A 40,843-nucleotide genomic window follows, 5' to 3' on the forward strand; every position below is an offset into this window, starting at 1 on the left:
AAAGCGCCAGGAAACCGAGGCTGAGCAGCGCCAACGCTGCCTGACAAAGCAACGGAGTGGGCTCCCTCCAGAAGACGATGACGTGGGCGACAAGGACGAGAATGCCGCACGCCACGGTCAGCACGAAGCGTGCACGCGGCGCCGTGAACCAGATCACAAACATGGTGACGCTCAGGCATGTGCCCGACAGCGCAGCCGCCAGCAATAGCGAACTGAAATCCAGCATGGATGAGCGGCAATCTTTGGGATCTTCGATTTGTGGCGCATCATAGGCATGCAACCGGCCGGAGATACCGTTTTCGGCCGGTTTTCAAAGCAACCTACCGACAGGGTTTACAAAGCGTCGACTGCCGTCCCCGCGAAGAGTCTCAGCCCTTGTTGAGCAGCGCCAGATTGGCGTTGATCACGCTCGGGTCGGCCATTCCGGCCCTTGCTTCCATGAGCAGCGCCCTCGCCTTCTTCTTGTTGCCGCGCAGCAGCTGCGAATAGCCCATATTGTTGACAATCTGCGGCTTGCGCCCGGCAACCTTCAAAAGCTGGTCGTAGGCGCGGTCGGCGAAGTCGAAGCGGCCGAGTTCGTCATAGGAGGCGGCAAGCCCCATCCATCCCTCGGCACTGTCGGCCTTCAGTTCCACGGCCTTGCGGAAATGCTGTTCGGCAAGGCCGTAATTGGCCTCGCGGAACTGCGCCTTGCCTTGCGCAAGGTCGGAGGTGCTGACGTCTTTTGCCACCGGTTGGATCGACGTGGTCTTGGTCTTATCGACGTTCTCAGTCGTACAGCCGCTGACCATCAAGACGGCCGCTAGCGCGGCCATTGCCGTGAAAATTCTGTGACGCATGCCCCTGGCCCCAATCGCCCGATTTACCGGGTCGTTCTTCAGGAGGCAGACTACAACAGGGCAATTAAACTTCAGTGCTGAAACGCCCCTAAAATTTGGTTTCGGGCACACCGGCCATTAACCAGCCGAGGGCTAGTTCGGCTCCATCGACTTGAGCCCCGCCGGAAACTGATAGCGGCTGCCGTCATAGCGCAGCCGGTAGGTTCGTTTCATGGACCTTCCGGGATGGGACTGGCACTCGCCATTCTTGTCGACAGACGGATTGTCGGTGTCCAACCGCTCGAACACTGTGATGTCGTGATAGCCGTGATGTCTCGCCGGGCTCATTGCCAGGCTGACCCGGCTGGATTGAAAGGATCCTGCGCAATTGGTGTCGCCTTCGCCGCCAAAGCCGGCCACGATGATGCCGTCGAGCACCAGGCGCAGATCACCGCCGTCAAGGGCATAGAGCCGCAGGTCGGTTTCGCTGAAGGGATTGGGCCGCGAATGACTCGCCATTTGGATGCGCAGGCCAAAGCCGGTGACACCGGGCGCCAGGCCATAGCGGCCGGTATCGAAGTCGACCTTGTTGATGGCGATGGCATCATCGGTCATCAGCCCGGGCTGGAGCAGGCGCTGGCGCACCTGCCGGGTCTTCCTGTCGACGACCAGAAGGTCGACATCGCCGACATGCCCGTCGTCGCTGGATTGGCTGCTGTGGATGAGCGGCACCGCGACCAGCAACAGATCGTCATGGGCAGGCCATATCTTGCAGACGAGGCCAAACGGCGTATCCGGGAGCGTCACGGCGATGCTGGTATGGGGTTCGAGCGTGAACGAGGCGCCGTCTGCGCTCTTTTGGGCCCTGGGATAGGCCTGTTGCACCAGGGCGGCAGCATCGCCGCAATCGTCGGCCGCGGCCGAGGCCGGCGACAGACTGGTGGCGGCCAGGCCGAGGAAAGCGGTGCACCAGACTATTCGCATGGACGGCTCACTCATTTTGCTTTGCGGATTTTGCCGAAGGAGAGCGACCGAACCGGCCGGGTTTCGACATCCAGGTGAAGCGTAGTTGGAGTGAGTAACCGCAAGAAGCCGCCGGGCAATCCCCTAGGTATCTACTGAACCGCCGTCATTTTGACGATGATCGGGATGACGGCGATCATCAGCACCACCGGCAGGATGCACACCACCACCGGCACCGACATCTTGGCCGGCAAGGCATGTGCCTTCTCCTCGGCCAGCGACATGCGCTTGTGGCGCATTTCGTCGGAGAACACGCGCAGCGCCCCGGCAAGGCTGGTGCCGAGTTCCTTCGACTGCTGCAAAAGCGTGGCGAAGGAGCGCACCTCGTCCAAGCTGAGGCGGTCGGCGAGCGCCTTCAAGGCATCGTCGAGGCTGCGGCCGGCCCTGAGTTCCAGCGACACCAGCTGCAGGTTTTGGCTCAGCGACGGATAGGTCTTGGCCAGTTCCTTCGAGACCCGCTCGATGCCTGCCTCCATGCTCATGCCCGCATCGGAGCAGACGATCATCAAATCCATGAAGTCGGGAAAGCCGTTGCGGTATTCGCGCATCTTTTCCCGCACCTTCTGGCTGAGCACCAGGCCGGGCACGAAATAGCCGGCGGCTCCCGACAGGATGATGAAGGTCCAGCGGCTGGTCGCGGTGGAATCGGCGCTGCCCATCCAATGGTTGACCAGGAACGCGCCGATCGTTGCGCCCACCAGGCAGGCGAAGCGGATCAGGAAGAATGTGCCGATCGCGCGCGGCTCCATATAGCCCGCCTGGATCAGCTTCATACGCAACCGGGCGACATTTTCCGGATCGCTCTTGGCGTAGAATTCCTGCGCCCGCTTCACCGCCTTCTCGCGCACGACGCTCTGGTTCTTCTTCGGCGCCGCCTCGGCCTGTTGGGGAGTCTTGCTGTCGTCGATCTTGAGCCGGCGCTTGAGATCGTTGCGGTCGCCTTTGGCTACCACGAGCGGCCATGCCACCGCGCTGCCACCCAACACCAGCAGCAGCGCGGCTACCGGCATCAGCGACGTCGGCGCCAGCGATGCAAGAAACTGGATCATCTGCTCCATCTCAGAACCGGAAGTTCGACATCTTGAACATGATGATGTTGCCCAGCATCAGCCATGTCACGGAACCGCCCAGCAGATACCACGTCTTCGGTACATCCCAGACGCTCTGATAGAATTGCGGCATCATCACCATGATGGTGGCGAACAGCAGTGCCGGCACCGCCGTCAGGATATAGGCCGACATACGACCCTCAGTCGAAATGGCGCGCACCTTGCGGCGCAGCTTGCCGCGTTCGCGGATCGTCGTCGACAGCCCGTCGAGGATCTCGCGCAGATTGCCGCCCGAACTCGTCTGGATGGAAACCGCGGTGACGAACAGCGGCAGATCCTCCTGGCCGACGCGGTCGAACAGTGAATTCAGCGCAGAAACCAGGTCGGAACCATAAGTCACCTCGTCGGAGATAACGCCGAATTCGGTGCCGATCGGATCGGACATCTCGCGCGACACCATCGAGATCGCCACCGGAACCGGATGCCCGGCCTTCAAGCCGCGCGTGATCAATTCCAGCGCCTCCGGCAACTGCACGCCGAAACGCTTCACCCGCCGGGCACGCTTGGAACGCAGCACAATTACCGGCAGCAGCGCTGTCAGCACCACAAACAGCAAAATGGCGAGCAACAGCGGCAGCCCGTACCAGAGCGCGACGAGCATCATCGCCAGCGCCACGCCCGTCGTCATCGTCAGGAATTTCGGCAACGGCATCACCATGCCAGACTGCGTGCGCAGCGCGCGAAAACGGTCGGGCGAGAAGAATGACGTGCCGGAATCGAGGCCGCGTTCCTTGCGCAGCTGAATCAGCACCTGTTCCTGGCTGATCTTGTTTTCCTGCAGCCTCATGCGCCGGTTGATGGCCAGGCGCTTGTCGCTGCGGCCGGCATAGAGCAGATAGCAGCCTTCGGCGATCATGATGCCGGTCAGCGCTGCCGCGGCATAAACGACATAGATCGGGCTGAAATTCTCGAACACCCGGCTACTCCTGCGGCCGGCCGGGTTCGAAATATTTGCCGGGGAATTCAATGCCCATATTGCGCAGGTCCTCGAGGAAACGCGGGCGAATGCCGGTCGCCTCGTAGTGACCGAGGATCTTGCCGTCGGCCTCCATGCCAGTGCGCACGAAGCGGAATATCTCCTGCATCTGGATGACGTCCCCTTCCATGCCGGTCACCTCGGCGACGCTGGTCACCTTGCGCTTGCCGTCCGACAGTCGCGTCAGCTGGACGATAAGGTCGAGCGCGCTGGCGATCTGACTGCGGATCGACTGCACCGTCATCGGCATGCCGGTCATGCCCAGCATCTGCTCGAGGCGTGAAATGGCGTCGCGCGGCGTGTTGGCGTGGATGGTCGCCATCGAGCCTTCATGTCCGGTGTTCATCGCCTGCAGCATGTCGAAGGCCTCCTCGCCGCGGCACTCGCCGAGGATGACGCGGTCGGGGCGCATGCGCAGCGCGTTCTTGACCAGGTCGCGCTGCTTCAGCTCGCCATGACCTTCGATGTTGGCGGGGCGCGTTTCCATGCGCGCGACATGCGGCTGCTGCAGCTGCAGTTCGGCCGCGTCCTCGATGGTGATCAGCCGTTCGTCTTCCGGAATGAAGGCCGACAATGCGTTGAGCATCGTCGTTTTGCCGGTGCCGGTGCCGCCCGAGATGATGGTCGTCTTGCGGGCGTGGACTGCAGCCGCCAGCACCTCGGCCATGTTCTGGGTGACGGCGCCGAACTCGACCAGCTTGTGCAGACCGAGCTTGTTCTTTGAAAACTTGCGGATCGACACCAGCGGCCCGTCGACGGCGACCGGGCGAATGGCGGCGTTGAAGCGCGAGCCGTCGAGCATGCGGGCATCGACCATCGGCTGCGATTCGTCGACCCGGCGACCGACGGCGGCGACGATCTTGTTGACGATGCGCAACAGGTGCGCCTCGTCCTTGAACGGGATATGGACCTGCTGCAGCTTGCCCCGTTTTTCAACGAAGCAGTTCTGGTGGCCGTTGATCAGGATGTCGTTGATGTCGGGGTCCTTGAGCAGCGGTTCCAGCGGGCCGAGGCCGACCATCTCATCGACGATGTCATCGACCAGCGCTTCAAGTTCGACGGTGTTGATCGCCATACGCTCCTGGCGGGTCTTTTCCGACACGAACTCCTGCACCTGCCGGCGCATCTCATCCTTGGGCAGGCGCTCCAGCGCGACCAGGTTGATTTCCTCGAGCAGCAGCCGGTGGATGCGCACGCGGGCATCGAGCACCTTGTTGGCGCTTTTTCCCGGTGTTGTCTCCGGCTTCGGCGGCAAGGCCTTGCGGTTCGTCGGGATGACCACGGCGTGATGCGCGACCGGCGCCGCCTCGGCCGGCTTCAGCGCGCGGACGTCACGGTTCTGCAGGGTCGAGAAGCGGCTGGTCATCCGGCTTTCCTCTTCAGGAGGCCCCTGCCGATGCCGAACAGCGAGCGCGATTTCTCCGGCGTCACCACGGCTTCTTCCGGCAGGATGATCCTCTTCAGATCGTTGACGACATTGGCGTTCGGGTCGATCTCATGCAGCGGCACGCCGCGGTCGACCGCTTCACGCACAAGCCGGTAATTGTTGGAGATGCCGCCGACGAAATGCTCGCCCAGGATTTCCTGGACATCGGCCTGCTTGATGCCGTTGTCGAACATCTTCTGCTCGAAACGGTTGACGATCACGTTCGGCTTCACTTCCTTGCCTGCCGTCTCGTAGACCGCCTGGATCAGCCGCTGCGTATGGCGCAGGCATGGCACCGTCATTTCGGCGACGATGTAGAGCTTGTTGGAGCCGAGCAGCACCGTCTCCGTCCACGGAAACCAGGTGCGCGGCATGTCGATGACGACGTTATCGAAATAGGCCGAGACGAGATCGAGCATGCGCACCACGACATCGGTCTTGAACGAGCGCATTTCCGACGGATGCGTTGGCGCCGCCAGCACGCAGAGCCCGCTCGCATGCTTGGACAGCATCACGTCCAGCAGCTGACGGTCGAGGCGCTCGGGCTGGTTCTCGATTTCGGTGATGTCGAAGCGCGGCTCGAGGTCGAGATATTCGGCGCAGGCGCCTTGCTGGAAGTTGAGGTCGACCACGCAGGTCGACGCGCCGCGCGTCACCGAATGATGCAGCTGGAAAGCGGTCTGCAGCGCCAGCGTCGTGGTGCCGACGCCGCCGGCGGCCGGCATGAAGGTATAGATCTGCGACTCGGTGTTTTCCTCGCGCCCCGGCCCTTGCAGCGCGCGCACGACCGACCGCACCAGATCGGCGGTGGTGATCGGCTTGACCAGGAAATCGGCGACCTGGAGCTGCACCAGGATGCGCACCGCGGCGGCGTTGAATTCCTGGGTGACGACGACCACCGGAACGCGGCCTTCAAGCCGGCGCATGATGCGCTGCAGCGACTCGATCTCTTCCAGCTTTGCCGCATCCATGTCGACGATGAGCGCGCCGAAATCGGCTTCCTGGACCTCGCCGCGCAGTTCGGCAATGTTCTTCTCGACGGTCGAAAGCTGGATCACCTCCGAGGCCGCGAACGCGGTGCGCGTATCCTGCACAAAGGTCCGGTCGCTGGACACCAGCAGGATCTTCTTGGTCTTGATGCCGCTTGCCATTTTGTCAGCCTGTCAGGTCATTCCCGGTCAAATCACCGGGCAATCAATCGGTTGTCGCTGTCGGTTGCACGGCCTTGGCAGCAGCAGCCTGGTCGGCGGCGTTGACTGCCGCCTCACTGCGCTGCGCCGGCACCAGCAGCCTGGTGTTCTGGACGCCGTATTTCCAGGGATCGACCATCTGCATGGCCGTATTGGCGGCCTGTGCGTTGCCGGCGGCAATCGTCGGCCCCTCGGAGCGGATATAGTCGTCGCTGGTGCAGCCGCTGGCGAGGCCGGCGAGCAGCAGGGCGATGCATGGTCGCAAGCGCATGGCTTCAATCCTTCGGCAGGTCGAGGAAATGCCCGACGGTGGTGACCGCAGCCGGCTGTGCCGTGCTGCCGCTGGCCATTGCCACCGCACGATTGGCGTCAGACGATTTCACTTCCTCGGTGTTGTTTAGGAAATAATCGACATTGCTGGCCGGCTGCGTGCCGTCGGTCGGCTCGAGCAGCTTCTTCGACGGATCGACCGGCTTGACCAGATAGGGGGTGACGATGATCACCAGATCGGTCTCGCGCCGCTGATATGATTTGGAGGAGAACAGCGAGCCGAGCACCGGCAGCTTGCCGAGGCCGGGAAGACGCGACGTGGTGATGTCGTTTTGCGACTGCAGCAGGCCGGCGATCATGAAGCTCTGGCCGTTCTTCAGGTCGACCGATGTCCTGGCGCGGCGCACGATAAAGCCCGGCACTGAGATATTGCCGATATTGTAGGAGGCCGAAGCATCGATCGAGGACACTTCCGGCGCGATGTCGAGGCTGACCAGCCCGTCCTTGAGAACCGTCGGCGTGAAGTCGAGGCTGACGCCGTATTTCTTGTAGCTGACGGAAATCTTGCCATTGTCCTCGGAGACCGGGATCGGGAACTCGCCGCCGGCGAGGAAGCTTGCCGTCTGGCCCGAGCGGGCGATCAGGTTCGGCTCTGCCAGCCGCCGGGCAAGGCCACGTTCCTCCAGCGCCTTGATGGCGACGTCGATCGACAGGCCGTTGGACAGCAGCCGGCCGATGATCTCGCCATTGCCGGCTCCCGGCACCGAGCCCGGCTCGATGGTGACGTCGCGCCCGCCAATGCCGTAAGCAAAATTGGCGCTGTATTTGGCGCCGAGATCCTGTCCGGCCTGGCGATTGATCTCGACGAAGCGGACGTTGAGCTGAACCTGCTGCGAGGACGAGATGTTGACCGAATTGATCACTTCCTCATTGCCGGAGAAACGGCTGGCGATCTTGCTTGCCTTCTCGGCGGCGACCGCGTCATCGGCCTCGCCCGACAGCACGACGCGGCCATTGGCCGAGCCGACCTTGATCTTGGCGTCCGGCACGCTGGCGCGAATGGTGCTGGCCAGCTGGTCGGTGTCCAGCGTCACCTCGATGTCGACGGTGCCGACCAACTGCTTGTTCTGGTCGAACAGTGCGATGCCGGTGGTGCCGAGATTGTTGCCCAGCACATAGAAGGATTTGTCGGTCAGCGGATTGACGTTGGCGATCTCCGGATCGCCGATGACGATCTGGTAGAAGGCGGCATTGGTCATGACCGTCTTCGGCTTGCCCTTGGCTACCTTGATCGACGCATTCGTTGTCGACGAGACATGGACGATATCGTTGTCGGCCTTGGCTGGCGCACTGAGGCCGAGCATTGCGGCCGCGGCGAGGCAAGCCCCCACCGCAAGCGCCCGCATTGTGCGCAGCCCTTTCGTCGTCTGGAATGCATGAAGTCCCGACATCTGTCCCGTCCCTCGCCCGGTCCCCACCGGCAGTTATTGCTGGTCCCGCGCAGGAACCTGGTATTCTTCGACCTGCGTGCCGCGCGTCACGATGATCGTCTTGAATTTCGGCTTCTCAGGCTCCTTGGTCGCGGCAGTGAACAGCGCGCCGGCAGCGGCCTGGACGCCGGAGGCGACCGATCCGCCGAAGGACGAGATGGTGGTGACGCCGTCCTTGGCGGCCCCTCCGTCTGCGGCCGAGCGGAGCGACAGCGACAAGGTGCCGACGGTGCGGGCAAGCGCCACTTTCTGCGCGCCTTCGGTCGTCACCTCGATGGTGACGGAATTGGCGATCTGCGGTGTGGTCTGGCGCTCGTCGGCGCCCTGCCCCACGGTCAGCACCTTGGCGTCGGAGACGACAATCTCGGAGGTAACGGTCGATCCGGCAGCGCCCTGCGCGTTCTTGGCCACTTCCTGGATTTCGCCCGCATCGCGTGTCAGCACCACGTCGACCCGGTCGCCCGGCATGACGAAGCCGCCGACGCCGGCGATCTCGTCGGTGCGGATTGTCACCGCCCGCATGCCGGGCGTCATCATGTTGGACAGCGTCGCGCGGCCGTTCGGCCCCGACAACTTGCTGATCAGCACCGGCTCGTTGATCTCGATCGGCGACAATACCACGCGGCTGCCTTCGGCGAGCAATGCATTGACTGTGGTGAACGCGCCCTGCGGCACCGAATCCTCGGACCATGGGATTTCGCTGAGCTGCGCCCGGTCAAGCTCCATGCCGTAACGCAGCGGCGCGTTGGCCACCACGATGGTCTTGAAGACGACCTTGGGGACGGCGGGCGCCGGGATCGACGCCGTTTTCTCTTCGGCATCGGCCTTGGCCTGGCTTTTCACCCAGAAATCCGCGGCAAAGATTGAAATCGCGCCGAAGACGGCAGCGATGCCAATCATCGTTATGGCCTTGCCCCTCACAACCAACCCCTGACTCTCGTGGTCTTTTGTTTTGTTGGGGCGACGCTAGGCCGCTTTGTTAAAGATTCAGGAATCCCAGCGGCTCCGCACGGACCTATTTCCGCCGGCTTGGTTATCGAAAGGTTTTAGGATAAGAAGGGGTTAATCCCCGAACGTAACAGGAACTTCCGTCGCTTGGCGCCGAAAAGCGTGGCAGTATCGACGGGTGATTCGCGGCACCGGATTCTATGGCAGGCATGGACGACAACAACGATCTTTTCGGCAATCTGGAAAAGCAGCCGCAACCGGCTCGGACACCTTCGCGCCCGGCCGACCCGCTGGTGCAGGCCACGAAGCGTCCTGCCGCGACCAAGGACGGCAGCGAGGGCTATAGCGCCGCCGACATCGAGGTGCTGGAGGGGCTGGAGCCGGTGCGGCGCCGTCCCGGCATGTATATTGGCGGCACCGACGACAAGGCGATGCACCATCTGTTTGCCGAGGTCATCGATAATTCGATGGACGAGGCGGTCGCCGGCCATGCCACCTTCATCGATGTCGAGCTGTCGGCCGACGGGTTTCTGACCGTTACCGACAATGGCCGCGGCATCCCGGTCGATCCGCATCCGAAATTCAAGAAGCCGGCGCTCGAAGTCATCATGACGACGCTGCATTCGGGCGGCAAGTTCGATAGCAAGGTCTATGAGACCTCAGGCGGTCTGCACGGTGTCGGCGTCTCGGTCGTCAATGCGCTGTCGGACCATCTTGAAGTCGAAGTCGCGCGCGGTCGCCAGCTTTACCGCCAAAGGTTCTCGCGCGGCGTTCCGGTGAGCGGGCTGGAGCAGCTCGGCGAAGTGCACAACCGGCGCGGCACCAAAATCCGCTTCCATCCCGACGAGCAGATTTTCGGCAAGGGCGCCGCCTTCGAGCCGGCGCGGCTCTATCGCATGACCCGCTCGAAAGCCTATCTGTTCGGCGGCGTCGAGATCCGCTGGAGCTGCGACCCATCGCTGATCAAGGAAAAGGACCAGACGCCGGCCAAGGCGGAGTTCCATTTCCCCGGCGGCTTGAAGGACTATCTCAAGGCATCGCTCGGCGATGATTTCCAGGTGACCCGCGAAATCTTCGCCGGCAAGAGCGAGAAGCAGGGCGGCCACGGTTCGCTGGAATGGGCGGTGACCTGGTTCGGCGGTGACGGCTTCGTCAACTCCTACTGCAACACCATCCCGACCGGCGAAGGCGGCACGCATGAGGCCGGCTTTCGCAATGTGCTGACGCGCGGGCTTCGGGCCTATGCCGACCTGGTCGGCAACAAGCGCGCCTCGATCGTCACCTCCGAAGACGTGATGATCTCGGCGGCAGGCATGCTGTCGGTGTTTATTCGCGAGCCGGAATTCGTCGGCCAGACCAAGGACAGGCTGGCAACGATCGAAGCCATTCGCATTGTCGAGACCGCCATCCGCGATCCCTTCGACCACTGGCTGGCCGACAATCCGCAGGAAGCCTCCAAGCTGCTGGAATGGGTGATTGCGCGCGCCGACGAGCGGGTGCGCCGGCGCCAGGAAAAGGAGGTGTCGCGCAAGAGCGCGGTGCGCAAGCTGCGCCTTCCCGGCAAGCTCGCCGACTGCACGCAGAACGCCGCCGCGGGCGCCGAACTGTTCATCGTCGAAGGCGACTCGGCCGGCGGCTCGGCCAAGCAGGCGCGCGACCGTGCGAGTCAGGCGGTGCTGCCGCTGCGCGGAAAAATCCTCAACGTCGCCAGCGCCGGCAACGACAAGCTCGCCGCCAACCAGCAGATATCGGACCTGATTCAGGCGCTCGGTTGCGGCACGCGCTCGAAATACCGCGACGAGGATTTGCGCTACGACCGCGTGATCATCATGACCGACGCCGACGTCGACGGCGCTCACATAGCGTCGCTGCTGATCACCTTCTTCTACCAGGAAATGCCGAACCTGGTGAATGGCGGCCATCTGTATCTGGCGGTGCCGCCGCTCTATTCGATCCGGCAAGGCGGCAAGGTTGCCTATGCCAGGGACGATGCGCACAAGGACGAGCTGTTGCGCACCGAATTCACCGGCCGCGCCAAGGTCGAGATCGGCCGCTTCAAGGGCCTGGGCGAGATGATGGCCGCGCAGCTCAAGGAAACCACCATGGACCCGAGGAAGCGCACGCTGCTCAGGGTCGATGTTATCGACGCCGTGGCGGCGACCAAGGATGCTATCGACGCGCTGATGGGCACCAAGCCGGAAGCCCGCTTCCGCTTCATCCAGGAACGCGCCGAATTCGCCGCGACGGAAGTGCTGGATATCTGAGCGCCGGCCAACTCTTCGTTTTGACGCAGTTCCGGGCGGAAAACCGTTTCACACTTTTCCTGGAACTGCTCTAGCCTGCGCTTCCGATACGGAGACCAGCTTGTGATCTGGGCGCGGCTGAAGAGCGACTTCGAAACCAGTTTGGCGGGCCTGACGCAGCCGACGCGCTCGGATTGGATTTTCGCCCTGCGCACGGTTTCGGCCGGTCTGATCGCGCTTCTCGCTGCTTACGCGCTAAAACTCGACCACCCGCAATGGGCGATGATGACGGTCTTCATCGTCGCCCAGCCGGTCGCCGGCATGGTGCTGGCGAAAGGTTTTTACCGGCTGCTCGGCACGCTGGCCGGTGGACTTGCGGCGATCGGCATCACCTCGGTTTTCGGCACCAATCCCTGGCTGCTGGTCACGGCGCTATCCGTCTGGATTGGGCTGTGCACGCTGGTTTCGTCGCTGCTGCGCAATCCGGAAGCCTATGGCGCCGCACTTGCCGGCTATACCGCGATGATCATTGGGCTGCCGGCTTTCGGCCAGCCGCACGTGGTCGTCGATCTCGCTGTCGCGCGCTGCGCCGAGATCGTGCTCGGCATCGTCTGCGCCGGCCTGACCAGCCGGCTGATCCTGCCCAAGCTGGCCGCTGACGCCATCATCTCCAGGCTGAAGCGCAGCATCCTCGACCTTGCAACCTATGCAAGCGGCGCTTTTTCCGGCGGCGACCCGGCGAGACTGGCCGGCCTGCACGGCAAACTGATCACGGACGCCCAGATGCTGGCCGAGATGCGCACCTATGCCCGGCTCGAAGCCCCGAGCTTCGCCACCCGCGCCCATCCGGTCCGCCTCACCATCGGTCAGCTTCTGTCGGCGCTGTCGGCGGCACGCGCGCTGCATTCTCACGCCGCACCGAAAAACGCAGCCCTCATTCCGGTGCGCTCGGAACTGCAGTCGCTGGTCAGCGAACTGGCAGCCACGCCCGAGGCGCTGGAGGACACGTCGCCCTGGGTGACGCGGCTCGACGCGATTGCCGGCAAGGCCCGGCAAATGCCCAACGCCTCGACCGACCAGGGCGACGACAGGGTCGGCACCATAACCCGCCTCACCATCGCCGCCGATTTCGCCGAAGCCTTCAAGCAGGTGCTGCGCGGCCTCGACGCCCTGCGCGCACCGGTGACGCGCCCTATCCGGAGCAACAGGCAGCCGCCTGCGCTGGTGGTGCACCGCGATTATCCCGGGGCTTCGCGCAATGCCATACGCGCCGCCCTTGCCACGTTGGCGGTCGCCGCCTTCTGGCTGACGACGAAATGGTCCGATGCGGCCGGCACCGTCATCCTCGTTGCCGTCGTCTCCAGTCTTTTCGCCGCGCGGCCTGACCCGGTGCGGGTGTCCTGGGGCTTCTTCAAGGGAACGCTGCTGGCTTTGCCCTTTGCCTTCCTTGTCGGCCAGGTCGCGCTGCCTGCCCTGCCCGGCTTCGGCTGGTTCACGCTGTTTGTCGTGCCGATCCTGGTACCGACGGCGCTGGGCATGGCCAATCCACGCACCGTCGGCGTGGCGACGGCGTTTGCAATCAATTTCCTCGCCTTCCTCAGCCCGCATCAGGCGATGACCTATGCCCCAGGCCCGTTCTTCGCCGGCTCGGCGTCGGTGCTGGTCGGCATCCTGCTGGCCATCGGCGTCTTCATCGTGGTGCTGCCGGTGGATCCATGGCGCGCGGCCAACCGCATCGTGCGCGCCATGCGCGAGGATCTGGCGCGGCTGTGTCTGCACGAGCGGGTACCGCGGCGTTCGGCCTTCGAGAGTCTGGCCTATGACCGCATCAACCAGCTGATGCCGCTCTTGCAAAATGCCGGCAGGAAGGGCGATGCGATCTTGGGCGGCGGGGTCGCCGCCGTTGCCGTCGGCCTCGAAATCCTGCGCCTGCGCGCCGCGCAGCAGAGCCCGTCCACTCCTTCCGACACCGCGCTCTCGATTGCCAATTTCCTGCGCGGCCTGGCGCGTGAACTGCTCTTTCGCGCACCCGGCGATCCGCAGACAGCAACTGTCACTGTGGCCCGGCAATATGCAGCCAGCCTTTCAGAGCGCAGCGGCGGTGCGGATATGCTGCAGATCGCAGCCTCGCTGCGCATCATCGCCGCCGGGATCGAGGATTTCCCGGATTTCTTCGCCAAGCACCGAGTTTAGGGCGTCAGGCCGCGGCTATCGCCAGCGCATGCCCGCGCGCGTTTTCCCGCAGCGCGTCGAGATGGATCGACTTGACCAGGCCGGCGAGATCGCCCTCGGTGGCCGGACCGCCGAGCTCCTTCAGCATCAGCCAGCTGACCTCCTGCACGCCGGCGAGGCGCTTGCCGTTGGCGACTTCGCGCCAGATTTTGAGCGCGCGCAGGATGATGCCGTGGGTGGAAGCGGCGAGGCCGGCGCTGCGGAACAGCGCCTGCAGCGCAACGTCCTGGCCGCCTGCGAGCAAGGCCCGCACCCGCTGCTCCGACTGCTGGCTGAGCGCAACCAGGGCCGAGCCGAAAAAGTCGACCTTGCCGTGGGCAATGGCACGGATGATGAAACTTGCGGTCAGGTCGCCGCGCAGGCGCAGATGTTCGATGAGTGCCGCATGTTCCTCAGTGCGCGTGCCTTCGACCAGCCGCACCGAAGCCTTGACGCAAGCATCGCGCGTGACGCGCTCGGCTCTGGCCGCCCCCATCAGCGCCATCACCAGCGGCGAAGCCTTCAGCGTTTCGCCGAGCTTGACCAGCAGCATGTGCCGGCAGTCGGCCGGCAGCCGCACATCCGTGACCATTGCCTCGCGCAAATGAGCGATATGGCCATGCCGCTCGGCGATGCGGCGGAAAGAGAGTGAGGCTATATCGGCGCCGTCATTGGCGAGCAGCGTCGCACACGCTTCCGGTTCGCCGATCTCGGCGATTGCCGCGGCAACCGCCATCGAAACGACCGGCCGGTCGGCGATCAGTTTTTGCGTCGCCTTGTGCCCGGCCGCGACGCGGTCGATCAGGTCGGCATCGGTGAGCAGCGGCGACCGCGCCAGCACCAGGGCTGCCACTTCCGGCTGATCGGAGGCAAGCGCGCTGATGATCTGCAGCGGCGCGTGATGGCTCATCGACAGCGCTTCGGCCATCGCCAGCCGCACCTTCGACGAGGCGTCGTCGAGCAGCAGCGTCAGCGCCGCTTCGGCAGCGCAACGGTCTTCGAAAGGCAGGTCGGAATTGACGTAGGCGCGGGCCAGCGCGCTCGCCGCTGCGGCGCGCTCCGAAACCCTCGCGGTGTAGATCCATTTGAGAAAATGCGAGACAACCATACTGCCTGCTACGCCCCTTGCCGGAAAGCTTCCGGCCCCAGGAATGACCATAGGCAGAAATGGTTTACGAACGGTTCACCATGTTTATTAACTGGCTTGCGGCTGGCATGGGCAGCGCCTATCAACCGTCAGGCAGCGGAGGAGAAAAACGATGCCCGGGCTTTATCTCGAAGAGTTCGTCGTCGGGCATGTCTTTCGGCACACGCTGCGCAAGACCGTCACCGAAAGCGATAACATGCTGTTCTCGGTGATGACGCTGAACCCGCAGCCGCTGCACATCGACTTCGACTTCGCCGCCAAGAGCGAATGGGGCAGACCGCTGGTCAATTCGCTGTTCACGCTCGGCCTGATGATCGGCATTTCCGTCAATGACATCACCGTCGCCACCACAATTGCCAATCTCGGCATGAGGGAGACGGTGTTTCCGCACCCGGTCTTCCATGGCGATACCATCCGTGTCGAAACGACGGTGATCTCGGTCAGGGACTCGAAATCGAAGCCGGACCGCGGCATCGTCGAGTTCGAGCATCGCGCCTACAATCAGAACGATGTGCTCGTTGCCAAATGCACGCGCCAGGCGATGATGATGAAAAAGGCGGCCTGATGCGCTCGCTGCTGTTTGTTCCCGGTGATTCCGAAAAGAAGCTGGACAAAGGCTTTGGCGCCGGCGCCGACGTGGTCATCGTCGATCTCGAGGATTCCGTGGCGCCACAAAACAAGGCGGCGGCACGCGACATCGCGGCACGCTTTATCGCCGGCAACAGGCAGCAGACAAGCTCCGCCATCTATATCAGAGTCAACGATCTCTCGACCGGATTGACCGACGATGATCTGGCCGCGCTGGTTCCTGCAAAGCCCGACGGCATCATGCTGCCGAAGTCGAACAGCGGCCAGGATGTGCAGCAACTCTCGGCAAAGCTCAGGGTACACGAGGCCGAAAACGGATTGCCGGACGGCGGCATAAAAATCCTGCCGATCATCACCGAGACCGCTGCCGGCGTGCTGGCGGCCGCGACCTATGCCGGGGCAAGCGCCCGGCTTGCCGGCCTCACCTGGGGTGCTGAGGATCTGTCGGCGGCGATCGGCGCGCGCGCGGCGCGCGACGACAACGGCCGCTACACCGATGTCTTCCGCCATGCCCGCACCATGACCATCCTCGCCGCCGGCGCGGCCGAAGTCGCGGCGATCGACACGGTCTTCACCGCCTTTCGCGACATGGCCGTCTTCGAAGCCGAATGCACGGAGGCCGAGCGTGACGGCTTTACCGGCAAGATGGCGATCCATCCGGCGCAAGTGCCGGTCATCAACGCCGCCTTCACACCGTCGGCGCAGGCAGTGCAACGCTCGCAGGCCATCGTCGCGGCCTTCGAGGCGGCCGGAAATCCTGGCGTGGTCGGCATTGACGGCAAGATGTATGACCGGCCGCATCTCAGGCTCGCCGAGCGGCTTCTGGCTCGCGCCAAGGCAGCCGGGGTTTAGTCCCGCGCCAGCACGATGACCCGGTCCTCCGGCAGGTAGGCCAGCGCTTGCGACTTCAACGGGTTGACGGTGACGCCGCCCAGAGCCCGCTCATCATTCTGCGCGGCGCGAACGCGCCTATGCCCGATGGCGATCTCGCCGCGCAACCGCGCCGATTCCGCGATCGTCCAGAACGTCACCGGATGGTCGATGGCGACATAGTCGCCGACCGGATGCATGTAGATTTCGGAGCCCTCCTCGTCGAGCAGGTCATCGAAGATCGCGGCGAGATGCTGGTTCTCCGATGCCTGCGCCAGCATCAGGCTGACCAGCCGGTTGCTGACGACGAAGTCATCGGCCTTGGTCACCGCCGCCAGCTCGCGGTTGCGCACGTCGATCATCTCGCTGACGATCGAGATGTGCGTGCCGGCATCCTCTGCGATTTTGCGCAGATGCAGCAGCGTCACCAGCGTGCGCGTATCGGCGGGCTGCGCTGCCATGGTCTCGCTGTAGCCGAGGACGAGCACGTGGTCGTAGGAAGGCACGTCCAGGCTTGCCAGTGCTGTGCTGCTCGACGTGTCGGTGATGCGGCAGGAAACCGACAGATTGTCGCCGACGACCGGCAGGCCGGCAACTTCCTGCTCGAGGCCTGGCGTATCGGCGGCGATGGTCAGGATCGAACCCGGCGCGACGTAGCGCGACAGTTCATAGGTGATGATCGGACCGCGCCGGTTCCAGCCAAGGATCAGCGTGCTCTCCGGCTTCGCCTCAATGGGCTGATGGCGAAGAATCGCCGCGGTATCGATCTTGGCCGCCGCGCTTCCCAGCTTGATGGCCGCATCGTCCTCGGCAATGATGATGGCGCGCATGCCCTTGCCGATCACCAGCTCCGGTGGCGGGTTGAGGTTGACGCGCCCCTTTTCGTCGCAGAGCCCGATCAGCGCGCAATGCTCATACGCCATCGCCGCCTCGCCGAAGGTCTTGCCGGTGAGATCAGGCTGCTCGGTGGTGTAGATCTCGCAGCCGTCGAAATCGAGCAGCTCCGAATAAACGCCGCTGAGACCCGACTGCCGGCTCGAATGCACGACGATCCGCGAGATCAGCTGGTCGGCCAGGACAAGCTGCACCTCCGCCCCGCCGACGACGCGGGCGACCTCGGCGTTCTTTCCGTCGCGGATCTCGGCGGCGATGTTATAGGGCGCCGTGCGCCGGTTCGGGTCGTTGGCCAGCGCCAGCACCGTCTTGATGACCTGCGAATCCGGATCGTCGCCGTCCGGCGACAGCACGATGATCGAGCGCGAGGTCTGCGGGTTGACGATGGCCAGATCGTAGAGGTCGGTCGGGTCGCCGCTGCGGCAGATGATGCGTGTATTGCCCAGTCTGCCGACCTTGGCCGCGATCTCGTCCTCCATTGCGACCTTGTCCATATTGGCCATGACGACAATGCGCGGATGGCGGCGGCTGGCATTGGCAATGACGAGTTCGGAGATGACGTCGAAGATCGATGGCGACCAGTTGAGGATGATGGTGTGGTCGCTCTCCAGCACCCGCGAACGACCCTTGCGCAATTCATCGAGCTTGCTGTCGACGCCGGCGCTGAGCACGCCGATGAGGGCCGACACGACGAAGATGCCGGCAAGCGTGACGAACAGCATGACGAGACGGAAGGCCCAGCCGGTGTCGCCGCCCATCGTGCCGGAATCGAGCGTGCGCATCAGCGATTCCCAGAACGCTTCGAAGAAGTTCAACGGCTCGCCGCCCTCCGGCGCAATGCGGGTCACCGCAAGGAAAGCCGCGGCGGCAATGATGATCAGCAGCGAAGCAACTGCGAGCCAGCCGATCAGCGCGACCGGGCCGGCGGCCATGCTCTTGTCAAGCCCGTAGCGCAGCCGGGTTCCCAGCGAGTCTCGTTTCTTCATGTCGCCGGCAACCCCCAATATTCCCCATGGTCGATGCGCCGACCCCAACGCATCGCCGAAGCCGCTGTCTTAGCCTGTGTTTAAATAAAGGGGAATCGCTTTCGGGTGTCAGTCGTTCCACGGCCCCGCATAATCGGCATAGAGCTTTGCCGGATCTGGCCGCGGCCGTTCCGGCGCCGGTCCCTGATAGGAGCCAATATGGATAAACCCAACACCACGTTCCTGTGGCGCCAGTCCCAGCAGCGCCCGGCCCTCCGCCACGTCGGAATACCAGTTGCTGATGATGTTGGTGCCGTAGCCCAGCGCATTGGCTGCGATCATCAGGTTCATCGCCGCCATGCCGCCGGACAGGAACATTTCCCATTGCGGGATTTTTGGATTGTCCTTCGGAACCGACACCACGCCGATCACCAGCGGCGCACGCGAAAACCGCGCCAGTTCCTGATTGCGGCGGTTTTCCGGCAGCGGCCCTTCGCGCTGTTCGGCGAGCGCCGCCAGCTTCCTGCCGATCTCGAATCGCGCCTCGCCGCGATAGAGGATGAAGCGCCACGGCTCCAGTCGGCCGTGATCGGGCACACGGCTTGCAGCCGCGATCATGATCGCGATATCGGCATCGCTGGGCGCCGGTTCCTTCAATTCAGGAATCGGTGCGGAGTTTCGGGTCAGCAGGAAGTCGATGATCGGCGACGCCATGGGGGCCAGGTCTCCTAAAGCACTCGATTTTGAGCTGAAGCGCGCGATTGCGGGTGGGGCGGCTCGTGCATTGGTGCGGACGCGCCGAGCGAAAGAGCCGTTGCCAAGGCGGATCGGACCCTTAAGCCTTGAAATTGCCACCGCCTTGGGCTTCAACGCAAGGCATGTTTGAGGGGACATCGCGCCTTTTCCTGATTTGGCTCGCCGTAGCGCTGTTTGCGCCGGCCTCGATGGCCATGGCGCAGAATGCCGACGGCATCGGCAATCTGAAACTTCCCGATATTTCGAGCTATGCGACGCGCAAGGGCGAGACGCCGCTGGCGCTCAGTGGCGGCGGCGCCATAACGCTGTCGGCGCAGTTGACCGACAAGGGCGCCGACATCACGCGCGGCATCGTCTGGCGCGTCTTCAAGCCCGAGGCCGCCGGCGACGGCAAGCTGCCGATGGTGGCTTCCGCGCATGGCGGCAGCGCCGTGTTCCAGCTCGAACCCGGCAGCTATCTGGTCCACGCCTCATACGGACGCGCCGGCGCCACCAAGCGCATCACCGTCGGCAAGGACGCCAGGCGCGAAAGCCTGGTGCTCGATGCCGGCGGCCTCAAGCTCGACGCGGTGCTGTCGGGCGGCGTGCGTATTCCGCCGAAAAAACTGCGCTTCTCCATTTATGAGGGCACCGCCGAGGCCAATGGCGACCGCGCTTTGATCATTCCCGATGTCGAGCCGAACAGCGTCGTGCGGCTCAACGCCGGCGTTTATCATGTCGTCTCCACCTATGGCGCGGTCAATGCCGTTATTCGCTCCGACATCCGTGTCGAAGCCGGCAAGCTGACCGAAGCCACCGTCGAGCATCGCGCGGCGGAGGAGACCATGAAGCTGGTGCGCGAGACCGGCGGCGAGGCCATCGCCGATACATCCTGGTCGCTGCTCAACGAATCCGGCGATCCGATCAAGGAGGCCGTCGGCGCCTTCGCCTCGATGGTGCTGGCCGAAGGCCAATACACCATCATCGCCAAGAACCGCGACCGCATCTACCAGAAGGATTTCACCGTGGTCGCTGGGCAGAACCAGGAGATCGAGGTGCTGGCCACCGAGGCGTCGGCCATCGATCCCGAGGAAGGCGCCGACTAGGTTGTGGACTCATAAGCCCGAAGCCACAGCCGGACGGATCGACCTTGCGATTCGTTTCTAGGCACCGGTTGGAGTGGCCACGATCCGGCATTCGTGGTATGTTTTTGCGGCCTTGAAAGCATGACCCGTACCGCAGTTTGCCTTGGGAGATGCCAAATGCGCATGTCCTTGCTTTTCATTCCACTACTGCTTGCACCGATTGTATCGCATGCCGCCGGCATTCACGACGCCGCCATGAAGGGCGATGTCGCGGCGATCACGGCAGCGCTCGACGCTGGTGCCGGCGTCGATGAGAGCGACGGGCGCACGACACCACTCTATCTTGCGGTCAAAGGCGGTCATTTTGCAGCGGCAAAACTGCTCATTGAACGCGGTGCCGACGTCAACGCCGTCCCGGACCCGCGTTTGGGTCCTGCCCTTATTCTGGCTTTGGCAAAACGCAGGACCGATTTGATCAATCTGTTGCTGGACGGGGGCGCAAATCCAAATTCGAAGCGCAGCCGCGAAAACGCTATCCACATCGCGGTCAATCTCGGTTGCCTCGATTGCGTGAAAGCACTGGTTGAGGCCGGCGCGGACGTGAATGCGAAGACAAAGGACGGCAAGACACCGCTCCATCTGGCAAAATTCAAGGGGCAACGCGAAGTTGCTGACTATCTCATGTCGCACGGCGTCGTGTTGCCAACGCCAGCTCCGATCTCGATGAAGTTGGCTGCTGCCGATGTCGAGAAAGGCCGAACCTACTTCACACACGTGTGCCACGGTTGCCACAATGCCGAGCCACAGGGAGGGATCAAAACGGGACCGAACTTATGGGGCGTCGTCGGCCGCGACAAGGCATCCATGGCAAATATGCGTTACTCCGACACCTTGCTGGCCTTAGAGGGTGTATGGACGTACGAGGACCTGAACACATATCTGCTTGAGCCCATGCTCACCACGCCGGGTGTTTACATGGAGGTGCCTGGCGTCCCGGACGAGACCGAACGGGTCAACCTGATCGCCTACTTGCGTACACTCAGCGACAAACCGCTCCCACTGCCCTAGGAGCTATTGAGCAAAAAGGCCGAGGTTGTCGAAAAGTTGACCGACTGAACGTCGTTTATGAGTACACGCCCTAGTTAGCGTCTCTCAGGCTGCCTTGCGCATACGGCGCGGCAGGAAGTGGACGCGGCTGCGCGGTGCGTCGGGCGCCAGATCGAAGACGCCGCGATGAAGGCGATCAAGCAAGGTCTTGCGGTCGCGCAGCGGCTCCAGCTCATCCCAGCGCAGTACGTTGCCGACGCGAACGTCGATCGCTTTGCCGGACAGCCGCGCGAATTCGCGGATGAGCATTGAAAGGCGCAACGTCAGCGACGCCTTGCCGACGAATTTCGCCAGCCTTCCTTCGCGCTCCCCCATGTTCATCGGGCCGCTGACCAGATGGAACAGCCGGCCGTTCTGCCCGGAAAAATGCATCGGCACCACCGACGCCTTGGCGTCCTGCACGAGGCGCGCCGGAAACATCTTCCACGGCAGGTCGCGCGCCCGGCCAAAGCCTCTCGGCGCGGTGGCGACGCCGCCGGCCGAAAATACCACTATGGTGACGCCCTCTTTCAACAGCCGCACTGCCTCGTGGCGCACCGCCATGTTGTTCTTCACCGCGTCCTTGGTCTCGGAAAAGTCGATCGGCAGCGAGTACGGTTCCATTTCGCGGACCTTCAGCAGATCCTTGTGGATCATGACGCGGAACGGACGCCCGAGCTGCTCGACCAGCGACAGCACTGCAATGCCGTCGCCAATGCCGAACGGGTGGTTGGCGACGATCACCAGCGGCGTGTCCGGCAGCCCCGCCGGCGGCCACCGATCGGTGCTGCGCACCTTGGACGTCGATCAGCTCCAGCATGCGGCTGAACACCCGCTCGCCCGTCGGCGCCACCTGGCGGCGCCACAAATCGTAGAGCGCGGCATACCGGTCACGCCCCGAGAGGCCTTCAATGGAATGGATGAACCAGCGCGTCAGCGCCGGCTGGCTCGCATTGGCGTAGGAGAGTTCGGGAAACGGTCTTTCCCGTATCTTCAGCTTGAGCATGGGGGCTCGTTACAAGGTTCGCGTGACAGGCATGTGAAAATGGCGGTGGATCGCTCCACCGCCATTTCTACGAAACATTGTTTGCTCAGGCCGCGCTTCGCCTGCGGTCGGGCGAAATAGCCTCGTCAGAAAGCAGCTTCAGCGCCTCCGCCAGCTTGAGCGATTCCTGATCGCGCGAGCCGAGCCGGCGGATGTTGACCGTCTCCTCCTCCGCCTCGCGCTTGCCGCATACGAGGATCACAGGAACCTTGGCCATCGAATGCTCACGCACCTTGTAGTTGATCTTCTCGTTGCGCAGATCCGGTTCGGCCAAAAGTCCTGCCGCCTTCAACTGTGCGACGACCTTTCGCGCATAGTCGTCAGCATCCGAGGTGATCGTCGCCACAACCACCTGCAGCGGCGCGAACCACAGCGGGAAATGACCGGAATAATGCTCGATCAGGATGCCGAGAAAGCGTTCCATCGAACCGCAGATGGCGCGATGCACCATCACCGGCTGCTTCTTTTCCGAATCCGAACCGATGTAGAAGGCGCCAAAGCGTTCCGGCAGATTGAAGTCGACCTGCGTGGTGCCGCACTGCCATTCGCGGCCGATGGCGTCCTTCAGCACATATTCGAATTTCGGCCCGTAGAAAGCGCCCTCGCCCGGATTGATCGAGGTCTTGATGCGGTTTCCCGAGCGCGTCCTGATTGTATCCAGCACGTTGCCCATGATCGCCTCGGCATGATCCCAGGCCTCGTCGGTGCCGACGCGCTTATCCGGCCGCGTCGACAGCTTCACGCTGACATCGTCGAAGCCGAAATCGGCGTAGGTCGACAGGATCAGATCGTTGATGCGCAGGCACTCCGCGGCCAGCTGCTCCTCGGTGCAGAAGATGTGCGCATCGTCCTGCGTGAAGCCGCGCACGCGCATCAGCCCGTGCAAGGCGCCGGACGGTTCGTAACGATGCACATTGCCGAATTCCGCAAGCTTTACCGGCAGATCGCGATAGGATTTCAACCCATGCTTGAATATCTGCACGTGGCCCGGACAATTCATCGGCTTCAGCGCGAACACGCGGTCGTCGTCGGTGTCGTCGCCGGCCACCGTCACCTTGAACATGGCATCGCGATACCAGCCCCAGTGGCCCGACGTCTCCCACAGGCTCTTGTCGAGAACCTGCGGTGCGTTGACCTCCTGGTAGCCCTGCTCGTCGAGGCGGCGGCGCATGTAGTTGACCAGATTCTGGAACATCTTCCAGCCCTTGGCGTGCCAGAAGACGACGCCCGGCCCCTCTTCCTGGAAATGGAACAGGTCCATCTCGCGGCCGAGTTTGCGGTGGTCGCGCTTCTCTGCCTCTTCCAGCATCGTCTGGTAGGCATCGAGTTCAGCTTGCTCGGCCCAGGCCGTGCCGTAGATGCGGGTCAGCATGGGGTTGTTCGAATCGCCACGCCAATAGGCGCCGGCCACCTTCATCAGCTTGAAGGCGTTGCCGATCTGCCCGGTGGAGGCCATGTGTGGGCCGCGGCAGAGGTCGAACCAGTCACCCTGGGAATAGATCTTGAGATCCTGGTCTTCGGGAATGGCGTCGATCAGCTCGAGCTTGTAGCGCTCGCCCTTCTCGGCAAAGACCTTTTTCGCCTTGTCGCGCGACCAGACTTCCTTGGTGAACGGCTTGTTACGCGCAATGATCTCGCGCATCTTCTTCTCGATCACCGGGAAATCGTCGGGCGTGAACGGCTCGTTGCGGGCGAAGTCGTAGTAGAATCCGTTCTCGATCACCGGCCCGATGGTCACTTGCGTTCCCGGCCACAGTTCCTGCACGGCCTCCGCCAGCACGTGTGCTGCATCGTGGCGGATCAACTCCAGCGCGCGCGGATCGCTGCGGGTGATGATCTCGACCTTGCCGGACTTGCCAAGCGGGTCGGAAAGATCGCGAACGGTGCCGTCGATCGCATAGGCGACGGCTTTCTTGGCCAGCGACCTCGAGATCGATTCGGCGAGGCCTGCACCGGTCATCGCCGCGTCACAGTCGCGGACGGAGCCATCGGGAAATGTCAGGGAAACGGAATTCAGCATTTGTATCTCCTATCCAGTCCCGCAAACGAGCGCGGGTGGTCGTGGTGTGAAGCCGGAGGCATCCGGCAGCGGGCGGGTTTTAGAGGCAGCACGGTGTGAGGTAAAGAGCGCTGGTAGTGTGTCAGTTTGAATTCCAGTTGGAACGTTGCCATTGGCCTCCCCGATCGGAACGACCAAGGACCGCCACTTTGCAGCCGTTCAAGGCTAGCGCGAGCTTTCACTCACTCGCGCAGGCCTGCCTTGCGCAAGTTCTCGCGAAGATGTTCCAAGTCACCTGAGTTCTTGTATGGCGCCATGTCCGAGGTCGTTCTCATCGTGATTGTGGCTCGCGGCTCCAGCTGCAAAATGTGCTCGATGACCTGCTGCGCTTCGTCTTCGCTCCCTAAAGCCGCGTAGCTCGCTGCCAGGTATAAGTGTTGGTATACGGTGTCGAGGGTTCGTAGACCTTCCAACGCCGCGATCGCTTCACGATATCTGCGAACGTCGTAGTAAATCTGGCCAATCTGTAGGATGTACCACTCGGGGTAGTGAGGGTTGAGACGCATGGCTTTTTGCGCCGTCTCAAGGCCTTCCTGTGCCCTCCCACAATAGCTTAGGCAGGAACCGTAATCCAACAGCACGTCGGCGTCATTTGGATTAAGCTCAAGGGCGCGTTGATACTCAACGATAGCGCGTTCGTATTGTCCGCAAAATAGGCAGTGCCCTGCGAGCGCATAGTGCCCCCATGCCTCGGCGTCGTCCCGTTCGATCGCCAAATTGGCGTATTTCAGGCCACATGCCAGTGAAGCCTCGGGATTCGCGCTCCAACCGTCGCTTGCGTCGATCATGTGCGTCCAAGCGAGCTTGGCAAACGCCTTTCCGAACTTCGGATCGAGTTCGCCTGCCTTCTCAAAGAGTTCCCGAGCACGCAAGTTGTCTTGTTTTGTGTAGCGGTTGAGAGACTCCATGCCGCGCACGAAATAGTCCAGCGCCTCAAAATTCCGCGTCCCCGCGACTTCCGGGCGCTCTTGCCACGCCTTTAACAGTCGGCCTCCGTACGCTGTGGCTAAACTGCCGATTATTCTTTCAGTGACATCGTCCTGCACGGCAAAGATGTCCTCGATGCCTCGGTCGTAGCGCTCTGCCCAAAGGTGCCGCCCAGTCTTGCCGTCAATGAGCTGGGCGGTAATCCGGACCCGGTCCTTTGACCTCTGTACACTGCCCTCCAAGATATAGCGGGCACCCAGCTCTCGGCTGGCATCCTGTATCTTCGTGGCTTTGCCCTTGTAAGCAAACGTCGAATTACTGGCTATGACGGAAAGATCGCGAAACCGAGACAATCCGGTGATGACGTTCTCTGTGATCCCATCCGCAAAGTAGTCCTGCTGACGGTCGTCGCTCATATTGACGAACGGCAGCAAAGCGATGGATGGCTTATCAGCAAGCGACGCCGGCGAAGTGGGGGCCGCTTCGGGACCGTCGAGGCGCACCGCATAAGCTCGCACGGGGCGTTCAATATTTTTAAGTATCTGCTCACCAATGTCGTCGAATTGAAGTTCAAGCCGGTTTCCTAGGTGATCTCGCACCGTGCCCGAAACCATAACACCTCCAACAGGAGCGATGCCTTCGAGCCTTGTCGCCACGTTCACGCCGTCACCCAACAGATCGTCATCCTCGACGATTACGTCACCGAGGTTGATCCCAACGCGGAATTGTATTCTTCGGTCCTCGGACAGTTTTGCGCTGCGACCCGACATGGCACGCTGCATAGCAACGGCACAAGCCACGGCGTTCACGACACTTGGAAACTCGGCGAGGATGCCGTCGCCAGTCGTTTTGAAGATGCGACCTTGGTGCTCGGCCATATTTGGGTCGATAAGGTGGGCCCGTATCTCCTTCAGATCGGCAAGTGTGCCGGCCTCGTCGCTGCCCATCAGGCGCGTATACCCCACCACGTCAGCGGCCAGAATTGCGGCAAGACGGCGTTGGACGCGTCCTTCGGTCATGTGGTGCATTGCTTTCAAGAGCAACAGGACCGGGATTGTAAGGGCGACGGCCGACAGAGTCCACGAGCCGGAACGTCGACTGATACATTTCCGCAGCGGTCATTGGCACAGCCGCCGGGATTTGTCGCGGCAACTCACTTCACCAGTTGCGGCAAATCCCTCAGGAACGCCCCGCGGGTCGCCGGGCCCTTCGGTGTGTCGATCGGTTTGGTATCGACGACCAGCCGGGCGAAGACGATCCGCCGGCCGCCCTTTTCGGCCCAGCCGACGAACCAGCCCAGCGAGCGCTTGTCCTTGCTGTTTCCCAGCCTGGTGCTGCCGGTCTTGCCCTGCACCGTCCAGCCGTCGGCCTGGAAACTCGGCAGGATGGCTCGGGTCATCTCATGTGCCTTGGCAGAAACCGGCATCTTGCCGGCGAGCAGCCGGCGCAGGAAGGCTGTCTGTTCGACCGGCGATATCTCAAGCGAGGAATTTATCCAGGATTGCGTGAGCCCGTTGTCCTTGTCGGCATCGCCCGAGACATCCATGTTGCCGTAGCCGAATTTCGAGACGTAGAGGGCAAAGCTTTTTGCGCCGAGCCGGCGCACGATCTCGCGCGAATACCATACGATCGAGTCGCGCTCCCAGATCGTCGGGTCGACGGCCTTGTGGTCGCGCTTCACGGCGTTGAACTCAGGCTTGTAATCCCAGCTCGGTGTATGCGCGTCGCTGAGGACACCGCTGTCGTAGCCGATCAGCGCCAGCGGCACCTTGAAGGTCGACGCCGGGCTGACGCGTTGGTCGCAGACGCCGCTTTGATAGAGCGTCTCGCCGCTCGCCGCGTCCTGGATAAGCGTGCAGGCGAAATCGCCAAGCGGCGCCGATTGCGCCCGCATCGGAAATCCCAGAAACCAGGCCAGCAGGAAGAGGACCGCGGCAATGATGAAGGGGTGGGTTTCGATCCGACGCATGTGGGCTCTCCTGGGAATGAACAGGAGGCGCTTAGCGAAGTGTCTTGGCTCGATTTTGACTCAAATGCGCAGTCTTTGTGCAGCCCGTTGTTAACCTTACCGGATTGTAAAGAAATGCCGCGCTGGCGATCTGGATCAGGGGCCAGCGCGCCCGCCGTCAGGCCTCGCCGCGCTTCCTGCCGATCTGCCAATAAAGCCATGGCATGAACCAGACATAGCGCTGATCGAGTACCTCCGGCACGCGATCGATGCCATGCGAACCGAAAGGGCCGCAGCGCAGCACGCGGAACAGCCCCATGAAGCCGCCGGCCCACAGACCATGGCGGGCGATCGCCTCATGCGCGTATTCGGAACAGGTCGGCAGATGCCGGCAGGAATTGCCGACAAATCCGGACAGCGTCAGTTGATAGAGGCGCACCAGCGACGTGCCGAAAATGCGGCCGGGTGTTTTGCGCCAGGGACCGGGCCAGTTGCGCCCGCGCCGGGTCCGTCCGGCGGCATGCACATGCCGATGCTGGTCGCCCACCGCAGTCTCTTTCCGAACGCGACCCGAAACCGGCTTCCGGGTCAGCTTGCGTTTCCAAACCGATAGATGTGAGCTTCGGCCGGCAAACGCAATCCTCTTCACTCACTCGCCTGTTTGTCGGCTTCAGGGTCGCGAGCGGCGAAAGGGATGCCGCTCCGCTGGAGCCGCCCAGCGGGTGGCCGGCCTTTGCTCGGTGCGCTGCACATGATGCTGCCTGTCGCCACGCCATTGAAACGTCGCGATCCGCATCACATCGCCAAAGATTTCCAGAAACTGGATCATGTCCGTGTCTCCTCTAAGAGCGGATTAGACGCCCACTGGCCTTCGCCTTCAAACGAGTATAATTTCCGTTTCGGATAACTCTGGGTTATGCGAATGAAGCGCGGACGGCTGCCACTGACGGCCTTGCGAAGTTTCGAGGCAGCCGGCCGGCAATTGAGCTTTAGCCGGGCCGCCGAGGAGCTGTTCGTCTCGCAGGCCGCCATCAGCCGGCAGATCCGCGAGCTCGAGCAGTTCCTGCACCAGCCCTTGTTCCGCCGTCATCACCGCCGCGTCGAGCTGACCGAGGCCGGCCAGCGCCTGCTCGATCAGTTGGTCAGGAGTTTCGACGACATCGACAGGCTGCTTTCGGACCTGGTGGCGGCCCCGGCACAGTCGGTGGTTCGCGTCAGTGTCGAGCCGTCGCTGGCCTCTGTGTGGCTGTTGCCGCGGCTCAACCGGTTCAGCCAGTTGCGGCCTGATATCGACGTTTCCCTCGAGGTCGACCCAAGGCCGATCGAGTTCCGCAGCGATCAGCCTGAACTAGCCCTGCGCTTCAGCGCGAGCGCCACCTCATGGCCGCGCAGCGAGGCCGAATGGCTCGCCTCGACCGTCGATTCGCCGGTCCTGTCGCCGGCATTGCTGGCATCAGGCCCTACCCTCGAAAAGCCGCTCGACCTTGCCCGCTACACGCTGCTGCACGAGGAAAACCGCCAGGGTGGGCGCGCTGGTTCGAGGCCGCCGGCGTCGCTGCCGACGCCATTCCGGCGCGCGGCCCGATGCTGGCGGATGTGTCGCTGTCGAAGCAGGCGGCCCTGCTCGGCCACGGCGTTGCGCTCGGAGACCTATTGCAGATCGGCGAGGAGATTGCCTCCGGCGCGCTGATCAAGCCGTTCGACATCGACGTCGCATCGGGCGCCTACTGGCTGGTGGCCAGGAGTTTGAAGGACCTGCCGGAGCCGGCTAAGGCGTTTGCAGACTGGGTGAGAAGCGAATTCGCCGAAAGCAGACGGGCGCAGCAAACCAAGGCATGAGCCCGGTTACGTGAGAAGCTCCTCGACGTGTTCAGCGCCCAATTTTGACAATTCACCGGCTGTTGGAGGAGCCGTCATGTACCAACATCACCGCTTGTTCGGCGCGTTTCTTCTCGATCTGACCGATGGCATCGACGACCGCATCGAAGGTCAGCATGGTCGAGGCATGGCGCGCCTTGTAGTCGCGCACCGGCTCCAGATATCTCAGATCGGCAAAGCGGCCTTGCGGCGGCGCGCCGTTTTCCTTGAGCATCTTCAGCATGGTGTCGCGCACCGCCCGCAATTCGTCGGCGCTGGCGCCGATGACATGTTGAGCCATGATCGAGGACGAGGCCTGGCCGAGGGCGCAGGCCTTCACGTCATGCGAGAAATCGGTGACGACGCCATTGTCCATCTTGAGGTCGATGGTCACCGTCGAGCCGCACAATTTGGAATGGGCCTTGGCCGTCGCATCCGGATGATCGAGCCGGCCTATGCGGGCGATGTTTCCGGCAAAACCCAGAATTTTCGCATTGTAGACGTCGTCAATCATATTTTTCCAATCCGTCGCCGCCAAGCGAACAGCGATTGCCGCTGTGGCGTCTTTCATTCGCTGCGCACGACCATATATAATGCTGGCAGTCGGGTATCGACAAGGCAACGCAAAGCCGCCGTCCTTCCCGTTTCGTTCACGCCGCTTGCGGGCTGGAAACAGGGCGAGTTTTCAGCACCCGAAAGGTCGTGGTCCGTTCAACTCGTTCCTTCTGAGAGAGGAACTACGGGAGACGCCTTTATGGATGCCGTCATCAAGAAAATCATGCCCCCTTCCGACTATCTGGACAAGCCGGTCACCGACAGGCCGAGCGAAGCCGAGGTCGAGGCCGCCGTGCGCACGCTGTTGCGCTGGACCGGCGACAATCCGGACCGCGAGGGCCTGATCGACACGCCCAAGCGCGTCACCAAGGCCTTTCTCGAAATGTTCAACGGCTATGACATGTGCCCGGCCGAAGAACTCGGCCGCACCTTCGAGGAAGTCGCCGGCTATGACGATCTCGTCATCGTCAGGGACATCCAGTTCCACTCGCATTGCGAGCACCACATGGTGCCGATCATCGGCAAGGCGCATGTCGGCTACCTCCCGGACGGCAAGGTCGTCGGCCTGTCCAAGATTGCCCGTGTGGTCGATATCTTCGCCCATCGCCTGCAGACGCAGGAGGCCATGACTGCACAGATCGCCGGCGTCATCCAGGACGTGCTCAATCCGCGCGGTGTCGCAGTCATGATCGAGGCCGAGCATATGTGCATGGCCATGCGCGGCATCCGCAAGCAGGGCTCCACCACGCTGACCTCGACCTTCACCGGCGTATTCAAGGACACGCCCGAGGAACAGGTCCGTTTCGTCACCATGGTGCGCGGCCTCGGGGCGTAAGCCGCTCGCCGCCATCGCTAGATCAAGGACCGGCGATGTCGGCACTAACATTTCCCAAGGCTCCATCGGACAAGAAGGCTCTCGAAGAAGGCGCGGTGTTTTCCCCGCGCTTCGATGCTGCCGGGCTGGTCACCGTCGTCGTCACCGACGCCGCTGACGGTATGCTGCTGATGGTCGCGCATATGAATGCCGAGGCGCTGGCGCTGACGCTCGAAACCGGCATCGCGCACTACTGGTCGCGCTCGCGCAACGCGCTGTGGAAGAAGGGCGAAACATCAGGCAATTTTCAGACCGTCGTCGAGATGCTCACGGATTGTGACCAGGACGCCATATGGTTGCGCGTCAAAGTGTTGGGCCACGACGCAACTTGTCACACCGGCCGGCGTTCATGTTTTTATCGGACGGTGGGGCTAATCGGCGGCAAGGCAACGCTTGCCGACGATGGCAGCACGCCGCTGTTCGATGCGGAAAAAACGTATCGGAAGCCCGCGTGAACCATTCAACAGTCGCAAACCACTCATATTCACTATTCTCAAACGTCCTTCCTGTAGAACGGACGCGGGACAAGGGAGATCATGATGCTCGAGTGGGCGTCATTGCGTAGCAGACCGGACGTGCGGGAGGCCAATGGCCCCTCATCGTCCGGCGGCGTGCCTGACCCGCAACCCGCGGGCAAGACAGGCATTTCGCTCGCGCTGGGCGGCGGCTGCGCACGCGGCTGGGCGCACATTGGCGTGCTGCGCGCGCTCGACGAAGCCGGCATCGAAGTCTCGATGATCGCCGGCACCTCGATCGGCGCGCTGGTTGGCGGCTGCTATCTCGCCGGCAAGCTGGACGAACTCGAGGAGTTCGCCCGCAGCCTGACCAAGCGGCGCATCTTCGGCCTGCTCGATCTCAATCTGCGCGGCAGCGGCCTGTTCGGCGGCATGAAACTGGACGTCAGGCTGCGCGAGCACATGGCAGGCATCCGCTTCGAGGATCTGACAAAACCCTTCGTCGCCGTTGGCGCCGAAATTCGCACCGGCCATGAGATCTGGCTGTCCAGCGGTTCCCTGATCACCGCGATGCGCGCTTCCTATGCGCTGCCCGGCGTGTTCGAACCGGTGAATTGCAACGGCCGCATCCTGGTCGACGGCGCGCTGGTCAACCCGGTTCCGGTTTCGGTCTGCCGCGCCTACGAGCAGCCGCTGGTCGTCGCGGTCAACCTTCACTACGATCTGTTCGGCCGCGCCGCCGTCATCAAGCACAGCGCCGGCGAACTGCTCATCGAGAAGGACGCGCCCCGGCCAGGCCAGGCCAGCCCCGACCACCAGCCGCACCAGAGCCGTCTCGGCATCACCGGCGTCATGGTCGAAGCCTTCAACATCATCCAGGACCGGATTTCACGCGCAAGGCTGGCGGGCGATCCGCCCGACATGTCGCTCCAACCGAAACTCAGCCATATCGGCTTGACCGAATTCCACCGCGCGGATGAGGCGATCAGCGTCGGTTACCAGGCGACGATGGCGCAGATCAGCGAGTTGAAGCGGCTGCAGACGGTTCTCGCTTAAAACAATTCGGCAATGTCAGGCTTTGGCCGCATCGGTGATGCGGAACTGCACCGTGCGGTTGCCGTTCCAATAATTCCCCGACAGCGAGCCGGCTACATGGATCGTGTTGCCCCTGTTCTTGAACAGGAATTCGCCCAGCGCGGTATCGACGGATCGAAAGGCGATGCCCTGGATGCGGCCGCCGCTTTCCGACTGCAGATCAGCCCGGATGTGGTTGGTGCCGACGGCCCGCGCGTCGGCCAGCCGATGGCGCGGCAGCGCGAACACCGGCGCGACATGGCCGGCGCCGAAAGGCCCGGCCTTTTCCAATGCATCGAGCAAAGCAATCGTCGCGCCCTCGGCGGCGAGCGCGCCGTCGACGGCCAGACTTTCTTCGTCCTGCAGCCGGAACACTTCGGTCGCCGCGCGCTCCTCGAAGAAAGCACGGAGTTCGCCGAGCTTGGCGCGTTCCACCGTGATGCCGGCGGCCATGCCGTGGCCGCCGCCCTTGACGATCAGCCCGGCATCGGCGGCTGCGCGCACCAGCCGTCCGAGATCGAAGCCCGACACCGAACGGCCAGAGCCGGTGCCGATGCCATTGGCGTTGAAGGCGATGGCGAAGGCCGGCCGCCGCGCATGGTCCTTCAGCCGCGAGGCGATCAAGCCGACAATGCCGGGATGCCAATTGGTGCTGGCGGTGACGATGATGGCCGGCCCGTTGCCGCCGGCAAGTTCGGCGTCAGCCTCGGCGCGCGCCGCTGCCAGCATCTCCAGCTCCATCTGCTGGCGTTCCTGGTTGAGCCGGTCGAGTGTCTCGGCAATGGTCCCGGCCTCAACCGGATCGTCGGTGGCGAGCAGCCGGCTGCCAAGTGCTGCATCGCCGATGCGGCCGCCGGCATTGATGCGCGGCCCAATCAGATAGGCGAGATGAAAGGTGCTTATCGGCTCACCGATGCGGGACACCCGCGCCAGTGCGGCGAGCCCCTCATTCTTCTGCTGCCGCGCCATCTGTAGTCCCTTGACGACGAAAGCGCGGTTCACGCCGATGAGCGGCACCACATCGCAAACCGTGGCCAGCGCCGCCAGGTCGAGCAACGACAACAGGTCCGGTGGCGCTGCGTCGGGCAATCGGCTGCGCAGGACCCTCGCCGTCTGCACCAGAGTGAGGAAGACGACACCGGCGGCGCACAGATGGCCTTGCCCGGAAAGGTCGTCCTCGCGATTGGGATTGACGACTGCGGTCGCCTCCGGCAGCGGGCCGCCGACCTGATGGTGGTCGAGCACCACCACATCGGCGCCTGCGGCCTTGGCGGCATCGATAGAGACAGCGCTGTTGGTGCCGCAATCGACGGTGACGATCAGCGTCGCGCCGCGCGAGACCAGTTCGCGCATAGCCTCCGGATTGGGGCCGTAGCCCTCGAAGATGCGGTCGGGAATGTAGATCTCCGAAGGCACCGAGAAATGCGTCAAGAAGCGCTTGAGCAACGCCGAAGAGGCGGCGCCGTCGACATCGTAGTCGCCGAAAATTGCTACCTTCTCCTTGGCCATGACCGCTTCGGCGATGCGGGTCGCAGCCTTGCCCATGTCGGTCAGCGAAGCCGGATCCGGCAACAGGTTGCGGATCGTCGGATCGAGGAAGCGCTCGGCCTGGTCCGCGGTGACGCCGCGCCCGGCGAGCACGCGCGCCACAATGTCGGGCACGCCGTGGCCCTGCGCTATGGCGAGCGCAGTCATGTCCTGCCGCTCGCTCAACCGGTGTTCCCAGGAAACACCGGTTGCCGACTGCCTGACATCGAGGAAGAGGCGTTTGTCGCCCGTCATAGGAGGCGTAGTCTACAGATTGTCATTTCCGGCAATATGCGACGGCTAAACAGGAAAGTCTCAACTTTTCCACCTCCTGGTGACGCGCGTTGATCTCGCGGCTCACGCCTCCGCCAGAGCCCGATCATGACTGGTGGGTTCGACCTGAAATCTCAATCCGGCTCCAAATCAAAGAGATAGAGCATTATGGCGTCCGAACCACCTTTCAGCAGGAATATCAATCGGTTAAAGGAGAAAAATGACTTGGCCTAACCAGCGCGCTCAATGCGGATAACCTGCGGCTTGTCTGTGAGGTGGCCGTCCTTGGTGATGCCGTCGACAGCCTTGCGCACCGCTGCTTCCGTCGTCTCGTGGGTGACCAGGATCACCGTCTTTTGCGCGTCGGTCTCACCGCTGACGGCATGCTGGACGATCGATTCCAGCGAAATATCATTGTCGGCCATGCGCTTGGCGATCGCCGCAAAGACGCCGATGCGATCATGCACGGTCAGTCGGATGAAATAGCCGCCGGCATGGCTGCGCATCTGCGCCTTCTTGTAGGGCCGCAGTTCCTTGGCCGGCAGGCCGAACACCGGACCGTGCTGGAAGCCCGGCCGGCTCTTGGCAATGTCGGCGATATCGCCGACCACGGCGGACGCGGTGGCGTTGCCGCCGGCGCCGGGGCCGGAGAGCAGCAGCTCGCCCAGAATGTCGGTTTCGATGGCCACCGCATTGGTCACGCCATGCACCTGTGCGATCACCGACGCGGTCGGCACCATGGTCGGGTGCACGCGCTGCTCGATGCCGCTGTCGGTGCGCTGCGCGACACCGAGCAGTTTTATCCGGTAGCCGAGATCGGCGGCAGCGCGGATATCGGCCTGGCTGATATTGGAAATGCCTTCCATGTAGATGTCGTTGGCCGCGATCTTGGTGCCGAAGGCCAGGCTGGTCAGGATCGACAATTTATGCGCCGTGTCATGGCCCTCGATATCGAAAGTCGGATCGGCTTCGGCGTAGCCCAGCCGTTGCGCGTCCTTCAGGCACTCGTCGAAGGAGATGCCCTCGGCCTCCATGCGGGTCAGGATGTAGTTGCAGGTGCCGTTCAGGATGCCGAAGACGCGGGTGACCGAATTGCCGGCCATCGCCTCGCGCATCGTCTTGATGACCGGGATGCCGCCGGCAACTGCCGCCTCGTAGTTGAGCAGCACGCCCTTCTTCTCGGCGATTTCGGCAAGCGCCACGCCGTGCTTGGCCAACAGCGCCTTGTTGGCGGTGACGACATGACGTCCGGCTTCAAGTGCTGCCTTGACCGACGCGCGCGCTGCCCCTTCGTCGCCGCCGATCAGTTCGACGAAGAGGTCGATATCGGCGGTCTGCGCCATCTTGATCGGATCGTCGAACCATTTGGCGGCGCTGAGGTCGACGCCGCGGTCGCGCTTGGCATTGCGAGCCGAAACAGCGGTGACGATGACATCGCGTCCGCACTGGCGCGTCAGTTCCGCTGCCTTGTCGCGCAGCACGCGCGCCACCGAGGCGCCAACCGTACCCAGACCCGCAATTCCAACACGCAACGCTTCAGCCATGCCCGGCGACGCCCCTCAAAAAATCTGCTCGAATAAGATGTGCGGCGACTTTAGCGATGCGCGGCGAGCGGCACCACATTGTTCGGCTGCTTGGCGCTGGACGCCAGGAAGCGCTTGATGTTGCGCGCCGCCTGCCGGATCCGGTGCTCGTTCTCGACCAGCGCGATGCGGACATGATCGTCGCCATGCTCGCCAAAGCCGATGCCCGGCGCCACCGCCACGTCGGCGTGCTCGATCAGGAGCTTGGAAAACTCAAGCGAGCCGAGATGCTTGAACGGCTCTGGGATCGGCGCCCAGGCGAACATCGAGGCAGCCGGTGCCGGAATGGTCCAGCCGGCGCGGCTGAAGGCATCGACCATGACGTCGCGGCGCTTCAAATAGACCTCGCGAACTTCGGCGATGTCGGCGCCGTCGCCATTCAGCGCATGCGCCGCCGCCACCTGGATCGGCGTGAAGGCGCCGTAATCGAGATAGGACTTCACCCGCGTCAACGCCGAGATCAGCCGCTCATTGCCGACGGCGAAGCCCATGCGCCAGCCGGGCATGGAGAAGGTCTTCGACATCGAGGTGAACTCGACGCAGACATCGATGGCGCCCGGCACTTGCAGCACCGAAGGCGGCGGATTGCCGTCGAAATAGATCTCCGAATAGGCAAGGTCCGACAGGATGATGATGTCGTTCTTCTTGGCGAAGGCGACCACGTCCTTGTAGAAATCGAGTGAGGCGACCAGCGCCGTCGGGTTCGACGGATAGTTGAGGATCAATGCCAGCGGCTTCGGGATCGAATGACGGACACCGCGCTCGAGCGCCGGGATGAAGCCGTCATCCGGCTCGACCTGCAGCGAACGGATGACGCCGCCCGACATGATGAAGCCGAAAGCATGGATCGGATAGGTCGGGTTGGGGCACAGGATCACGTCGCCCGGCGCGGTGATCGCCTGCGCCATGTTGGCGAAGCCTTCCTTCGAACCGAGCGTCGCCACCACCTGCGTGTCGGGATTGAGCTTCACGCCGAAACGGCGCTGATAATAGGCGGCCTGGGCGCGGCGCAGACCTGGGATGCCGCGCGAGGAGGAATAGCGATGCGTGCGCGGATCGCGCACCACTTCGCACAATTTGTCGACGATCGCCTTCGGAGTCGGCAGGTCGGGATTGCCCATGCCAAGGTCGATAATGTCGGCGCCGCGCGAACGGGCGCTGGCCTTCAGCCGGTTGACCTGCTCGAACACGTAGGGCGGAAGCCGGCGGACCTTGTGAAATTCTTCCATGTCAGTTCCAGACGATTTAAGATTGGCTTTAGCACAGTTGGCTTGGCTAGGCGCCTTTGGCAAAGACCGCTTTCGGCGCGCGATATAGCCTTATTTGCAGGTAGGGTCGAGGGCGGGATCGCATTTGGCTTCGATCTGCTTCAGCGTGTCCTTGCCATGGTTCTTCGCCAGCGAGTTCAGCGCCGCCGGGCTGGTGGACGGGGCACCGCCGCCGCCCTTGGCCACTTGCCCCTGCTGTTCGCCCTTCAACTGGGCAAGCTTGGCCTGCGTCTCCTCAGGGGTGAGCTGCTTTGCCGCCACCTGCGGTGGGATGTTGAGATTGGGATAAGAGCCGGTGTCCTGCGCGCCCTGCGTCAGGCCGACATTCATCCCGTTGCCGGTATTGGCGCTCGTGCAGCCACTTGCCGCCAGCAGCCCTGGCGCCAGACAGGCGATTGCAACCGCGACGCGGCAAAAGCGGCCTGCCCCCGAAAAAATGGTCTTGCCGGTGTTAATCGTCATATTGTTTTCCTGGCAGCCGGGGTACAGCGCATTGGACCCGGTCAGATGTCCCATGATAATATGTCAAGAAAACGCCTCGGGAGGAACCCCGCGAGCCATGTCCAAAACACCTGATTCGAGCAAAGCGGAAGATGATCAATCTTCGACCGTCGAGCAATATCTGGTGAAAGACCCGGAACGCTTCGCGTTGAACATGGCGCGTATGGTCGAACAGGCCGGCAAAGCCGCCTCCGCCTGGGCCGAGCCGCGCGAAAAAGGCGAGGTGCGCGATCATGTCGCCGAACCCGTGGTCGACATGGTCAAAACCTTTTCCAAGCTCAGCGAATATTGGCTGGCCGACCCGCAACGCGCGCTGGAAGCGCAGACGCGACTGTTCGCCGGCTACATGACGGTCTGGGGCAACGCCATCCAGAAGGTTAGCCCGAATGCTGAAGCGCCGGACGATGCGGTCAAGCCCGAGCGCGGCGACAAGCGTTTTCAAGACCCCGAATGGGGTCGCAACGCTTTCTTCGATTTCCTCAAACAGGCCTATCTCGTCACCTCGCGCTGGGCGGCCGACCTGGTCGAGCACGCCGAAGGCCTCGACGACCACACCCGCCACAAGGCGAGCTTCTACGTCAAGCAGGTGTCCAATGCCATCTCGCCGTCGAACTTCATCCTGACCAATCCGGAGCTGTTTCGAGAAACCGTCGCCTCGAATGGAGAAAACCTGGTGCGCGGCATGAAGATGCTGGCCGAAGACATCGCCGCCGGCAAGGGCGACCTGAAGCTGAGACAAGCTGACTATTCGCCCTTCGAGATCGGCAAGAACGTCGCGACATCTCCCGGCAAGGTGGTCGGCCGCAGCGATGTCGCCGAAATCATCCAGTACGATCCGACGACGGAGACGGTGCTCAAGCGCCCGCTGCTGATCTGCCCGCCCTGGATCAACAAGTTCTACATCCTCGATCTCAACCCGCAAAAGTCCTTCATCCGCTGGGCGATCGAGCAAGGCCATACCGTGTTCGTCATCTCCTGGATCAATCCCGACGAGCGGCACGGCGCCAAGGGCTGGGAAGCTTACATACGGGAAGGCCTGCAATACGGCCTCGACATGATCGAGAAGGCGACCGGCGAGAAAGAGGTCAACGCCATCGGCTATTGCGTCGGCGGCACGCTGCTGGCGGCCGCACTCGCACTGCTGGCACAGGAAGGCGACAACCGCATCAAATCGGCGACCTTCTTCACCACGCAGGTCGACTTCACCCATGCCGGCGACCTGAAGGTCTTCGTCGATGAGGACCAGGTGGCAGCGGTCGAGAAATCGATGAACGAAAAGGGCTACCTCGACGGCACCAAGATGGCGACCGCCTTCAACATGCTGCGCTCGGGCGACCTGATCTGGCCTTATGTCATCAACAATTACATGCGCGGCAAGGATCCCCTGCCCTTCGACCTGCTCTACTGGAACGCCGATTCCACCCGCATGGCGGCTGCAAACCACTCCTTCTACCTGCGCAACTGTTATCTCGAGAACAATCTGACTCGTGGCGTGATGGAACTCGCCGGCCGCACTGTGTCGCTGGCCGACGTCACCATCCCGGTCTACAACCTGGCGTCGAAGGAAGATCACATCGCGCCGGCCCTTTCGGTGTTTCTCGGCTCGCAATATTTCGGCGGCGACGTCGAGTTTGTGATGGCTGGTTCCGGCCACATTGCCGGTGTCGTCAACCCGCCGGCAGCCAAGAAATACCAGTACTGGACCGGCGGCAAACCGACAGGCGATTTTGGCCAGTGGCTCGCCTCGGCGGTGGAGCATCCCGGCTCCTGGTGGACGCACTGGCAGCACTGGATCGAAACCCAGGACGACACCCTCGTTCCGGCCCGCAAACCGGGCAAGCATATGAAAACCCTGGGTGATGCCCCCGGCACCTATGTGAAGGTGCGCGTGTAACGGCCGGCACCTTTTGCAGGTGCCTGTGTGTAACGGAATGTAATGTCTGGTGAGTTGACGAGCCGGCAAAACGGGGCGAAATGGTGTCGTCAACCTTCAAGAAGCCTCAATTGGCCTCCAACGAGCAAATAATTCAGAGGCTTGCAGAATTGACACAAGTCTCGTTTCCGGTTTGGGAACACAAGGTTGTTGGATGTGAACGTTTCGACGCCGCACCAATAGCAGGCCGACCGGACACCGAGGGGGAATTTAGTTTTGAAATCAGCAGGATCGCGTCTCGCGGGGAGAGAAGGTCGCACTATAGCGGCAGCGCTTTTCTCCGTGCTTCTGGCGTCCTGCACCTCCGCTGGCGACCCCACAATGTCCGTCGGCATGCCTGGCTACAACGCGACCGCTTCTGACATCGCCGCGGCTTCCGGCGCCAGCCCTGCGGCGCCGGGCGATTCGACCGTGCAGGTCACATCCACCGGGCCGCAGATGATGATGACGGCAGCGGGCGATGCGACACTGCCCGAGCAGGTCGCCTATGTGCCGGTGGCCAAGCCCGGCACCGGCTTCCCGGTCAATGTTCCCGCCGGCTCCGAAACCATTGTCGGCCAGACGCCGCAGTCGCTGCAGCAGTCAGCACAGACCGCGGCCGCAACGGACGCCGTGGCGCAGAAGATCGCCGCCGCCGATGCCGGCGTGATCGCACCGAAACCGACTGCCGCGGCACCCGCGCCCGGCGAGGTCTACGTGACCGCCGCGCCCCAGCAGATCGACACGCCGAAGAAGGGCTTCCTGGCCTCACTGTTCAGCACCACGCCAACCTCGGCGGCACCTGCTCCGCTGGTCAACTCGCGCTCGGGCGAACAGCCTGCGGTTGCTGCCCAGAAGGCCCCGGCAAAGCCGATCATCACGTTGGCCTCAGCCAGTTCGTCCGACAAGCCCTTGCAGCTTGCCTCGCTTGGCAACGAGAGCAACCACATCACCGGCAGCGATGCGCTGCCCGGCGTGCGCCAGACGGCGCTGTTCGAGATCAAGCGCAAATCCGGCCTCGACGATGAAAGCGACGTCGACCTGAACGAGGACGAGGGTTCGGGCGGCGCCTATCAGGTGGCTTCCGCCGCCGGCCTCGCCCGGCTGGCGCCCAACGGCCTGTTGAAGCAAAACGAGAGCGTCGACGTCGCCTGCCTGAAGCCGTCGCTGGTGCGTGTGCTGAAGACCATCGAAGGCCATTACGGCCGCAAGATGATGGTCACATCAGGCTACCGCGACCCGGCCCGCAACCGCCGCGCCAACGGCGCCAAGAATTCGCTGCACATGTATTGCGCCGCCGCCGACATCCAGGTTCCCGGCGTCTCCAAATGGGAACTGGCGAGCTACATCCGAACCATGCCCGGCCGCGGCGGCGTCGGCACCTACTGCCATACCGAATCCGTTCACGTCGACGTCGGCCCCGAGCGCGACTGGAACTGGCGCTGCCGCCGGCGGGGTTAGCATCCCCATTCGGCAAACGGGCCGAGGGGCCGTTAGCAGCCTGCCGTTTTTCCCGATTAGCTATCAGCGACGTTCGAGATTAGCCGAGGCACCCGCGACTTCGTCATCCTATGGCGAAGCAAGGCGCGCAGCGACGCGGCGCAGACCATAGGATGACGACTGCGCGGGGCGTTCAGGCTAATCTCCAAAGATGTGCAATGACGCGAGGGCAGAAAACCTGGGCTGGCTCACCAAACTGGCCTTTTCGCCCCTCTTGAAAAAAGTTTCCGCATCTGGCGGCTGATGGGTTGCCGGTTGGCAACAACGCAATTATAAGCCGCTTCGTCTGAGCGCGCCCATCGTCTAGCGGTTAGGACACCGCCCTTTCACGGCGGGAACAGGGGTTCGATTCCCCTTGGGCGTACCAGGAATTCACCTTAAATACCAAGTAGTTAGACTAAACCGCCAGCG

The 40,843-nt window shown here is 62.8% G+C and carries 34 protein-coding genes, 1 tRNA gene and 2 pseudogenes (1 of these 37 cut by a window edge); 13 read left to right on the forward strand and 24 right to left on the reverse strand.

All coding sequences use genetic code 11. The features are described 5' to 3' along the window. The 10 genes from NKJ78_RS19405 to cpaB form a co-directional block, all read right to left on the reverse strand. Positions 1–226: the 5' portion of a hypothetical protein gene (locus tag NKJ78_RS19405; protein WP_352459094.1), read on the reverse strand. It extends 665 nt beyond the left edge of the window; 226 of the gene's 891 nt are visible here — the first part of the coding sequence; the start codon lies at positions 224–226; its stop codon lies off the left edge, out of view. 142 nt (positions 227–368) lie between these two features. Continuing rightward, a complete protein-coding gene (locus tag NKJ78_RS19410) occupies positions 369–839 on the reverse strand; it encodes a hypothetical protein (protein ID WP_023681594.1) in 471 nt (156 codons plus the stop codon). Positions 840–971: 132 nt separating this feature from the next. Continuing rightward, the gene (locus tag NKJ78_RS19415) at positions 972–1,817 is read right to left on the reverse strand and encodes a PA3715 family protein (RefSeq protein ID WP_245260433.1); all 846 of its coding nucleotides are present in this window, start codon (positions 1,815–1,817) and stop codon (positions 972–974) included. A 116-nt stretch (positions 1,818–1,933) separates the two neighbouring features. Next, positions 1,934–2,899, reverse strand: coding sequence for a type II secretion system F family protein (locus NKJ78_RS19420; protein WP_023681595.1), 966 nt, complete (start codon positions 2,897–2,899; stop codon positions 1,934–1,936). 1 nt (position 2,900) lies between these two features. Further along, positions 2,901–3,866, reverse strand: coding sequence for a type II secretion system F family protein (locus tag NKJ78_RS19425; protein WP_023704530.1), 966 nt, complete (start codon positions 3,864–3,866; stop codon positions 2,901–2,903). Positions 3,867–3,870: 4 nt separating this feature from the next. Next, a complete protein-coding gene (locus tag NKJ78_RS19430) occupies positions 3,871–5,292 on the reverse strand; it encodes a TadA family conjugal transfer-associated ATPase (RefSeq protein WP_023738978.1) in 1,422 nt (473 codons plus the stop codon). Further along, a complete protein-coding gene (locus NKJ78_RS19435) occupies positions 5,289–6,503 on the reverse strand; it encodes a CpaE/TadZ family protein (RefSeq protein WP_023738979.1) in 1,215 nt (404 codons plus the stop codon). The genes NKJ78_RS19430 and NKJ78_RS19435 overlap by 4 nt, the downstream gene beginning before the upstream one ends. Positions 6,504–6,546: 43 nt before the next feature. After that, positions 6,547–6,813, reverse strand: a complete 267-nt coding sequence (locus tag NKJ78_RS19440; RefSeq protein WP_023738980.1) for a hypothetical protein — start codon at positions 6,811–6,813, stop codon at positions 6,547–6,549. A 4-nt stretch (positions 6,814–6,817) separates the two neighbouring features. Next, positions 6,818–8,263 (reverse strand): type II and III secretion system protein family protein, encoded by a 1,446-nt coding sequence (locus NKJ78_RS19445; RefSeq protein WP_023738981.1) that lies wholly within the window; start codon positions 8,261–8,263, stop codon positions 6,818–6,820. Between the two features lie 33 nt (positions 8,264–8,296). Further along, positions 8,297–9,202: a Flp pilus assembly protein CpaB gene (gene cpaB, locus NKJ78_RS19450; RefSeq protein WP_023681601.1), complete on the reverse strand. Its 906-nt coding sequence runs from the start codon at positions 9,200–9,202 to the stop codon at positions 8,297–8,299. 257 nt (positions 9,203–9,459) lie between these two features. Here cpaB and parE point away from each other — a divergent pair, with 257 nt between their 5' ends. Both parE and NKJ78_RS19460 read left to right on the forward strand, forming a co-directional pair. Next, complete coding sequence (gene parE, locus NKJ78_RS19455; RefSeq protein WP_352459095.1) at positions 9,460–11,514, forward strand: DNA topoisomerase IV subunit B; 2,055 nt, start codon at positions 9,460–9,462, stop codon at positions 11,512–11,514. A gap of 102 nt (positions 11,515–11,616) precedes the next feature. After that, on the forward strand, positions 11,617–13,686 hold the full coding sequence (locus NKJ78_RS19460) for an FUSC family protein (RefSeq protein WP_352459096.1): 2,070 nt from the start codon (positions 11,617–11,619) through the stop codon (positions 13,684–13,686). A 4-nt stretch (positions 13,687–13,690) separates the two neighbouring features. Here NKJ78_RS19460 and NKJ78_RS19465 read toward each other — a convergent pair whose 3' ends face one another. Beyond that, positions 13,691–14,812: a DUF2336 domain-containing protein gene (locus tag NKJ78_RS19465; protein ID WP_352459097.1), complete on the reverse strand. Its 1,122-nt coding sequence runs from the start codon at positions 14,810–14,812 to the stop codon at positions 13,691–13,693. Positions 14,813–14,903: 91 nt separating this feature from the next. On the opposite strand from NKJ78_RS19465, the gene NKJ78_RS19470 reads away from it, so the two are divergent. Further along, entirely contained in the window at positions 14,904–15,416 is a 513-nt protein-coding gene (locus NKJ78_RS19470) for a MaoC family dehydratase (RefSeq protein WP_502897137.1), read from the forward strand. Beyond that, positions 15,416–16,291, forward strand: a complete 876-nt coding sequence (locus tag NKJ78_RS19475; protein ID WP_352459099.1) for an HpcH/HpaI aldolase/citrate lyase family protein — start codon at positions 15,416–15,418, stop codon at positions 16,289–16,291. Before NKJ78_RS19470 ends, NKJ78_RS19475 begins: the two co-directional genes overlap by 1 nt. Here the strand turns inward: NKJ78_RS19475 and NKJ78_RS19480 are convergent. After that, entirely contained in the window at positions 16,288–18,189 is a 1,902-nt protein-coding gene (locus NKJ78_RS19480) for a CASTOR/POLLUX-related putative ion channel (protein WP_352459100.1), read from the reverse strand. The two genes, NKJ78_RS19475 and NKJ78_RS19480, sit on opposite strands and share 4 nt — an antisense overlap. A 108-nt stretch (positions 18,190–18,297) precedes the next feature. Next, the gene (locus NKJ78_RS19485; RefSeq protein ID WP_352459101.1) at positions 18,298–18,882 is read right to left on the reverse strand and encodes a nitroreductase family protein; all 585 of its coding nucleotides are present in this window, start codon (positions 18,880–18,882) and stop codon (positions 18,298–18,300) included. Between the two features lie 164 nt (positions 18,883–19,046). Between NKJ78_RS19485 and NKJ78_RS19490 the strand changes: the two genes are divergently transcribed. After that, on the forward strand, positions 19,047–20,009 hold the full coding sequence (locus tag NKJ78_RS19490) for an RgsD C-terminal domain-containing protein (protein WP_352459102.1): 963 nt from the start codon (positions 19,047–19,049) through the stop codon (positions 20,007–20,009). A gap of 156 nt (positions 20,010–20,165) precedes the next feature. Beyond that, entirely contained in the window at positions 20,166–21,056 is an 891-nt protein-coding gene (locus NKJ78_RS19495; RefSeq protein ID WP_352459103.1) for an ankyrin repeat domain-containing protein, read from the forward strand. An 84-nt stretch (positions 21,057–21,140) separates the two neighbouring features. Here NKJ78_RS19495 and NKJ78_RS19500 read toward each other — a convergent pair. From NKJ78_RS19500 to NKJ78_RS19525, 6 genes and pseudogenes are all read right to left on the reverse strand, one after another. Then, positions 21,141–22,080: pseudogene (locus tag NKJ78_RS19500) on the reverse strand (lysophospholipid acyltransferase family protein). 85 nt (positions 22,081–22,165) lie between these two features. Further along, positions 22,166–24,139 (reverse strand): threonine--tRNA ligase, encoded by a 1,974-nt coding sequence (gene thrS / locus NKJ78_RS19505; RefSeq protein ID WP_352459104.1) that lies wholly within the window; start codon positions 24,137–24,139, stop codon positions 22,166–22,168. Positions 24,140–24,360: 221 nt separating this feature from the next. Further along, the gene (locus NKJ78_RS19510; protein WP_023825667.1) at positions 24,361–26,124 is read right to left on the reverse strand and encodes an adenylate/guanylate cyclase domain-containing protein; all 1,764 of its coding nucleotides are present in this window, start codon (positions 26,122–26,124) and stop codon (positions 24,361–24,363) included. A gap of 134 nt (positions 26,125–26,258) precedes the next feature. Next, positions 26,259–27,074 carry a class D beta-lactamase gene (gene blaOXA, locus NKJ78_RS19515; RefSeq protein WP_023825668.1) on the reverse strand — a complete coding sequence of 272 codons (816 nt, stop codon included), beginning with the start codon at positions 27,072–27,074 and terminating at the stop codon, positions 26,259–26,261. A 157-nt stretch (positions 27,075–27,231) separates the two neighbouring features. Then, the gene (yidD, locus tag NKJ78_RS19520) at positions 27,232–27,600 is read right to left on the reverse strand and encodes a membrane protein insertion efficiency factor YidD (protein WP_023825669.1); all 369 of its coding nucleotides are present in this window, start codon (positions 27,598–27,600) and stop codon (positions 27,232–27,234) included. A gap of 123 nt (positions 27,601–27,723) precedes the next feature. Continuing rightward, positions 27,724–27,882: a hypothetical protein gene (locus NKJ78_RS19525; RefSeq protein WP_023667618.1), complete on the reverse strand. Its 159-nt coding sequence runs from the start codon at positions 27,880–27,882 to the stop codon at positions 27,724–27,726. 93 nt (positions 27,883–27,975) lie between these two features. Between NKJ78_RS19525 and NKJ78_RS19530 the strand changes: the two are divergent. Then, positions 27,976–28,892: pseudogene (locus NKJ78_RS19530) on the forward strand (LysR substrate-binding domain-containing protein). Between the two features lie 52 nt (positions 28,893–28,944). Here NKJ78_RS19530 and NKJ78_RS19535 read toward each other — a convergent pair. Next, positions 28,945–29,424: an iron-sulfur cluster assembly scaffold protein gene (locus NKJ78_RS19535; RefSeq protein ID WP_023751535.1), complete on the reverse strand. Its 480-nt coding sequence runs from the start codon at positions 29,422–29,424 to the stop codon at positions 28,945–28,947. Positions 29,425–29,664: 240 nt separating this feature from the next. Here NKJ78_RS19535 and folE point away from each other — a divergent pair, with 240 nt between their 5' ends. From folE to NKJ78_RS19550, 3 genes are all read left to right on the forward strand, one after another. Then, on the forward strand, positions 29,665–30,300 hold the full coding sequence (gene folE, locus NKJ78_RS19540; RefSeq protein ID WP_023667622.1) for a GTP cyclohydrolase I FolE: 636 nt from the start codon (positions 29,665–29,667) through the stop codon (positions 30,298–30,300). A 35-nt stretch (positions 30,301–30,335) separates the two neighbouring features. Next, a complete protein-coding gene (hisI, locus tag NKJ78_RS19545) occupies positions 30,336–30,794 on the forward strand; it encodes a phosphoribosyl-AMP cyclohydrolase (RefSeq protein ID WP_023825672.1) in 459 nt (152 codons plus the stop codon). Positions 30,795–30,878: 84 nt separating this feature from the next. After that, a complete protein-coding gene (locus NKJ78_RS19550) occupies positions 30,879–31,850 on the forward strand; it encodes a patatin family protein (protein WP_023667624.1) in 972 nt (323 codons plus the stop codon). A gap of 15 nt (positions 31,851–31,865) precedes the next feature. On the opposite strand, the gene recJ is transcribed toward NKJ78_RS19550, so the two are convergent. From recJ to NKJ78_RS19570, 4 genes are all read right to left on the reverse strand, one after another. Continuing rightward, positions 31,866–33,650 carry a single-stranded-DNA-specific exonuclease RecJ gene (recJ, locus tag NKJ78_RS19555; RefSeq protein WP_023825673.1) on the reverse strand — a complete coding sequence of 595 codons (1,785 nt, stop codon included), beginning with the start codon at positions 33,648–33,650 and terminating at the stop codon, positions 31,866–31,868. Positions 33,651–33,898: 248 nt separating this feature from the next. Beyond that, a complete protein-coding gene (locus tag NKJ78_RS19560; RefSeq protein ID WP_023825674.1) occupies positions 33,899–35,212 on the reverse strand; it encodes a homoserine dehydrogenase in 1,314 nt (437 codons plus the stop codon). A 50-nt stretch (positions 35,213–35,262) separates the two neighbouring features. After that, on the reverse strand, positions 35,263–36,480 hold the full coding sequence (locus NKJ78_RS19565) for an LL-diaminopimelate aminotransferase (protein ID WP_023681615.1): 1,218 nt from the start codon (positions 36,478–36,480) through the stop codon (positions 35,263–35,265). Positions 36,481–36,570: 90 nt separating this feature from the next. After that, positions 36,571–36,981 (reverse strand): hypothetical protein, encoded by a 411-nt coding sequence (locus tag NKJ78_RS19570; protein ID WP_023681616.1) that lies wholly within the window; start codon positions 36,979–36,981, stop codon positions 36,571–36,573. Positions 36,982–37,078: 97 nt separating this feature from the next. On the opposite strand from NKJ78_RS19570, the gene phaC reads away from it, so the two are divergent. The 3 genes from phaC to NKJ78_RS19585 all read left to right on the forward strand — a co-directional run bounded on the left by phaC (position 37,079) and on the right by NKJ78_RS19585 (position 40,799). Next, positions 37,079–38,914, forward strand: a complete 1,836-nt coding sequence (gene phaC, locus NKJ78_RS19575; RefSeq protein ID WP_023681617.1) for a class I poly(R)-hydroxyalkanoic acid synthase — start codon at positions 37,079–37,081, stop codon at positions 38,912–38,914. Between the two features lie 360 nt (positions 38,915–39,274). Continuing rightward, entirely contained in the window at positions 39,275–40,393 is a 1,119-nt protein-coding gene (locus tag NKJ78_RS19580; RefSeq protein ID WP_352459105.1) for a YcbK family protein, read from the forward strand. A 331-nt stretch (positions 40,394–40,724) separates the two neighbouring features. Further along, positions 40,725–40,799: transfer RNA gene (locus NKJ78_RS19585), tRNA-Glu, on the forward strand. Positions 40,800–40,843: the final 44 nt, after the last annotated feature.

Source organism: Mesorhizobium sp. M0037, from assembly GCF_040323635.1.
Lineage (GTDB): Bacteria > Pseudomonadota > Alphaproteobacteria > Rhizobiales > Rhizobiaceae > Mesorhizobium.

Bases quoted from the DNA above. Each gene is read 5' to 3' on its own strand.
- NKJ78_RS19475 (WP_352459099.1), top strand. From the start codon at position 15,416: ATGCGCTCGCTGCTGTTTGTTCCCGGTGATTCCGAAAAGAAGCTGGAC.
- NKJ78_RS19525 (WP_023667618.1), bottom strand. From the start codon at position 27,882: ATGATCCAGTTTCTGGAAATCTTTGGCGATGTGATGCGGATCGCGACG.
- NKJ78_RS19490 (WP_352459102.1), top strand. From the start codon at position 19,047: ATGTTTGAGGGGACATCGCGCCTTTTCCTGATTTGGCTCGCCGTAGCG.
- NKJ78_RS19485 (WP_352459101.1), bottom strand. From the start codon at position 18,882: ATGGCGTCGCCGATCATCGACTTCCTGCTGACCCGAAACTCCGCACCG.
- NKJ78_RS19570 (WP_023681616.1), bottom strand. From the start codon at position 36,981: ATGACGATTAACACCGGCAAGACCATTTTTTCGGGGGCAGGCCGCTTT.
- NKJ78_RS19445 (WP_023738981.1), bottom strand. From the start codon at position 8,263: ATGTCGGGACTTCATGCATTCCAGACGACGAAAGGGCTGCGCACAATG.
- folE (WP_023667622.1), top strand. From the start codon at position 29,665: ATGGATGCCGTCATCAAGAAAATCATGCCCCCTTCCGACTATCTGGAC.
- thrS (WP_352459104.1), bottom strand. From the start codon at position 24,139: ATGCTGAATTCCGTTTCCCTGACATTTCCCGATGGCTCCGTCCGCGAC.
- NKJ78_RS19510 (WP_023825667.1), bottom strand. From the start codon at position 26,124: ATGACCGAAGGACGCGTCCAACGCCGTCTTGCCGCAATTCTGGCCGCT.
- cpaB (WP_023681601.1), bottom strand. From the start codon at position 9,202: ATGATTGGCATCGCTGCCGTCTTCGGCGCGATTTCAATCTTTGCCGCG.
- NKJ78_RS19580 (WP_352459105.1), top strand. From the start codon at position 39,275: ATGTCCGTCGGCATGCCTGGCTACAACGCGACCGCTTCTGACATCGCC.
- recJ (WP_023825673.1), bottom strand. From the start codon at position 33,650: ATGACGGGCGACAAACGCCTCTTCCTCGATGTCAGGCAGTCGGCAACC.
- NKJ78_RS19415 (WP_245260433.1), bottom strand. From the start codon at position 1,817: ATGAGTGAGCCGTCCATGCGAATAGTCTGGTGCACCGCTTTCCTCGGC.
- hisI (WP_023825672.1), top strand. From the start codon at position 30,336: ATGTCGGCACTAACATTTCCCAAGGCTCCATCGGACAAGAAGGCTCTC.
- NKJ78_RS19565 (WP_023681615.1), bottom strand. From the start codon at position 36,480: ATGGAAGAATTTCACAAGGTCCGCCGGCTTCCGCCCTACGTGTTCGAG.
- NKJ78_RS19430 (WP_023738978.1), bottom strand. From the start codon at position 5,292: ATGACCAGCCGCTTCTCGACCCTGCAGAACCGTGACGTCCGCGCGCTG.
- NKJ78_RS19495 (WP_352459103.1), top strand. From the start codon at position 20,166: ATGCGCATGTCCTTGCTTTTCATTCCACTACTGCTTGCACCGATTGTA.
- NKJ78_RS19410 (WP_023681594.1), bottom strand. From the start codon at position 839: ATGCGTCACAGAATTTTCACGGCAATGGCCGCGCTAGCGGCCGTCTTG.
- NKJ78_RS19480 (WP_352459100.1), bottom strand. From the start codon at position 18,189: ATGAAGAAACGAGACTCGCTGGGAACCCGGCTGCGCTACGGGCTTGAC.
- NKJ78_RS19420 (WP_023681595.1), bottom strand. From the start codon at position 2,899: ATGGAGCAGATGATCCAGTTTCTTGCATCGCTGGCGCCGACGTCGCTG.
- NKJ78_RS19465 (WP_352459097.1), bottom strand. From the start codon at position 14,812: ATGGTTGTCTCGCATTTTCTCAAATGGATCTACACCGCGAGGGTTTCG.
- NKJ78_RS19435 (WP_023738979.1), bottom strand. From the start codon at position 6,503: ATGGCAAGCGGCATCAAGACCAAGAAGATCCTGCTGGTGTCCAGCGAC.
- parE (WP_352459095.1), top strand. From the start codon at position 9,460: ATGGACGACAACAACGATCTTTTCGGCAATCTGGAAAAGCAGCCGCAA.
- NKJ78_RS19560 (WP_023825674.1), bottom strand. From the start codon at position 35,212: ATGGCTGAAGCGTTGCGTGTTGGAATTGCGGGTCTGGGTACGGTTGGC.
- NKJ78_RS19550 (WP_023667624.1), top strand. From the start codon at position 30,879: ATGCTCGAGTGGGCGTCATTGCGTAGCAGACCGGACGTGCGGGAGGCC.
- phaC (WP_023681617.1), top strand. From the start codon at position 37,079: ATGTCCAAAACACCTGATTCGAGCAAAGCGGAAGATGATCAATCTTCG.
- blaOXA (WP_023825668.1), bottom strand. From the start codon at position 27,074: ATGCGTCGGATCGAAACCCACCCCTTCATCATTGCCGCGGTCCTCTTC.
- NKJ78_RS19535 (WP_023751535.1), bottom strand. From the start codon at position 29,424: ATGATTGACGACGTCTACAATGCGAAAATTCTGGGTTTTGCCGGAAAC.
- NKJ78_RS19440 (WP_023738980.1), bottom strand. From the start codon at position 6,813: ATGCGCTTGCGACCATGCATCGCCCTGCTGCTCGCCGGCCTCGCCAGC.